This window comes from Streptomyces yamdrokensis (assembly GCF_053890455.1).
This window is the reverse complement of record NZ_CM132679.1, coordinates 2,912,367-2,970,037: the sequence shown is the minus strand read 5'-3', so window position 1 is coordinate 2,970,037 and position 57,671 is coordinate 2,912,367. Positions and strand designations below refer to the sequence as shown.

General features: G+C 72.0%; 49 protein-coding genes and 1 other RNA gene (2 of these 50 cut by a window edge). 41 read left to right on the top strand and 9 right to left on the bottom strand.

All coding sequences use genetic code 11. From position 1 onward, the window contains the following. A protein-coding gene (locus ACWZEH_RS12790) for a tyrosine-type recombinase/integrase (protein WP_456198202.1) crosses the window boundary here: on the bottom strand, positions 1-265 show its beginning. The gene continues 671 nt to the left of window position 1, outside the view; only the first 265 of its 936 coding nucleotides appear in the window; its start codon is at positions 263-265; the stop codon falls past the left edge of the window. A gap of 99 nt (positions 266-364) precedes the next feature. On the opposite strand from ACWZEH_RS12790, the gene ACWZEH_RS12785 reads away from it, so the two are divergent. From ACWZEH_RS12785 to ACWZEH_RS12770, 4 genes are all read left to right on the top strand, one after another. After that, on the top strand, positions 365-2,059 hold the full coding sequence (locus ACWZEH_RS12785) for a serine/threonine-protein kinase (protein WP_456198201.1): 1,695 nt from the start codon (positions 365-367) through the stop codon (positions 2,057-2,059). Between the two features lie 141 nt (positions 2,060-2,200). Further along, positions 2,201-3,451, top strand: coding sequence for a serine/threonine-protein kinase (locus tag ACWZEH_RS12780; RefSeq protein ID WP_456198199.1), 1,251 nt, complete (start codon positions 2,201-2,203; stop codon positions 3,449-3,451). 405 nt (positions 3,452-3,856) lie between these two features. Beyond that, positions 3,857-4,963 (top strand): peptide chain release factor 2, encoded by a 1,107-nt coding sequence (prfB, locus tag ACWZEH_RS12775; RefSeq protein ID WP_456198198.1) that lies wholly within the window; start codon positions 3,857-3,859, stop codon positions 4,961-4,963. Between the two features lie 309 nt (positions 4,964-5,272). Then, the gene (locus ACWZEH_RS12770) at positions 5,273-5,950 is read left to right on the top strand and encodes an LPXTG cell wall anchor domain-containing protein (protein ID WP_456198197.1); all 678 of its coding nucleotides are present in this window, start codon (positions 5,273-5,275) and stop codon (positions 5,948-5,950) included. A gap of 114 nt (positions 5,951-6,064) precedes the next feature. Here ACWZEH_RS12770 and ACWZEH_RS12765 read toward each other — a convergent pair whose 3' ends face one another. After that, on the bottom strand, positions 6,065-6,256 hold the full coding sequence (locus tag ACWZEH_RS12765) for a hypothetical protein (protein WP_042173206.1): 192 nt from the start codon (positions 6,254-6,256) through the stop codon (positions 6,065-6,067). Between the two features lie 293 nt (positions 6,257-6,549). Between ACWZEH_RS12765 and ftsE the strand changes: the two genes are divergently transcribed. From ftsE to ssrA, 5 genes are all read left to right on the top strand, one after another. Then, positions 6,550-7,239 carry a cell division ATP-binding protein FtsE gene (ftsE, locus tag ACWZEH_RS12760; protein WP_456198194.1) on the top strand — a complete coding sequence of 230 codons (690 nt, stop codon included), beginning with the start codon at positions 6,550-6,552 and terminating at the stop codon, positions 7,237-7,239. A 29-nt stretch (positions 7,240-7,268) separates the two neighbouring features. Then, positions 7,269-8,186, top strand: a complete 918-nt coding sequence (gene ftsX / locus ACWZEH_RS12755) for a permease-like cell division protein FtsX (protein WP_042173211.1) — start codon at positions 7,269-7,271, stop codon at positions 8,184-8,186. A 67-nt stretch (positions 8,187-8,253) separates the two neighbouring features. Then, on the top strand, positions 8,254-9,417 hold the full coding sequence (locus tag ACWZEH_RS12750; RefSeq protein ID WP_456198192.1) for a S41 family peptidase: 1,164 nt from the start codon (positions 8,254-8,256) through the stop codon (positions 9,415-9,417). Positions 9,418-9,488: 71 nt separating this feature from the next. Then, on the top strand, positions 9,489-9,968 hold the full coding sequence (gene smpB, locus ACWZEH_RS12745) for an SsrA-binding protein SmpB (protein WP_456198190.1): 480 nt from the start codon (positions 9,489-9,491) through the stop codon (positions 9,966-9,968). A 153-nt stretch (positions 9,969-10,121) separates the two neighbouring features. Continuing rightward, positions 10,122-10,524: a transfer-messenger RNA gene (gene ssrA / locus ACWZEH_RS12740) on the top strand. A 93-nt stretch (positions 10,525-10,617) separates the two neighbouring features. Here the strand turns inward: ssrA and ACWZEH_RS12735 are convergent. Continuing rightward, positions 10,618-11,625 carry a LacI family DNA-binding transcriptional regulator gene (locus tag ACWZEH_RS12735; protein ID WP_456198188.1) on the bottom strand — a complete coding sequence of 336 codons (1,008 nt, stop codon included), beginning with the start codon at positions 11,623-11,625 and terminating at the stop codon, positions 10,618-10,620. A 551-nt stretch (positions 11,626-12,176) separates the two neighbouring features. Between ACWZEH_RS12735 and ACWZEH_RS12730 the strand changes: the two genes are divergently transcribed. Continuing rightward, positions 12,177-12,500, top strand: a complete 324-nt coding sequence (locus ACWZEH_RS12730; RefSeq protein ID WP_456198186.1) for a DUF4158 domain-containing protein — start codon at positions 12,177-12,179, stop codon at positions 12,498-12,500. A 12-nt stretch (positions 12,501-12,512) separates the two neighbouring features. Then, complete coding sequence (locus tag ACWZEH_RS12725) at positions 12,513-13,721, top strand: MFS transporter (RefSeq protein ID WP_384016903.1); 1,209 nt, start codon at positions 12,513-12,515, stop codon at positions 13,719-13,721. A 41-nt stretch (positions 13,722-13,762) separates the two neighbouring features. Here the strand turns inward: ACWZEH_RS12725 and ACWZEH_RS12720 are convergent, their stop codons facing one another. Further along, on the bottom strand, positions 13,763-14,200 hold the full coding sequence (locus ACWZEH_RS12720; RefSeq protein ID WP_456198184.1) for a hypothetical protein: 438 nt from the start codon (positions 14,198-14,200) through the stop codon (positions 13,763-13,765). A 289-nt stretch (positions 14,201-14,489) separates the two neighbouring features. Between ACWZEH_RS12720 and ACWZEH_RS12715 the strand changes: the two genes are divergently transcribed. Further along, entirely contained in the window at positions 14,490-15,386 is an 897-nt protein-coding gene (locus ACWZEH_RS12715) for a recombinase family protein (RefSeq protein ID WP_456198183.1), read from the top strand. 113 nt (positions 15,387-15,499) lie between these two features. On the opposite strand, the gene ACWZEH_RS12710 is transcribed toward ACWZEH_RS12715, so the two are convergent. Continuing rightward, on the bottom strand, positions 15,500-16,864 hold the full coding sequence (locus ACWZEH_RS12710) for an MFS transporter (RefSeq protein ID WP_456198181.1): 1,365 nt from the start codon (positions 16,862-16,864) through the stop codon (positions 15,500-15,502). A gap of 83 nt (positions 16,865-16,947) precedes the next feature. On the opposite strand from ACWZEH_RS12710, the gene ACWZEH_RS12705 reads away from it, so the two are divergent. The 4 genes from ACWZEH_RS12705 to ACWZEH_RS12690 all read left to right on the top strand — a co-directional run bounded on the left by ACWZEH_RS12705 (position 16,948) and on the right by ACWZEH_RS12690 (position 23,158). Then, positions 16,948-17,916 (top strand): LysR family transcriptional regulator, encoded by a 969-nt coding sequence (locus ACWZEH_RS12705; RefSeq protein WP_456198179.1) that lies wholly within the window; start codon positions 16,948-16,950, stop codon positions 17,914-17,916. A gap of 897 nt (positions 17,917-18,813) precedes the next feature. Next, a complete protein-coding gene (locus tag ACWZEH_RS12700) occupies positions 18,814-19,635 on the top strand; it encodes a hypothetical protein (RefSeq protein WP_456198178.1) in 822 nt (273 codons plus the stop codon). Next, positions 19,635-21,833 (top strand): bifunctional polysaccharide deacetylase/glycosyltransferase family 2 protein, encoded by a 2,199-nt coding sequence (locus ACWZEH_RS12695; RefSeq protein WP_456198176.1) that lies wholly within the window; start codon positions 19,635-19,637, stop codon positions 21,831-21,833. Before ACWZEH_RS12700 ends, ACWZEH_RS12695 begins: the two co-directional genes overlap by 1 nt. Further along, on the top strand, positions 21,830-23,158 hold the full coding sequence (locus ACWZEH_RS12690; protein ID WP_456198175.1) for an acyltransferase family protein: 1,329 nt from the start codon (positions 21,830-21,832) through the stop codon (positions 23,156-23,158). The genes ACWZEH_RS12695 and ACWZEH_RS12690 overlap by 4 nt, the downstream gene beginning before the upstream one ends. 166 nt (positions 23,159-23,324) lie before the next feature. On the opposite strand, the gene ACWZEH_RS12685 is transcribed toward ACWZEH_RS12690, so the two are convergent. From ACWZEH_RS12685 to ACWZEH_RS12675, 3 genes are all read right to left on the bottom strand, one after another. Next, entirely contained in the window at positions 23,325-23,810 is a 486-nt protein-coding gene (locus tag ACWZEH_RS12685) for a DUF6083 domain-containing protein (protein ID WP_456198174.1), read from the bottom strand. Positions 23,811-24,359: 549 nt separating this feature from the next. Next, positions 24,360-24,563, bottom strand: a complete 204-nt coding sequence (locus ACWZEH_RS12680) for a DUF397 domain-containing protein (RefSeq protein ID WP_456198173.1) — start codon at positions 24,561-24,563, stop codon at positions 24,360-24,362. Between the two features lie 10 nt (positions 24,564-24,573). Beyond that, positions 24,574-25,425, bottom strand: coding sequence for a helix-turn-helix domain-containing protein (locus tag ACWZEH_RS12675; RefSeq protein ID WP_456198171.1), 852 nt, complete (start codon positions 25,423-25,425; stop codon positions 24,574-24,576). A gap of 225 nt (positions 25,426-25,650) precedes the next feature. Between ACWZEH_RS12675 and ACWZEH_RS12670 the strand changes: the two genes are divergently transcribed. The 10 genes from ACWZEH_RS12670 to ACWZEH_RS12625 all read left to right on the top strand — a co-directional run bounded on the left by ACWZEH_RS12670 (position 25,651) and on the right by ACWZEH_RS12625 (position 37,705). Continuing rightward, positions 25,651-26,097, top strand: a complete 447-nt coding sequence (locus tag ACWZEH_RS12670; protein WP_456198170.1) for an ATP-binding protein — start codon at positions 25,651-25,653, stop codon at positions 26,095-26,097. 122 nt (positions 26,098-26,219) lie between these two features. Beyond that, entirely contained in the window at positions 26,220-27,077 is an 858-nt protein-coding gene (locus ACWZEH_RS12665; RefSeq protein WP_456198169.1) for a hypothetical protein, read from the top strand. 193 nt (positions 27,078-27,270) lie between these two features. Further along, entirely contained in the window at positions 27,271-28,662 is a 1,392-nt protein-coding gene (locus tag ACWZEH_RS12660) for a nitrate/nitrite transporter (protein WP_456198167.1), read from the top strand. A gap of 204 nt (positions 28,663-28,866) precedes the next feature. Then, positions 28,867-30,045 (top strand): uroporphyrinogen-III synthase, encoded by a 1,179-nt coding sequence (locus ACWZEH_RS12655; protein WP_456199579.1) that lies wholly within the window; start codon positions 28,867-28,869, stop codon positions 30,043-30,045. 500 nt (positions 30,046-30,545) lie between these two features. Then, positions 30,546-31,142: a CGNR zinc finger domain-containing protein gene (locus tag ACWZEH_RS12650; protein ID WP_456198166.1), complete on the top strand. Its 597-nt coding sequence runs from the start codon at positions 30,546-30,548 to the stop codon at positions 31,140-31,142. A 245-nt stretch (positions 31,143-31,387) separates the two neighbouring features. Beyond that, positions 31,388-31,975: a sigma-70 family RNA polymerase sigma factor gene (locus tag ACWZEH_RS12645; RefSeq protein WP_074993260.1), complete on the top strand. Its 588-nt coding sequence runs from the start codon at positions 31,388-31,390 to the stop codon at positions 31,973-31,975. A gap of 65 nt (positions 31,976-32,040) precedes the next feature. Next, positions 32,041-32,802, top strand: a complete 762-nt coding sequence (locus tag ACWZEH_RS12640) for an anti-sigma factor (protein ID WP_456198164.1) — start codon at positions 32,041-32,043, stop codon at positions 32,800-32,802. Positions 32,803-32,861: 59 nt separating this feature from the next. Further along, a complete protein-coding gene (locus ACWZEH_RS12635; protein ID WP_456198163.1) occupies positions 32,862-35,174 on the top strand; it encodes a HelD family protein in 2,313 nt (770 codons plus the stop codon). 390 nt (positions 35,175-35,564) lie between these two features. Then, positions 35,565-36,989: an NAD-dependent malic enzyme gene (locus ACWZEH_RS12630; protein ID WP_456198162.1), complete on the top strand. Its 1,425-nt coding sequence runs from the start codon at positions 35,565-35,567 to the stop codon at positions 36,987-36,989. Positions 36,990-37,423: 434 nt separating this feature from the next. Next, on the top strand, positions 37,424-37,705 hold the full coding sequence (locus ACWZEH_RS12625) for an HU family DNA-binding protein (RefSeq protein ID WP_042173245.1): 282 nt from the start codon (positions 37,424-37,426) through the stop codon (positions 37,703-37,705). Positions 37,706-37,946: 241 nt separating this feature from the next. On the opposite strand, the gene murA is transcribed toward ACWZEH_RS12625, so the two are convergent. Beyond that, positions 37,947-39,293 (bottom strand): UDP-N-acetylglucosamine 1-carboxyvinyltransferase, encoded by a 1,347-nt coding sequence (gene murA, locus ACWZEH_RS12620; RefSeq protein ID WP_456198161.1) that lies wholly within the window; start codon positions 39,291-39,293, stop codon positions 37,947-37,949. 296 nt (positions 39,294-39,589) lie between these two features. Between murA and ACWZEH_RS12615 the strand changes: the two genes are divergently transcribed. The 15 genes from ACWZEH_RS12615 to ACWZEH_RS12545 form a co-directional block, all read left to right on the top strand. Beyond that, the gene (locus ACWZEH_RS12615) at positions 39,590-40,168 is read left to right on the top strand and encodes a YqgE/AlgH family protein (protein ID WP_456199578.1); all 579 of its coding nucleotides are present in this window, start codon (positions 39,590-39,592) and stop codon (positions 40,166-40,168) included. Positions 40,169-40,196: 28 nt separating this feature from the next. Next, positions 40,197-40,493, top strand: a complete 297-nt coding sequence (locus ACWZEH_RS12610) for a DUF3039 domain-containing protein (protein ID WP_266076086.1) — start codon at positions 40,197-40,199, stop codon at positions 40,491-40,493. A gap of 206 nt (positions 40,494-40,699) precedes the next feature. Beyond that, positions 40,700-41,992 carry an extracellular solute-binding protein gene (locus ACWZEH_RS12605; protein WP_456198160.1) on the top strand — a complete coding sequence of 431 codons (1,293 nt, stop codon included), beginning with the start codon at positions 40,700-40,702 and terminating at the stop codon, positions 41,990-41,992. Positions 41,993-41,996: 4 nt separating this feature from the next. Then, positions 41,997-42,971 (top strand): carbohydrate ABC transporter permease, encoded by a 975-nt coding sequence (locus ACWZEH_RS12600; protein WP_456198159.1) that lies wholly within the window; start codon positions 41,997-41,999, stop codon positions 42,969-42,971. A 29-nt stretch (positions 42,972-43,000) separates the two neighbouring features. Continuing rightward, positions 43,001-43,846, top strand: a complete 846-nt coding sequence (locus ACWZEH_RS12595) for a carbohydrate ABC transporter permease (RefSeq protein ID WP_456199576.1) — start codon at positions 43,001-43,003, stop codon at positions 43,844-43,846. Between the two features lie 10 nt (positions 43,847-43,856). Next, the gene (locus tag ACWZEH_RS12590; protein WP_456199574.1) at positions 43,857-45,527 is read left to right on the top strand and encodes a beta-N-acetylhexosaminidase; all 1,671 of its coding nucleotides are present in this window, start codon (positions 43,857-43,859) and stop codon (positions 45,525-45,527) included. A 302-nt stretch (positions 45,528-45,829) separates the two neighbouring features. Next, entirely contained in the window at positions 45,830-46,723 is an 894-nt protein-coding gene (locus ACWZEH_RS12585) for an FAD binding domain-containing protein (protein WP_456198158.1), read from the top strand. Continuing rightward, positions 46,720-48,687, top strand: a complete 1,968-nt coding sequence (locus ACWZEH_RS12580; RefSeq protein WP_456198157.1) for a (2Fe-2S)-binding protein — start codon at positions 46,720-46,722, stop codon at positions 48,685-48,687. Before ACWZEH_RS12585 ends, ACWZEH_RS12580 begins: the two co-directional genes overlap by 4 nt. Next, on the top strand, positions 48,684-51,026 hold the full coding sequence (locus ACWZEH_RS12575; protein WP_456198156.1) for a xanthine dehydrogenase family protein molybdopterin-binding subunit: 2,343 nt from the start codon (positions 48,684-48,686) through the stop codon (positions 51,024-51,026). Before ACWZEH_RS12580 ends, ACWZEH_RS12575 begins: the two co-directional genes overlap by 4 nt. A 373-nt stretch (positions 51,027-51,399) precedes the next feature. Further along, positions 51,400-52,644 (top strand): SUKH-4 family immunity protein, encoded by a 1,245-nt coding sequence (locus ACWZEH_RS12570; protein WP_456198155.1) that lies wholly within the window; start codon positions 51,400-51,402, stop codon positions 52,642-52,644. A gap of 256 nt (positions 52,645-52,900) precedes the next feature. Then, positions 52,901-54,409 (top strand): MFS transporter, encoded by a 1,509-nt coding sequence (locus tag ACWZEH_RS12565; RefSeq protein WP_456198154.1) that lies wholly within the window; start codon positions 52,901-52,903, stop codon positions 54,407-54,409. Between the two features lie 40 nt (positions 54,410-54,449). Beyond that, positions 54,450-54,650 (top strand): CopG family transcriptional regulator, encoded by a 201-nt coding sequence (locus ACWZEH_RS12560; protein WP_381220928.1) that lies wholly within the window; start codon positions 54,450-54,452, stop codon positions 54,648-54,650. Then, a complete protein-coding gene (locus ACWZEH_RS12555; protein WP_456198153.1) occupies positions 54,647-55,036 on the top strand; it encodes a type II toxin-antitoxin system death-on-curing family toxin in 390 nt (129 codons plus the stop codon). The genes ACWZEH_RS12560 and ACWZEH_RS12555 overlap by 4 nt, the downstream gene beginning before the upstream one ends. Positions 55,037-55,153: 117 nt before the next feature. Beyond that, the gene (locus ACWZEH_RS12550) at positions 55,154-56,944 is read left to right on the top strand and encodes a DEAD/DEAH box helicase (RefSeq protein WP_456198152.1); all 1,791 of its coding nucleotides are present in this window, start codon (positions 55,154-55,156) and stop codon (positions 56,942-56,944) included. A gap of 285 nt (positions 56,945-57,229) precedes the next feature. Further along, positions 57,230-57,671, top strand: the 5' portion of a protein-coding gene (locus ACWZEH_RS12545; RefSeq protein WP_384009743.1) for an IclR family transcriptional regulator. It continues 200 nt past the right edge of the window; only the first 442 of its 642 coding nucleotides appear in the window; the start codon lies at positions 57,230-57,232; its stop codon lies beyond the right edge, outside the window.

Sequence of the window (57,671 nt, the reverse complement as noted above, 5' to 3'; positions counted from 1 at the left end):
GGAATCGGGAGCGTGCCGAGGATGCTGAGGTGCGGGCGATCTCGTGGACGATGAAGGCCTGGACGTGGGAGCGCGTGATGTCGGCGACGTCGTCCACGGCCGGCACCGGATCGTGGTCGGAGTCCTCGGCGGGTGGCGCCGGGTTGATGAGATAGTCAGCAAACAGATTCGCGGAACGGAGGTATGACCTGATGGTCTCGGCGCTTTTGTTGTTGGAGCGGAGTGACAGCTCCCACGAGCGGATGAGTAGCGCGAAGGGGTTCATGCCTCCGGCAACTTATCTGCCCTATGAGCGCTGTACAACCCGTTCGGCAAAGTTTGTAGGGTCAAAACAGCAGGTCATCGAACTGATTGGGGATACGGCGTGCGGCCGGTAGGCAGCAAGTACCTGCTCGAGGAGCCGATCGGACGCGGCGCCACGGGCACCGTCTGGCGAGCCCGCCAGCGGGAGACCGCGGGGGTCGAGGCGGCAGTGCCCGGTCAGCCGGGAGAGACCGTCGCGATCAAGGTCCTCAAGGAGGAGCTCGCGAACGACGCGGACGTCGTGATGCGTTTCCTGCGGGAACGCTCCGTCCTGCTCAGACTGACCCACCCCAACATCGTCCGGGTTCGCGACCTGGTCGTCGAGGGCGATCTGCTGGCGCTGGTCATGGACCTCGTCGAGGGCCCCGACCTGCACCGTTACCTGCGCGAGAACGGCCCCTTCACGCCCGCCGCCGCCGCTCTCATGACCGCTCAGATCGCCGACGCCCTCGCCGCCAGCCACGCCGACGGCGTGGTGCACCGCGACCTGAAGCCCGCCAACGTGCTGCTCAGGCAGGGCGGTGGCGAACTGCACCCGATGCTGACCGACTTCGGCATCGCCCGGCTGGCCGACTCCCCGGGGCTGACCCGCACCCACGAGTTCGTCGGCACGCCCGCGTACATCGCGCCGGAGTCCGCCGAGGGCCGCCCGCAGACCTCAGCCGTCGACATCTACGGCGCCGGCATCCTGCTGTACGAGCTGGTCACCGGCCGCCCGCCGTTCTCCGGAGGCTCCGCCCTGGAGGTGCTGCACCAGCACCTGAGCGCCGAACCGCGCCGCCCCTCCACGGTCCCTGACCCGCTCTGGACGGTCATGGAGCGCTGCCTCAGCAAGAACCCCGAGCGGCGGCCCAGCGCCGAGAACCTCGCGCGCGGCCTGCGGGTCGTCGCCGACGGCATCGGCGTACACGTGAACTCCGCGCAGATCTCCGCCGCCGAGAACGTCGGCGTGCTCCTCATGCCCGACCCGGCGCCCGCCCCCGTGCCCGGCACCCCCGGCGCGCCCGGTTTCGCCGACCCGACGCAGGTGCTGCCGCACACCCAGGGCGCGTACGACCCCAACGGCGCGACCAGCGTCCTGCCGCAGACCGGCCCCAACGCCGGAGCGGGCGGTCCCTCCGGCGCCGCCGACCCGACCGCCGTCATGCCCCCGGTACCGCCCGGCCCGCCGGGACAGGGCGGCCAGGGGCAGCCCGGCCCCGACGACCCGCATCCCTGGCAGAACCAGATGCGCGCGGCCCGCGACCGCAACGAGCAGACCCAGGTCCAGTACGTCGACCCGGGTGAGGACCCGCTGCGCCGCCGTCCCCAGCGGCAGGTCGCCCGGCCTCAGCAGCCGCACCAGCAACCGCAGCGCCGCCCGCAGCCCGGCCCCGGCCGGCCGCAGCCGTACCAGCAGGCACAGCAGCCGCAGCAGCCGCAGCAGTACGCCCCGCCCCCGCCCCCGCGGCCCCAGCGGTCGCGACAGCCGGAGCCGCAGCGGTACACCCCGCCGCCGGAGCCGCGACGCCCCGCGCGCGAGCCCCGGCAGCGCGGCGCCAACCCGATGCGCATCCCCGGTCTCGGCTGTCTGAAGGGCTGCCTGTTCACGATCGTCATCCTGTTCGTCGCGAGCTGGCTGATCTGGGAGCTGAGCCCGCTGCAGGACTGGATCGGCAGCGGCAAGGGCTACTGGGACCAGCTCACCGACTGGTTCGACAACACGGTGGACTGGTTCCAGGACCTGGGCGGTTCCGGGTCCGACCTGCCGCAGTAGCCCGGCGCCGCCGGGGGCTCGGGGCGCGTCCGGCCGGTCTGCCGATTTGTCGACACCCGGCGGGTGATTTCCGGATCCCCGGTGAAGGTTGGCTTCCGGTGCGCGTAGCTTTGGCGGCAACACGCGTCGGTAGGAGCAGCCTTGGCACGGAAGATCGGCAGCCGGTACACCGCCCACCAGGTCCTCGGCCGGGGCAGCGCCGGCACGGTGTGGCTCGGCGAGGGGCCGGAGGGGCCCGTCGCCATCAAGCTGCTGCGCGAGGACCTCTCCTCGGACCAGGAACTCGTCGGACGCTTCGTGCAGGAGCGGACGGCGCTGCTCGGTCTGGAGCACCCGCACGTCGTCGCGGTGCGCGACCTGGTGGTGGACGGCAACGATCTCGCGCTGGTCATGGACCTGGTCCGCGGTACGGATCTGCGCACCCGTCTCGACCGCGAGCGCAGGCTCGCCCCGGAGGCCGCCGTGGCGATCGTCGCCGACGTCGCGGACGGCCTGGCGGCGGCGCACGCGGCGGGGGTCGTGCACCGGGACGTCAAGCCGGAGAACGTCCTGCTGGACATGCAGGGCCCGCTCGGCCCCGGCGGCTCGCACCGCGCGCTGCTGACCGACTTCGGGGTGGCCAAGCTCATCGACACCCCGCGCCGCACCCGCGCCACGAAGATCATCGGGACGCCGGACTACCTGGCTCCGGAGATCGTGGAGGGCCTGCCGCCGCGCGCGGCGGTCGACATCTACGCCCTCGCCACGGTCCTGTACGAGCTGCTCGCGGGCTTCACGCCGTTCGGCGGCGGACATCCCGGAGCGGTGCTCCGCCGCCATGTCACCGAGTCGGTCGTCCCGCTCCCCGGCATCCCCGACGAGCTGTGGCAACTGCTCGTGCAGTGCCTGGCCAAGGCGCCGGCCTCGCGGCTGCGGGCCTCGGAGCTCGGGGCACGGCTGCGGGAGCTGCTGCCCCTGCTGGACGGTATGCCGCCGCTGGACGTGGACGAGCCGGGCACCGAGCCGGCGGAGCGGGAGGGCGAGGACACCCGGCCCCCCGGTCCGGCACCGGCCGCCGGGGAGCCCGCGCGGCGGCGCGGCGCCGTTCCGCTGGTGCCGGGCGCGAAACCGGCCGATTCCAACCGGGACACCCACACGTCGATGCGGGTGCCGGCCCCGGACGAGCTGGCCGGAGGCGCCCGCGGCACGGCCCGCGCGCCCCGCGCCAGCGGGGCCCGCCGCCCCGGCTCGGCCCGCAACCGCGCGATCGCCCGGCGGCGCCGGCTGACCCTGGCCGCGCTGGCGGTGGCCCTGCTGGCCGCCGTCGGCGCGGGCACCTGGCTGGCCACCTCGGACGAGGAGCCCGGAGCCGACCCGCGCGACTCGAACAACTCGGCCCCCGCCACGCCGTGACCTCCCCGCTTCCGCACGGAACTCCTGACACCGGCTGACCGCTCCGCCGCCTCCGGGGCCGGCCGCCTCCGGGGCCGGCTGCCCCGCTGCCCTTGTCCGGCCCGCCGCCCGGGGGGGCGATCGCTCTCGCCGTCCCGGGGCCGGCGCTCTCTCGGGAGTACCCGGCTGCTTCTTGGCGGCCCGTCGCCGTCGGAGGCGGGCTTCCGGCGGCAGCCGACTGCCCTGCACCCTGCCCCTGCCCCCTGTCCGGCCCTGCCTCCCGGGGCGATCGTCCTCGCCCCCTGACGCCCGTCCCGACACCCCGCCCCACCCTCACCCCCGGCGTGACCAGCACCGACGCCGCCGACAGGACCGCCGACCGGGCGTCCGGCATGGGGCGCCCGGGCGAGCCGTTACGCTGGGGGTGTGGCAGTCGTCGATGTTTCCGAAGAGCTCAAGTCCCTCTCCTCGACCATGGAGTCGATCGAGGCCGTTCTGGACCTCGACAAGCTGAGGGCAGACGTCGCCGTGCTCGAGGAGCAGGCGGCCGCCCCCTCCCTGTGGGACGACCCGGATGCGGCGCAGAAGATCACCAGCAAGCTCTCCCACCTCCAGGCCGAGGTCAGGAAGGCGGAGACGCTGCGCGGGCGGATCGACGATCTCGCCGTGCTCTTCGAGATGGCCGAGGAGGAGGACGACCCGGACACCCGCGCGGAGGCCGAGTCCGAGCTGACCAACGTCCGCAAGGCGCTCGACGAGATGGAGGTCCGTACCCTCCTGTCCGGCGAGTACGACGCGCGTGAGGCGCTCGTCAACATCCGCGCGGAGGCCGGTGGCGTCGACGCCGCGGACTTCGCGGAGAAGCTCCAGCGCATGTACCTGCGCTGGGCCGAGCAGCACGGCTACAGGACCGAGATCTACGAGACGTCGTACGCGGAGGAGGCCGGCATCAAGTCGACCACCTTCGCCGTGCAGGTGCCGTACGCCTACGGCACCCTCTCGGTCGAGCAGGGCACCCACCGGCTGGTGCGCATCTCGCCCTTCGACAACCAGGGCCGGCGACAGACCTCGTTCGCGGGCGTGGAGGTGCTGCCCGTCGTCGAGCAGACCGACCACGTCGAGATCGACGAGTCCGAGCTGCGGGTGGACGTGTACCGGTCCTCCGGGCCCGGCGGCCAGGGCGTGAACACCACCGACTCCGCGGTGCGGCTGACCCACCTTCCCACCGGCATCGTGGTCTCCTGCCAGAACGAGCGCTCGCAGATCCAGAACAAGGCCACCGCGATGAACGTCCTCCAGGCCAAGCTGCTGGAGCGGCGCCGCCAGGAGGAGCAGGCCAAGATGGACGCCCTCAAGGGCGACGGCGGCAACTCCTGGGGCAACCAGATGCGTTCGTACGTGTTGCACCCCTACCAGATGGTCAAGGACCTGCGCACGGAGCACGAGGTCGGCAACCCCGAGGCCGTGTTCAACGGCGAGATCCAGGGCTTCCTGGAGGCCGGAATTCGCTGGCGCAAGCAGCGGGAGAAGTAACCCCGCGCGCGAACAGCGCTTTGTCGACAAGGCAACTGCCGCCTCCATGGCGGCAGTTGCCTTTTGTGTGTCGGGGTCGTCAGGGTTTTACATCACAATTACAGCTTCAACTCTCGGCAAAGTGCCTTTACTTGGACATCGCGTACGCAACGGCCTTGACGTTCATTTGAAAAGTGGGAAAGGTGAGGCGCGGCATGCGTATCTCTGGGGCGCATGTGAACCGGGGGGCTTGCCTGTGGCAGCCGACCCTGTTGATCACGGCCCCGAGCGCAGCCTTATTGACGATCAGTTTCTGGGGGTAGCACACATATGACGAAGAAGACGCGGATTCGCGTCGCACGCATCGCAGCCGGCGCCGTGGTCGCCGCGGGTGCGTCGCTGATGGTGACGGGTGTCGCCCAGGCCGACGAGGACCCCACCTGCGAGATCGTGGTTACTCCGGAGTGCGAGGAGGAGCCCGGCGAGGAGGAGCCCGGCGAGGAGGAGCCGGGCGGGGAAGAGCCGGGCGGCGAGGAGCCGGGCGGCGAGGAGCCGGGCGGCGAGGAGCCGGGCGGGGAAGAGCCGGGCGGGGAAGAGCCCGGCGGGGAAGAGCCGGGCGGGGAAGAGCCCGGCGGGGAAGAGCCCACCGAGCCGAACGAGCCCGTCGAGCCGAACGAGCCGCCCGCCGAGGACCCGACCACCCCGGGTGGCGGCGGCGACGGTGACGGCAAGGGGAACGGCAACGGCAACGGCAACGGCAACGGCGGCAACGCCGCCGACCCGGCCGGCGGTTCCGGCGCCTCCGCCCAGGCAGAGGGCTCCTCGGCCCTCACCGACACGGGCGACGAGCCCGCCACGTCGGCCCAGGGCAGTGGCAAGGAGCTCGCCGAGACCGGTGCCGCCGAGATGACCTTCCTGGTGATCGGCGCCGCCACGATGATCGCCGGCGGCGTCGGCTTCCGCGTGCTGCCGCGTCTCATGGGCAACCGCTCGGGCGCCGCTGCCTGAAGGTGACGCCGCGCGTACGCACCGTACGCGCGGCAGGGTGGAAGACGAGGGGCCCGGAGCGCATTCGCCGCTCCGGGCCCCTCGTCCGTGCCGTGTGCCGTGTGCCGTGTGCCGTCAGGCGGTCTGGTGGGCGAGCAGCGCCACCGCCGCGACCAGCACCACCAGCAGTGCGATCAGTGCGGTCGGGTTCAGACCCGCGAAGAAGTTCACCTGCTGCAGCCGCTCACGGTTCGCGCGGCACACCGGGCACCGGCCCTCGTTCACGGGTGCGGCGCAGTTGGCGCACACCAGCCGGTCGTACGTCATGCGCTCGCCCTCCTCGTGCCGGTTCCGGTCGGTACAACGCCCGCGACCACGCGAACGTTCCCCTCCCACTGTGCCAGGTTCCACGGGAATCGGCGCGGCCCTCCGTATCCTGTCCGCCCTCGGCCCCGCCCCGCTCCCCGCCGCCCGGCCCTTGCCCGCCTCCGGCGCACCGGACGGGGGTACATCCGGCATATAGCGCGCAAGTGTCGCGCAACCCCGGCCGGTGACTGCGGGCGGCCTTCCGGTTCGCGTAAGGTCACGCACATCTACCCCCGGCGACCCGTGGTGCACCAGTGATCCGATTCGACAACGTCTCCAAGGCCTACCCCAAACAGAACCGTCCAGCCCTCCGGGATGTCACCCTGGAGGTCGAGAAGGGCGAGTTCGTGTTCCTCGTGGGGTCCTCGGGCTCCGGCAAGTCCACCTTCCTGCGGCTGATCCTCCGCGAGGAGCGGGCCAGCCACGGGCAGGTGCACGTCCTGGGCAAGGACCTCGCGCGCGTCTCCAACTGGAAGGTGCCGCAGGTCCGGCGCCAGCTGGGGACGGTCTTCCAGGACTTCCGTCTGCTGCCCAACAAGACGGTCGCCGAGAACGTCGCCTTCGCGCAGGAGGTCATCGGCAAGTCCCGTGGCGAGATCCGCAAGTCCGTGCCGCAGGTGCTCGACCTCGTCGGGCTCGGCGGCAAGGAGGAGCGGATGCCCGGTGAGCTCTCCGGCGGTGAGCAGCAGCGCGTCGCCATCGCGCGGGCCTTCGTCAACCGGCCCAAGCTGCTCATCTGCGACGAGCCCACCGGCAACCTCGACCCGCAGACCTCGGTGGGCATCATGAAGCTGCTCGACCGGATCAACCGGACGGGCACCACCGTGGTGATGGCGACGCACGACCAGAACATCGTGGACCAGATGCGCAAGCGCGTCATCGAGCTGGAGAAGGGCCGCCTCGTCCGTGACCAGGCACGCGGCGTCTACGGCTACCAGCACTGACGAGGAACGGAAAGGCTTAACCCCACGCCATGCGCGCCCAGTTCGTTCTGTCGGAGATCGGTGTCGGTCTCCGCCGCAATCTGACGATGACCTTCGCCGTCGTCGTCTCCGTCGCCCTGTCGCTCGCCCTGTTCGGTGCCTCGCTCCTGATGAGCGACCAGGTCACCAGCATGAAGGGCTACTGGTACGACAAGGTCAACGTCTCCATCTTCCTGTGCAACAAGAGTGACGCCGAGTCCGACCCCAACTGCGCCAAGGGGGCGGTGACCGAGGACCAGAAGGGGCAGATCAAGGGCGACCTGGAGAAGATGTCGGTCGTCGACTCGGTCACCTACGAGTCCCAGGACGCGGCGTACAAGCACTACAAGGAGCAGTTCGGCGACTCCCCGCTGGCCAGCTCCCTCACGCCGGACCAGATGCAGGAGTCGTACCGCATCAAGCTCAAGGACCCGGAGAAGTACGAGGTCGTCGCCACCGCCTTCGACGGGCGGGACGGGGTGCAGTCCGTGCAGGACCAGAAGGGCATCCTGGACAACCTCTTCGGGCTGCTGAACGGCATGAACTGGGCCGCCCGCGCGGTGATGGCCCTCATGCTGGTCGTCGCCCTCATGCTGATCGTCAACACGGTGCGCGTCTCGGCGTTCAGCCGTCGGCGGGAGACCGGGATCATGCGGCTGGTGGGCGCCTCGGGCTTCTACATCCAGGCGCCGTTCATCGCCGAGGCTGCGGTCGCCGGACTCATCGGCGGCACCCTCGCCTGCGGATTCCTGCTGGTGGGCCGGTACTTCATCATCGACAACGGACTGGCGCTGTCGGAGAAGCTGAACCTGATCAACTTCATCGGCTGGGACGCGGTGCTGACGAAGCTTCCGCTGATCCTCGCCACCAGTCTGCTGATGCCGGCCCTGGCCGCTTTCTTCGCGCTGCGCAAGTACCTGAAGGTGTGACTCTTGCCCAGAGGGGCGTACGGGCAACCGGCCGTGCGCCCCTTCGTGCTGTCCTAGACTCACCGGCATGTCAGGTCGTGCCCTGTTCTGCGAGCCCCGTCGGATCCGCCGAGGGGGCGCCCTGACCTTGGTGTTCGCCGGTGTGCTCGTGGCCGGAGCGGCCACCGGCAACCTGCCCGCGCCGGCCGACCGGAAGCCTGCCGCGGGCAGTGCCCCGTCGGCCGCCCCCGTCGGCCGCCACGCCGAGGTCGCCGAGGCGGCCGAGGAGGCCATGGCCGCCGGCACGTCCCCCGTGGAGGCCGCGCGGCGCGCCGTCAGCCGCAGCGGGGACCGGTGGGGCGCCGTCTACTCCCCGGGCGAGTACGAGGAGTTCGAGGACGCCCTCGACGGCAGCTACACCGGCGTCGGCCTGTGGGCCCGGGAACGGTCCGGCCGCATCGAGGTGACCAGGGTGGGCGGCGACACCCCCGCGGCCGACGCCGGCATCCGCGCGGGCGACCGGCTGCGCAGCGTCGACGGCACGACGGTCGACGGGCGGCCCGTCACCGAGGTCGTCTCCTTGTTGCGCGGTGACGACACGGAAGAGTCCGCCGGCACCACCGTCCGCCTCGGCCTGGAGCGCGGCACGCGCGCGTGGAGCGAGACCCTGCGCAGGGCCCGGCTCTCCCGCGACACCGTCACCGTCGACGAACTCCCCGGCGGGGCCACCGTCGTCAAGGTCGGCGCCTTCACCAAGGGATCCGGCGACGAGGTCCGGGCCGCCGTGCACCGGGCCCCGGCCGGCGCGGGCATCGTCCTCGACCTGCGCGGCAACTCCGGCGGCCTGGTCGCCGAGGCGGTCACCGCGGCCTCGGCCTTCCTCGACGGCGGCCTGGTCGCCACGTACGACGTCGAGGGCGAGCAGCGCGCCCTGCACGCCGAGCCCGGCGGCGACACCGTCAGACCCCTGGTCGCGCTCGTCGACGGCGGGACGATGAGCGCGGCCGAACTGCTCACCGGCGCCCTCCAGGACCGCGGACGGGCGGTGGTCGTGGGCTCCCGCACCTTCGGCAAGGGCGCGGTGCAGATGCCCGGCAGGCTGCCCGGCGGTTCGGTCGCCGAACTGACCGTGGGCCACTACCGGACCCCGTCCGGCCGCGGCGTCGACGGCCGGGGCATCACCCCCGACCTGGAGGCCGAGGAGCAGGCCCTCGAGCGGGCGGGCACGGTCCTCGCCGGACTCGGCCGGTAGCGGGGCCGGTGGACGGCTGTCGAAATCGGCTTTCCGCCCACCCCCTCCGTAGTGCCAAAATGGGCGGCACTATGGCTAAGGAAAAAGGGCGCAAGATGATCGCGCAGAACAAGAAGGCGCGGCACGACTACCTCATCATCGACACCTACGAGGCCGGCCTGGTCCTCACCGGGACCGAGGTGAAGTCGCTGCGCCAGGGCAGGGCGTCGCTGGCGGACGGCTTCGTCCAGCTGGACGGCAACGAGGCGTGGCTGCACAACGTGCACGTCCCCGAGTACAGCCAGGGCACCTGGACCAACCACAGCGCGCGGCGCAAGCGCAAGCTGCTGCTGCACCGCGAGGAGATCGACAAGCTGGAGTCCAAGTCCCAGGAGACGGGACACACCATCGTGCCGCTCGCCCTGTACTTCAAGGACGGCCGCGCGAAGGTGGAGATCGCGCTGGCGAAGGGCAAGAAGGAGTACGACAAGCGCCAGACGCTCCGCGAGAAGCAGGACCGGCGCGAGACCGAGCGGGCGATCTCGGCGGTCCGCCGCAAGCAGCGGGCGTAGGACCGGCCCGAGCAGGTCCTGCCCGAGCGGCCCCCGGGCCGGTCCCGGAGGCCTCGGAGCGGCCGCGCGGGAATGCGCTGGCATCGACCCGCGTTGGTCACGTACGATGGGGATCGCACCTCACAGCGGGTGCACACCTTGAGAAATGAACATGGGGATGATCGGTTTCGACAGCGGCTGTCGAAGCAGGGGAAGCGTGTCGAGGAAGCGGCCATGATCTCGTAAACCACAGGCCGAAAAAATAATCGCCAATTCCAAGCGATCCATCTCCCAGGGCGAGCTCGCCCTCGCTGCCTGATCTTCAGGTAGCGAGCAGCGGCTCCCCTACCAAAGGGAGTGTCAGCCCGGGAGTGTTCCCGACCCGGATCCTGGCATCATTTAGGGGACTAAACCTTGATCCCGGTCACGGGGTGAAGAGGGAAAACCAACAGTGACTGAGCCCGTCGGAGACTTGTCCGCGTGATCTCCGGGGCTGAGAAAAGCACAGCGGACTGCACACGGAGAAGCCCTGATTCCGCACCGTTGGACGCGGGTTCGATTCCCGCCATCTCCACTTACCCCATGTGGGCACAGGCCCCGTCGCATCAGCGGCGGGGCCTGTGTCATGCGGCCGTACGAAGAAACCCGGCCGGGCGGCCCGCCGGGCGGGTCAGGACGGGCGCGGGCCCGTGCTGGCACGCTCGGTCAGGAGGGGCGGCAGCAGCGTGGTCTGCGGTACGGGGGCGCCGGACAGCTTCCGTACCAGCAGGTGCACCGCGCGGGTGCCCAGCTCGGCGGACGGCACGGTGACCGAGGTGAGCGGGACACGGGCCGAGGCGGCGGCCGGCGCCGGGCAGACGGCGGTGAGGGAGAGGTCGTCGGGGACGCGTACCCCGAGGTCCGCGAAGGCGTCGATCAGCGGGTCGAGCAGCGGCTCGTTGTGCACCACCACCCCGGTCAGCGCGGGCTGCTCGCGCAGCAGCCGCTCGGCGATCGCGCGGGCCGCGCCCCGGCCCGGTGCGCACGGGTGCACCGCGGAGTCGATCCGGTGCCGGTCCGCCGCGGCGGTGAAGCCCTGCACGAGCCGGCGGGCGAACGCCGTCCGCCGGACGTACACCTCCGGCGGCGAACCGACCAGTGCCACCGTCCGGTGCCCGAGCCGCACCAGATGGTCCACGCACAGCTCACCCGCCGCACCGAAGTCCAGGTCCACACAGGTCAGCCCGTCCGGCTCGGCCGGGACGCCGATCAGTACGGACGGCAGGGTCAGTGCGCGCAGTAACGGCAGCCGGGGATCCTGGAGCTGGACGTCCATCACCACCAGCCCGTCCGCCAGCCCCGTCTCCGCCACCCGCCGGACGCCCTCCACGCCCTCCCCCTGGGTGAGCAGCAGTACGTCGTGGTCGTGGGCGCGGGCGGCGGTGACCACCGACACCGCGAACTGCGTCACCACCGGCACGTGGACGCCGGAACGCATCGGCACCGCCAGCGCCAGTACCCGAGATCCGGCCCCGGCCGCGCCACGGGCACGGGTGTGCGTGCGGTAGCCCAGCTCGTGGGCGGCGGCCTGCACCCGGCGCCGGGTCTCGTCGGAGATCGGCCGCTTGCCGCTGAGCGCGTACGACACCGTGCTGGGGGAGACCCCGGCGCGCCGGGCCACGTCCGTGATCTTCACCATCGGGGGTCCTTCACTGAAACCGGGGGCCGCGGCGGGAGGGGGCGTCGGAGCGAGGGAGCGTCGAAGCGCTTCGACGGGTGAAGGTATGTGCGGGCCGTGGGGCCGTCAATGGGGTGCGCGGGAATCGATGGAGCGGTTCGACGGCCCGAACCGCGGACCGGGCCGAACGGTGCCGAAAGGGCTGAACGGAGGGTCCCCCCTCGGCAGGCGAGAGAAGGAGAGGGGGTCCCAGTAGTTCTCGCCGAAAAAACAACGCTATGCCGTGCAGCGGCTCCTGATCTGGCCTGATTCGAGTCCGAGGAGTGGCCGGATAAGCAGCCGGCTGCGGTGCTCGGTGCGGTGCGGCGCTCGAAGCGGATCAAGGCCGACCCGACCATGGTGAACCTGTGCGATGAGGGACCAGCTCGCGTCACGAGCGCAGGAGAGTAGAGCAACCCCCTTTCTGGCGAGGCCAGTTCGGTGGTTTTCGTCTACCCGCGCTCCCCGGCCGGGTATCGGTGGTCTCCGACTGTGCTGATCGAATGGGGCGGGAGGGGCCGATGGCCACGCGGGTGTTTTCTGATGAGGAGCTGGAGGGCCTACGGTCCTTCCCCGCGATCGGCAAGGACGAGCTGATCCGCTACTTCACGCTCACCTCGGCCGATCAAGCGTTCCTCGGCAAGTTCCGCCGGGCCCAGAACGTACTCGGCGCCGCCGTCCAGCTCTCAACTCTGCCCTGGCTGGGGTTCGTTCCCGACGACGTCCCCTCCGCGCCGCCTGCCGCAGTGGGGCGTCTGGCAAGGCAGCTCGAGTACGTCGTCCTGGCGCACAACCACGAAGAAGCCAGCGACCTCGAAGACCAACTGACCGGCCTCCTGGCCCAGCACGACAGTTAAGGATCACTACGCGTGGCGTACCGCGGCCTGTTCACCAAGCACGTCTCGATCTGGGCCGCCGTCGTCACGGCCAGCCGCCTGCCGGTGGCGATGGCGCCACTCGCCTTCCTCTTCTACGGGCGCGGTACGGACGCCGGTTACAGCGGCGGCGCCGCCATGGCCGCCGCGTACGCCATCGCGGAAGCGATAGGGGCCCCGCTTCTCAGCATGCGCCTGCGCACGCGCCCCTACCGCTGGGAAATCACCGCTGGACTCGGACTGTCCGCCGTCGCCTTCGCCCTGCTCGCTTTCCTGCCCACCCCCGGCACCGTGCTCGCCGTGATCCTCGCCGCGATCGCCGGCGCCGCCGCAGCCGCCGCACCCGGCGCACTGCGCACCATGGCCGAGGACCTCGCACCCAAAAAGCGCCTCCACGCCGCCCTCAGCCTGGAATCCACGCTCAACATGGCTGCCTGGGCCGCCTCACCGGCCCTGGTGTCCTTACTCGCGCTCCAGTCCGCCCCGCAGACGCCGTTCCTCCTCGCCGCGCTCACCACGTGCGCCGCCACCGCCGCGCTGTGGCTGCTGCCCGACAAGACCGGCGCCACGGACGACGGACAGCGCGCCCCGCTCAAACAAGCCCTGACGGCCTGGCCCGTCTACCTGACCAGCATCGCCGCCATGTACCTGTTGGCCAGCATCGAACTGACCCTGCCCGCACTGCTCCAGCACCGGGAGCTGCCCGTCACCTACAGCGGCCCGATCCTCACCGGCTTCGCCCTCGCGAGCATCCTCGGCGGCCTCGTGTACGGCGCGCGAACCTGGCCCGGCAGCGTGCAACGTCAGAGCACCCTTCTGCTCGTCATCATGATCGCGGGCGTCGCCGCCACCGCACTCGCCTCCACCTGGACCGTGATCGCCGCTCTCCTCGCTCTCACCGGTCTCCTGCAGGCAGCCGTACTGATCACCCGTAACCTCACCCTCCGCGAACAACTGCCCGCCGACCTTCACCCCGTCGGCTACTCCGTCCTGTACGCCGGCAGCGGCATCGGCTACGGCCTCAGCGCTGCCGCCACTGGCCTCCTCCTCACCGTCACCACTCCCGACACCGTTATCCTCATCGCCACCGGCACCACGTTCCTGCTGACCGCAGCGACGTGGCTCAGGCGGAGGACCCCAAAGGGCAAGCAGCGGTCTGCGGATATCCAGCGGCAGGACGCCCCTCTCCTTGAGGAAGGGTGAGAGTACGTCCCCAGTCGCGTACAGGCCGAGCGCTGAAGTACCTACGGCCTAACGTGCGCGCCGCTTCCCCGGCTGCTCGTGCCGCTAGTCCAAGAGATCCCCTGGGGAACTTGCGGCCAGGGTTGGGTGGGGAGCGAGCGCACTTTGGGGTTCGGGGCGGCGAGTCGCTGACGGAACTGCCGGTTCTCCAACTGTGCCTGGTGCAGGGCGCCGACCAGGGCTTCGACGTCGGATCGCAGTGCCGTGAGCTCTTTGGCGTCTGCGGCCCGCAGTTCCTTGAGCTTGGTCACTTGGCGGCGCAGTCGTTTCTCGCTGTCCGGCATGGCGCCGCAGGCGCGGACCTTGTCGTGGAAGTCGTTCTTCAGGTCCAGGTGGCGCTGAGTGAGTGCGTTGCGGGGCACCTGGGCTTCCTGGGTGAGAGCCACGATGGTCAAGGCGCCGCCGGAATGTTCAGGGGTGCCGGCCAGGATCCTGTCCATGGCGGCGCGGATGCGGTCGTGTCGCGTTCATCGGGGCGAGGCTCAGGGATCCCGGTGATGCTCCAGGATCAACGCCAAGGAACGATCTCGTTCCCCTGCCGGTGGTGGAGGGTTGTCGGCTTCGCCGGACGAGCGTCCGGCGGGCTGTCACGGGCAGGGGCAGCCGCCCGGGACCCGGAACGGTGTTTCATAGGTGACCGCCCGTGAAACACCCCGCCGCCCGGAGGTCCACCTGCGGTGATCATGTTTCATGAGTTGTTGCAAACGGCTCGACGGAATGAACCGTCACATGAAACAGTCGGCACTCGTGAGCGACGACTTCAAGCGCGTGGAATCGCACTCCTGCCCGATGTCCACCTGTGCCGTGCCGGCGGGCTCGCCGTGCCGGACCGGGAAGGGCAAGGTGGCCATCCAGTACCACACGGCCCGCTTCCGGCTCGTGCCCCAACTCGTCAAGGTGCTTAGCGTCCCGACCCCCGCCGTACGGAAACCCGGCTCGGTGTGGACCAAGCTGCCCCGGCCCGCGGACGCCGACGCCGAGCCGGTCGGACACGTCCGTCTCGGGTACGCCCGCGCCTCCACCGCCCGGCAGTCCTTGGACGCACAGCTGGACTCCCTCGCCGAAGCCGGGGTCGCCCGCATCTTCTCGGAGAAGATCTCCACCCGCGCCACCCAGCGCCCCGAGTTGGAGGCCATCGTCAAGCTCGCCGGGGAGATCCGTTCCTCCGGCGTGCGCGTCACCCTGGTCGTCCACGAACACAAGCGGCTCGGCCGTGGCATCGAACTCGCCATGCTCGCCGAGGAGCTGAAAGCCAGCGACGTCGGCCTGGAGTTCCTCACCGGGGAACTGAAGGGCTCGCACGACCCCTCCGGCATCGTCTTCACCGTGCTGGCCGCCATGTCCGGCATGGAACGCGAGTACATCCGCGACCGCACGCTCGAAGGCCACGAGTCCGCCCGTAAGCGCGGCAAGACCATCGGCGGCGCGGGCGTCACCGACGACTCCATGGTGTCCATGGCCCTCCACCTGCGCGGCCAGGAGATGAGCCTGCGCGACATCGCCAAGAAGCTCGTCATCACCTCGGGCGCGAAGAAGGGACAACACCCCTCACCCGCCACCGTCATGCGCATGCTGCGCGAGCACGACGAGCAGAAGGCCACGGCCCCTCTGGAGCCCACGGCCTGACTTGCGGATCAGTCCTTAGCGTTGTTTTTTCGGCGAGAACTACTGGGCCCCCGAGAGGGGAGAAGGGAGAAGTAGGGAAGGAGAGGAGGGAAGGGGAGGACGGACCGCCGGCCTCAGGCGCCCGTGCGGGCCGGGACCGGCGCCCCGAACGGGCGGGGCCCCGAGGGGCCGAGCAGGACGAGGGCGGTCAGCAGGGCCGTCGCGGCCGCCGCCACCGGGACCCCGTACCCGGCCGCCGCCGAGACGTGCTCCACCGTCCAGCCGCCGGCCGCGCTGCCGCAGGCGATCCCGCCGAGCAGGCCGGTCACCGCGAGGGTCATGCCCTCGTTCAGCCGGCCCTCGGGGGTGCGGCGCTGGACCAGGGTCATCGCCGTGACCATCGTCGGCGCCGTGGCCATCCCGGCCGGCAGGAGCGTGCCCGCCAGCAGGACGAGCGAGCCGGTGAGGGACGCCGCGAGCAGCGGCAGCACCATCAGGGCGGTCATCGCCGCCAGGCACCACGGCAGCCGGGACCACGCGGACCCCGCCGGGCGCATCGCCCCGTACGCGAGCCCCGCCGCGAAGGAGCCGGCCGCCTGGAGGGCGAGCACCGCGCCGGCCGCCGGGCGGTGCCCCTGGGCGTCCGTGAACGCGATCGTGACCACCTCCATCGCGCCGAACACCGCGCCGGTCGCGAGACAGACGAGGAGCAGCGGGCGCATTCCGGGCGCGCGGAAGGGAGCCCGGCCGCCCGGCGCGTGGCCTCCGGCCGGCGGCTCGGTGGAGCGCTGGGCGGTGAACAGTGTCACGCCCGTCAGCAGCAGCACCGCCCCCACCAGCGTGCCCGCCTCCGGGAAGAACGCCGTGCAGAGGAAGGCGGCGAGGACCGGGCCGAGCATGAAGCACAGCTCGTCCGCGGCCTGCTCGAAGGAGTTCGCGGTGTGCAGCGCCTCGGCGGCCCCGGTGCGGCCCTTCAGCAGGTGCGCCCAGCGGGCCCGGGACATCCCGCCGGTGTTCGGCGTCGTGGCGGTGGCGGCGTATGCGGCGAACAGGGTCCAGTCCGGGGTGCCGTGGCGCACGCAGAGCAGCAGCGCGAGGGAGCCGAGCACGGCGAACACCGCGGCGGGCAGGGCGACGCGGGCCTGCCCGTACCGGTCGACCAGCCGCGCGATCCAGGGGGCGGCCACCGCGGTCACCGCGAGCCCGGTCGCGACGACCGCGCCGGCCAGGGCGTACGAACCCCGCGTCACGGCGATCATCATGACCGCGCTCACGCTGAACATGCCCATCGGCAGCCGGGCGAGGAGGTTCCAGGCCGTGAACGCGCGGGCACCGGGCAGCGCGAAGAGGCGACGGTACGGGCCCCGCTCCCGGGCGTGGCCGTCGCCCTCCCGTCCCCGCGGTGAGAAGTCGACGGCGACCAGGGTGTCGGCGGTGACGGTGAGCAGGGGGGTGCCCGGGGAGGCCGGAGGGCGCCCGTGGAAGGTCGGTTGCGGCATGGACCCACCGTCGCCCGGGCCCGCGGCGCCGGTCCAACACCTTCCCGGTACCGATTCACGCACCCGCGTTGTAGGTTCACGGGGTGCCCGCTCCCGCCCACCTCGACCCCCGGCTCCTGCGCGCCTTCGTCACCGTCGCCGAGGAGCTGCACTTCACCCGCGCCGCGATGCGCCTCTACGTCGCCCAACAGGCGCTGAGCCGCGACGTACGGCGGCTGGAACGGGAGCTGGGCAGCGAGCTGTTCGTACGGACCACCCGGCAGGTGACGCTCACCCCCGACGGGGAACGCCTGCTGCCGTACGCCCGCCGGGTGCTGGCGGCGCAGGACGACCTGCTCGCCGCCGCCGGGCAGACCCGGCCGCTGCTGGTGGACCTCAACTCCCCGGGACTGGCCACCGGGCGGCGAGTCCTGCACCGGGCCCGCGAACTCACCCCCGGTCATGAACTGATGGCCCGTTACGAGAGCGGACTGACCTGGGCCGCGGGCGAGTTGGTCGCGGGCCGGCTCGACGCGTCGTTCGGGCGGTTCGCGGGGCTCCCCGAGGCGCTGAAGGCCGGGCTCGACCAGCAGCCCGTACGGTACGAGCCGATGGCGGTGATCCTTCCCGAGGGCCACCGGCTGGCCGCCCTGGACCGGGTACCGCTCGACGCCCTGGCGGGCGAGGCCGTGTACGCCGGGGCGGGCAATCCGCGCACGCCCGAGTGGACCGACCTCGCGGGGCTGCTGTTCGAGGGGAGGGGCATCGTCGTCGCGCCGCCCGCGCCCCTGGCCGTCGGCGAGGAGGAGTTCCAGCGGATCATGGCCCGCACCGGGCATCCGGTCCTCGCCGTGGTGGACTTCCCGCCGCTGCCCTCGATGGTGCTGCGCCCGCTGGTCGACCCCGTCCCCCTGTCCCCCGTGTCGCTTGTGTGGCGAAAAGGGATTGTTCACCCCGCTCTGGAGGGGCTTCGTAGGGCGGCAGCCGAAATCGCCGCCGAAGAGGGCTGGTTGCGACGGCCCGCGAAGGGGTGGGTTTCGGACAGGGATCTCGATGTCATGAGTTCTCCGTGATGTCTCACACCTGTCCGTGATGTCTCACACCTGACACGAATCCACACCCGGGGAACACGACACCCCCGCGTACGCTACATTCGATGCTCGAGCACAGTGTGATAAACGGGACGCTCGGAGCGGGCGGGGGACCATGTCCGGCGGCGCATGCCGAGGCCGCACGCGCACCCGGAACGGTCCCGTGGGGGAAAGAGCGTGCGCGTGGAGAAGTGGCGAGAAAACGCCCAACCTGAACGGTCCGAGTCCGAGTCCCGGGCCGCCCCGATCGGGGACGCCCGGCCCGCCTCCGGCGGTTCTTCCACCGTCCCGGGAACGTGGTTCTCCCGGGACGTGCCCGGCCGCACCGCCCGTGCCGCAGGGGCGGACGACGTCACCGGGACGAGGAGACCCCCCGGCGCACCCCACGCGGCCGGCCCGGACGACCGGGCCGACCTGGAGGACCGGGTCGCCCCGGACGACGCGAAGGCCAGGACGACCACGATGAGCGCAACGCCCCCACCCGGCGGCACGAGCGGGATGCCCGCACAGCGCGGGCCGAAGAGGGCGGACAGGCCGGGCGGGCCGGGCGGGCCGAACAGGGCCGCCCCGGCGCCGCCGAGGACCTTCGACGACCCCGAGGAGACCAGGGCGCTGCGCATCAGGCCCCGTACTCCGTCCGGGGGGGCCGACGGGTTCGACCGGACCGAGAGGTTCGAGAAGCCCGAGGTGCCCTTCTCCGCCCGTAGCACCCCCGCACCCGCCTCCGCGGGCTCCACCGGTGACACCGGCTTCACCGCGCGTCTCCCCACCCGGACCCCCGCGACGCCCCGGCCGTCCCGCACACCCCTGCGCGACCCCTGGCAGGAGGGAGCCGAGGCGACCGCGCTCGCCCCCGCCGCACCCGCGCCCACCAGGCCGGTGCCCGCAGTCGCGGACACAGCCGTAGTCGCGGACGCCGGTACGACCGAGCACACCCACGACCCGCACGAGGTGACGGTCCAGCTCGACGCCGTGCAGTTCGGCGACGGCGTGCTGCGGGCAACGCCGGGCAGGCACCGCAGCGGTGGAGGCCACGACGCCGCGGACGGACCCGTGTTCGTCGACGAGTCGGGCCGCCGCGGCCGCCTCTACCGCCGGATCGGCCTGGCCGTCGGCCTGGCCTGCGCCGGATACGCCGTCGTGATCGTCGCCACGCTGATGTCGGGCAACTCCACCGCCCCCTGGATGCCCGTGCCCGGCCAGGAGCAGGAGCAGCCCGCCGGGAAGGTCGAGACCTCGCCGCGGCCCGCCGAGCCGGACGCGTCGCCCAGTGTCGAGCCCACCCCGGGCACCGAGCCGACCGCGGACGACCCCGACGCCCCCGCCTCGCCCGACGCCGGTGTTCCCGCGGGCGGCGTGGCGAGCCCCGAGGCCGAGTCCGGCGAGGCCGCCGAGCCGTCGTCGACGCCGACCGGGAGCGCCCCGAAGCCGGGCACCGGCACCGGCGGTTCCGCCACGACAGAGCCGGCCGATCCCCCGGCCGAGACGGAAACCGCCGACCCGCCGGCCTCGTCCGGCGGCACCGGCACCGATCCGGACACGCCCCCCGCCGGGGAGGACCCCGTCGACGAGGAGCCCGCGGGCACCGACACGGTCGCCCAGGCGCCCCAGGCCCCGCCGGCCGTGGCCGCCGAGAACCCCGCCGCACAGCCCGCACCGTCCACCGCACCCGCCGCACCGTCCCCGGAGCACGTTCTCTGATGGCCTCCCACTCCCGCCGCCCCGGGCCCGCGACCAGAGCCCGAGGCGGCTCCCGGCGTCGCCGTCTGCCCCTGCGCCTGCTGCTTCCGCTGCTCGTCCTCGTCGCCCTGGCGGCGATGCTGATGCTGCGCGGGTACACGCACAGCGAGATCCTCGCCGACCACCGCGTCCAGCCGCCCGCCGCCACCGACCAGGTGCCGAAGAAGATTCTGGAGGGCGGCCCGGTCATCGACGCCCGGGAGGGGCGCGCCGAGACCCTGAGCGTGCCCGACCGCCGGCTGGTCCTCACCTTCGACGACGGCCCGGACCCGGTCTGGACGCCGCGCGTGCTGGACGTACTGAAGAAGCACGACGCGCACGCGGTCTTCTTCGTCACCGGCACCATGGCCTCCCGCCATCCGGACCTCGTCCAGCGCATGGTCGACGAGGGGCACGAGCTCGGCCTGCACACGTTCAACCACCCCGACCTCTCCCTCCAGTCCAGGGAGCGCATCGACTGGGAGCTGTCGCAGAACCAGCTGGCGCTCACCGGCGCGGCCGGGGTGCGCACCTCGCTCTTCCGCCCGCCGTACTCCTCCTTCTCCGCCGCCATGGACAACAAGTCCTGGCCGGTCACCGAGTACATCGGCGGCCTCGGGTACATCACCGTCGTCAACAACACCGACAGCGAGGACTGGCAGCGGCCCGGCGTCGACGAGATCATCCGCCGTGCCACGCCCGAGAACGGCGAGGGCGCCATCGTCCTGATGCACGACTCCGGCGGCGACCGCAGCCAGACAGTCGCGGCGCTGGACCGGTTCCTGCCCGACCTGAAGGAGCGGGGCTACGAGTTCGACAACCTCACCGAGGCCCTGGACGCGCCCGGCGCGATGAGCCCGGTGACCGGCGCCGAGCTGTGGAAGGGCAAGGCGTGGATCTTCCTGGTCCAGGCCTCGGAGAAGATCACCGGCGGTCTGGTGGTGGGCCTGGCGGTCATCGGCACCCTGGTCATCGCCCGCTTCGTGCTGATGCTCCTGCTCTCCGGCATCCACGCCCGCCGGGTCCGGCGCAAGGGGTTCAGCTGGGGTCCGCCGGTCACCGAACCGGTGACGGTGCTGGTCCCGGCCTACAACGAGGCCAAGTGCATCGAGAACACCGTCCGTTCCCTGATGGACAGCGACCACCCCGTCGAGGTCCTGGTCATCGACGACGGTTCCAGCGACGGCACGGCCCGCATCGTCGAGGCCATGGGCCTGCCCAACGTCCGGGTGATCCGCCAGCTCAACGCGGGCAAACCGGCCGCCCTCAACCGGGGCCTGGCCAACGCCCGGTACGACATCGTCGTGATGATGGACGGCGACACGGTCTTCGAGCCGTCCACCGTCCGCGAACTCGTCCAGCCCTTCGGCGACCCGGGGGTGGGAGCCGTGGCGGGCAACGCGAAGGTCGGCAACAAGGACAGCCTCATCGGCGCCTGGCAGCACATCGAGTACGTGATGGGCTTCAACCTGGACCGCCGCATGTACGACGTCCTCGGCTGCATGCCGACCATCCCGGGCGCCGTCGGCGCCTTCCGCCGCTCGGCCCTGGTCCCGATCGGCGGCATGAGCGACGACACGCTCGCCGAGGACACCGACGTCACCATGGCGCTGCACCGCGCCGGCTGGCGCGTGGTCTACGCGGAGAACGCCCGCGCCTGGACCGAGGCCCCGGAGACGGTCCAGCAGCTGTGGTCCCAGCGCTACCGCTGGTCGTACGGCACCATGCAGGCCATCTGGAAGCACCGCCGCTCCGTGATCGACAAGGGCCCCTCGGGCCGCTTCGGCCGCGTGGGCCTGCCCTTCGTCTCCCTGTTCATGATCGTGGCCCCGCTGCTGGCCCCCCTGATCGACGTCTTCCTGCTCTACGGCCTCGTCTTCGGCCCGACCGAGAAGACGATCACGGCGTGGCTGGGGGTCCTGGCCGTCCAGGCGGTCTGCGCGGCCTTCGCCTTCCGTCTCGACCGCGAACGCATGACCCACCTGATCTCGCTGCCGCTGCAGCAGATCCTCTACCGCCAGCTCATGTACGTCGTGCTGCTCCAGTCCTGGATCACCGCGCTCACCGGCGGCCGCCTGCGCTGGCAGAAGCTGCGGCGCACCGGCGTCGTCGAGGCGCCCGGCGGCTCGGTGCCGCGCCAGAACGCGCGGACCGACGACGATCGGAGGCCCGTGGCATGACCCACGGATACACGGCCGGTACGGGCCCGGTGCCGGAGCCGGCCGGCCCGTACGGAACCGCGCACACGGGAGACGCGCCCGGCGTCCCGGGGACGCCGCTCGCCGTCCCGCGGCAGCGCACGACCGCGCCCGCGCCCGTACCGGACCCCGCCGCCCCGGCCGCCCCGGCGAAGCCCGGCCGTGACCGGTACCTCGATCTGCTGCGCTCGCTCGCCCTGGTCCGCGTGATCGTCTACCACCTGTTCGGCTGGGCCTGGCTGACCGTGCTGTTCCCGTCGATGGGCGTGATGTTCGCGCTGGCGGGTTCGCTGATGGCGCGTTCGCTGAAGCGTCCGGCGGGGAGCGTGATCCGCAGCCGGGTCCGCCGTCTCCTGCCGCCCATGTGGGCGTTCGCCGTGGTCGTGCTGGCGATGATGTTCGCGAACGGCTGGAACCCGGCGAAGGACGACGGTTCCTGGGGCCTGATCGGGCTGTTCAACTACATCGTCCCGATCGGTGCTCCGCCCTATCCCTGGGAGCTCGGCTCCCCGTCGGGCCTGCTGGACGACACCTGGGCGGTGCAGGCCGCGGGCCCGCTGTGGTACCTGCGCGCCTACCTGTGGTTCGTGCTCGCGTCGCCGCTGCTGCTGTGGGCGTTCCGCCGGGCCCCCTGGCCGACCCTGCTCGCACCGCTGGGCCTGACGGCGGTCGTCGGCACGGGCCTGGTGACCATCCCCGGTGAAACGGGCAACGCGGTCACCGACTTCGCGGTCTACGGCAGTTGCTGGGTACTGGGCTTCGCCCACCACGAGGGCATGCTGCAGCGGATCCCGCGGTACGTCTCGGTCTCCTGCGCGTCGCTGGTGATGGCCTTCGGCCTGTGGTGGGCGTCGAACCACCTGGGCCCCGACGGCTGGGACCTCAACGACATTCCGCTGGCCCAGGCGACCTGGTCGTTCGGGTTCGTCGTGATCCTGCTCCAGTACTCCCCGTCGTGGCGGGAACTCCCGGGCCGCCTGGCGCAGTGGGACAAGCTGGTGACCCTCTCCAACAACCGCGCGGTCACCATCTACCTGTGGCACAACATGCTGATCATGGCGACCGTCCCGATCATCGACCTGCTGTACCGGCTCCCGTTCCTGCAGAGCGAACGCGGGGCGGACGCCATCACCAGCACGTACACCCTCTGGATGTTCGCCCTGATCTGGCCGCTCATCGGCCTGACGGTCCTCGCGGTCGGCTGGGTCGAGGACCTCGCGGCCAAGCGCAGGCCCCGCCTGTGGCCGAACGGCGCGAAGCGCTCCGCCGGAAAGGGGCCCGGCCGCCGCGCCGCCCGCCGGGGCTGACGACGCCCCTCTTCTCGGGACTCCGCCTTCTTCGGCGGCGGCGTTGGTGAGGGCGGCGGGCATACGGTCCAAGTCGGCGCAGGTCTCGTCGAAGGGGTGCCGGCAACCCGTTCGGTGTTCCGGCCGGGCCTGACGGCTCGGGTGGAAACAGAGATGTCCGCGGTGGTCAGCCCGCGTCGGGCAGCGCCTCCGGGAAACCCTGCTCACCCGCCTTCCGCCGTGCCCGCTCCGTGTTGAACCGCCGGACCGTCTCCAACCACCGCCACGGGCGGATCTCGTCCAGGGCCAGGCCGGGACAGGCGAGCTGGTGGGGGATGCGGCAGGTGGCGCCGGGCAGGGGTTCGTCCAGACCGCCGTTCCAGGCGGTGCCGTCGGTGTCGAGGTGCCAGCGGTGTCCGCCGGGCACGAGGTGGGCGGGCAGGGTGAAGCCGGGCTCGAGGAGGACGTGCTGGCCGGTGTAGGTGCGGCGGCGTTCGCCGGCCAGGCCGCAGTGAGGGCAGAGGGGCGGGCGGGGTGGTTCAGGGCCGGTGGCGCCGTCCAGGGCGGCCTGGGCGCGGTCGATGTTCTCCCAGGGGCGTGCGGTGGCGGGTGCGTGGCGGTGGGCGTCGGGGCCGGGTGGCGGAACGATGGTCGGTTCGTGTGTTTCCCTCATGGGTTTGAGCGTGGAGGCGGCCGTCGGTGCGGGGTAGGGCGCGATTCGGGCGTAACGGGAGCATGAGGGCGGGGCGCGTGGGCGCGGGGCACGACTCCTGAGGCGATGGGGGCCGCGGGGTGTTGTGGTGGCGTGGCTGGCCCTTGGCGTGGTCGTCCGTGCGCGCGGGCCCTGCCGTCAAGAGAGGTGTCGGCCGCGCGGTCCCGGACAGTTCAGCCTCAGGGGCACGGCGGCCTTGTCCCGGCATGACCTGCCTCATCTGCTGGAGTCACCGCTTTCGGCAGATGGTCCCGGTGCCGCGGGGCCGGAGGCGGGTGCCTTGCCGAAAAGCGTGAGCAGTCGACGGGTGAATGACTCAGCGTTGCTCAAAAGAGCACTATGGGAGCAGTGGTGGTCGCCATGCTCACGTTGTGGAGGCGATGTGTCACGCCCGGGCGCGGGCTTCCTGTCCCGGCACCGCCGGCGAGGCCCTCCAACAGGCGGTCACGGAGAGTCCTGGCGCAACCAGCCGATCACCTCCTACAGGGCCCGGTACCCCGTCACTCGATCTCACGACCGCCGAGCAGCGCTATCGGCCCCGATCTCTCTGGCGTACACGATGAAGGTGGCCCACGTGGCCTGGGAGAGGTCGAGCCGTGGTCCGGCCGGGTCCTTCGAGTCGCGTATGAGGGCGGTGGCAGAAGTGGTGCTCACTTCAACACAGTTGGAGGCGTCAGGGCTGTAGGAGGACTTACGCCATTGGTGATCGGACATCGTGATTCCCTCAAGTGTTCTGGACGATGTGGTGGATCAGGTCACGGGACTCGGCAGGTTTGAGGGCGTTCGACTCCATGCGGTCCAGCACTGAACGGTACTTGTCCAACTGGGCTTCCGCGTCCAGGAATTCGCACCCGTGGTGGGTGTCCAGCTGCACAGTGTCGAGCTGCGGGACGGCTCCCAGCAGATAGTCGATGGACTGTCCCGTCCCCGGGAAGGAGCCCTTACCGAACGGGATGATCCGAATGGTGACGTGGTCGAGCTCGCTCATGTCCAGCAGGTGCTGGAGCTGGGAGCGGACGGTTGCGGGGCCGCCGTACCCCATGTGAAGGGCGGACTCGTGGATCACTGCCGTGTAAGGGGGCGGATCCTCGCGGTGAAGAATGGCCTGGCGCTTGATGCGATGGGACACGCGGTGCTCGATCTCGTACTGCCGCAGGGGCGGTACCGCCTCGCGGAAGAGGGCGCGGGCATGGTCGGTGGTCTGCAGCAGGGCGGGGATGTGAACAACCAGTGCCACGCGCAGGGCTGCCGCATGGTGCTCCAGCTCGGCGAGGTCGATGAGGCCTACGGGCAGGTGTTCGCGGTACTCCTCCCACCAGCCTCGTGATCGCCGCCCGGTCATGGCGGCCAAGGCGTCGACGAGCGCGGGGTCGGAGCAGGCGTAGGTGTGCGCCATGGAGTGGACCCGGTCGGCGCTGACAGGCGTGCGGCCCGTTTCGATCATGCTGACGCGTGCCTGGTTGACGCCGAGCAACTCGCCCGCGCCAGTGGCGGTGAGGCCGGCCCGCTCGCGAAGCTTGCGCAGTTCGGTGCCCAGTCTCCGTTGCCGCAGCGTCGGATTGTTGGTGGGCGGCACAGCGTGTCCTTCCTGGCCGCAATGCGGCGTCTCTCTCCCTCGCACGAGTGAAACGTGGATGGATTCATCTCTTTCCGTAGGATCTATCTAACCATTCACTTTACGGTGGTCACGCAACGCTCAACCGCTCGCTCCGTATGCCGGAAGCGCACCGTGGCCGCGGCACTGCCACCGCCGATGTCGCCGTTGAGCGAGCTCAAGTCCCCTTCTCCTTTGGAGCCGTTCATGGTCACCGTAGTCCCGCCCCGCCCTTGGGCGTACGCCCTTCGCCTGCCCCATGACCCCCGCGCCGTACGCGTCGCACGCACGACGGTGCGGGCGGCGCTGGACGGGCACGGTGTGCAGGACACCGCCGACGTCGTGGAGCTGCTGACGTCGGAGTTGGTCACCAACGCCTACCTGCACACCAAGGGGCCGTCCTCCCTGCGGCTCACGTGCCTGAGCGACGGCCGGCTGCGGGTCGGCGTGTGGGACAGCCACCCGTACATCCCCGCCCCGTTCAGCGGGTCCCGCGAGGACTCCGTCCCGCTCGCTCCGGCCGACGCCGGTTCCGGGCGTGGACTGCGCCTTGTTCAGGAGTACGCCGACTCCTGGGGAGGATGGGCCATCGGCGGCAGCGTGCTGGGGTGCGGGGCCGGGAAGCTGCTGTGGTTCGAAGTGGGTGAGCGATGAGCGCTGCGGTGAGGATCGAGCCTCCGCCAGGCGCCTCGCCCGCGCTTCCGCGACGGTGCGCCCCGTGCGAAACTGCCCCCTGTTGCGGAAGTGAACAGTGTGACCAGGGGGAGCGGGAACGGATGAGCAAGCGGCAGATGCGCAAGATGCTGGGGCTGATGGCGAGCGGGGAGCCGGTGGAGCTCACCAGTGCGATGGCATCCGTGAAGAAACTCGCCCGACTCGCCTTCGTCGCCCAGCAGTTCGGGTACGAGTACGCCGACGTGCGCCAGGGCGGCGGGCAGAACGCCTCGCTCAGGATGCTGATCGTCCCCGACCCCTCCCCGCAGGCGAGGGCGCGGGCCGCGCAGAACTGGGCCCAGTACCCGAACGCGGGTGACGGCGTCTCCCTGCCGCCGCTCGTACCGGACGCCTTCGAGCTCCTCAAGGCCCGCATCAACTTCGACCTCACCGGCAAGAACGCCGAGAAGCGCATGGGATACGGGGCGCTCGGCCTCTCCATCGGCTGCGTGATCCTGGCCTACCGGTCCGGGGGCTCGTCGTCCGACTTCGTCGTGGCGGGCGTGATCTGGCTCCTCCTGATGGCCGCCTTCGGCATTGGCTTCGTCATCACCCGCAGGCGCAACGCCAAGTTCGCGGCACGGCTCCGGGCGGCCGGGTTCGCCCCGGTGACGGACGAGACCGGCCGGGTGCGCTACCTGCCGCCGGGCAGGCAGACACCGGGGCACGGCAATCCGTTCGGCGGGGTCCCGTACGGCGCCGCCCCGGGTGCGGCCCCCGCGCCGTACGCCCAGCAGGGCCCGTACGCCCAGCAGGCCCCCGCCGCCTACGGCACGCCGCCCGCGCCCGTCCCGTACGGGTCCCCGCAGCAGCCCCCGGCCCCCGGCGGCCCCTACGCCCAGCCGCAGCCGCCGTACGGGCAGCCCGCCCAGCCGCCGTACCCCCAGCAGAACCCCTACGGGCAGCCTCCGCAGCGCTGACCTCACGGTGTGGTGTCCGACCGGAGCCGGACTCCTCTCACCCCGCCCCCACCAGTGGTGAGAGCAACGTTCCCCAGCGGTCACCCACTGCCACGGGCCGGAAACGCTCCCTCCCTACCTTCGGGACCAGGCCCCGGGCCCCCGGGCCCTCGCGGCATCCGTCCGCAGCACCCCGGAGAACAGTGGAGGCGTCATGACAGCCCCTGGCCAGGTCCCCGCACCGGCGCAGCCCCCGAGCAGGGGCGGCCGCTGGATCCAGCACTGGGACCCCGAGGACGAGACGTTCTGGAACCGGACCGGGGAGCCGATCGCCCGCCGGAACCTCCTCTTCTCCGTGCTGTCCGAACACGTCGGGTTCTCGGTGTGGACGATGTGGTCCGTGCTGGTGCTCTTCATGGGCCCCGAGTACGGGCTGACCCCGGCCGACAAGTTCCTGCTGACGTCCGTGGTGACGCTGGTCGGCGCCGTCGTCCGGGTCCCGTACACCTTCGCCGTGGCGGTGTTCGGCGGGCGGAACTGGACGATCATCTCGGCCGCGCTGCTGCTCGTGCCCACGGTCGCCGCGTTCACCGTGATGGAGCCGGGGACGTCCTTCTCCACGTTCCTGCTGGTCGGCCTGCTGGCCGGCATCGGCGGCGGCAACTTCGCCTCCTCCATGACCAACATCAACGCCTTCTTCCCGCTGCGGAAGAAGGGCTGGGCGCTCGGTCTGAACGCCGGCGGCGGCAACATCGGCGTCCCGGTGATCCAGCTCGCCGCCCTCGCGATCATCGGGGCGGGCGGCGGGCCCCGGGTGCTGCTCGGCATCTACATCCCGCTGATCGTCGTGGCCGCCGTGCTCGCCGCGCTGTACATGGACAACCTCGCCTCGGTGCGCAACGACACCGGCGCGGCCAAGGACGCCGCCCGGGACGCGCACACCTGGATCATGTCCTTCCTCTACATCGGCACCTTCGGCTCGTTCATCGGCTACAGCTTCGCCTTCGGGCAGGTGCTGCAGAACCAGTTCGACCGCACGCCGCTCGAGGCCGCGTACGTCACCTTCATCGGCCCGCTGCTCGGCTCCCTGATCCGCCCGGTGGGAGGCAGGCTCGCCGACCGGTACGGCGGCTCGCGGATCACGCTGTGGAACTTCGTCGCCATGGGCGCGGCGACCGGGGTGCTGATCGTCGCCTCCATGCAGGAGTCGCTGGTGCTGTTCACCGTCGCCTTCGTGGTGCTGTTCGTGCTCACCGGCCTCGGCAACGGCTCGACGTACAAGATGATCCCGGGCATCTTCCAGGCCAAGGCGCTGGCCCGGGGGCTGAGCGGCGAGGAGGCGGCCGCCCACGGGCGCCGGCTGTCCGGGGCGTCCATGGGGCTGATCGGCGCGGTGGGCGCGCTCGGCGGCGTCGCCATCAACCTGGCCTTCCGTCAGTCCTTCCTCTCCTACGGCTCCGGCACCGGCGCGTTCGTCGCCTTCCTGGCCTTCTACGCGGTCTGCCTGGTGGTGACCTGGGCCGTATACCTTCGCCGCCCGGCCCGGCCGGCCGCCCCGACGGCCGTCGCGGAGGAGAAGCCCCGGCTCAGCTATGCCGAGGTATGACGTAACACTGGTGACATGAAGCCGAACCGAGCCTGTCACGGACCGTTGACAGGCTCGGTCGGCATGAGGACGAGCCGTGCCTCGGGCAGCACACCGAAACGCAGTACACCGAAACGCAGCACACCGACTCGAGTGCGGGACGAGAGCGGGACGAGAACCATGCACGACGAACAGCAGGAACCCGACCGGCCCACGGAGCCGTCCATGGAGCCGTCCACGGAGCCGCCCATGGAGCCGCCCACGGAGCAGACCCCCGACCACGGGCCGCTCGCGGGCTTCACCGTGGGTGTGACCGCCGCGCGCCGGGCCGACGAGCTGGGCGCGCTGCTCCAGCGGCGCGGCGCCGCCGTCCTGCACGCCCCCGCGCTGCGGATCGTGCAGCTCGCCGACGACAGCGAACTGCTGGCCGCCACCAAGGAGATCATCGGACAGGCCCCGGACATCGCGGTCGCCACGACGGCGATCGGCTTCCGCGGCTGGGTCGAGGCCGCCGACGGCTGGGGGCTCGGCGACGATCTGCTGGCGCGGCTGCGCGGGGTGCGGATCCTGGCCCGCGGACCGAAGGTCAAGGGCGCGATCCGGGCGGCCGGGCTGACGGAGGAGTGGTCGCCTTCGTCGGAGTCGATGGCCGAGGTCCTCGACCGGCTGCTGGAGGAGGGCGTCGACGGACTGCGGATCGCCCTCCAGCTGCACGGCGAACCGCTGCCCGGGTTCGTGGAGTCGCTGCGGGCCGCGGGAGCGGACGTGGTGGGGGTGCCCGTCTACCGGTGGATGCCGCCGGAGGACATCACCCCCGTCGACCGGCTCCTCGACGCCACCGTCGCCCGGACCCTGGACGCGGTCACCTTCACCAGCGCGCCCGCCGCCGCGTCCCTGCTGTCCCGCGCCACGGAGCGCGGCCTGCTCGACGACGTCCTCGCCGCCCTCGGCCACGACGTCCTGCCCGCCTGCGTCGGCCCGGTCACCGCGCTGCCGTTGCAGGCCCGGGGCATCGACACGGTCCAGCCGGAACGCTTCCGGCTCGGCCCCCTCGTCCAGTTGCTCTGCCGGGAACTGCCCGGCCGGACCCGCTCGCTGCCGGTCGCCGGGCACCGGGTGGAGATCCGCGGGCACGCCGTCGTGGTGGACGGCGAGCTGCGTCCCGTACCGCCCGCGGGCATGTCGCTGCTGCGGGCGCTGGCCCGCCGCCCCGGCTGGGTCGTCGCCCGCGCGGACCTGCTGCGCGCGCTGCCGGGCACCGGCCGCGACGAGCACGCGGTGGAGACCGCGATGGCCCGCCTGCGCACCGCCCTCGGCGCGCCCAGGCTGATCCAGACGGTCGTCAAACGCGGCTACCGCCTCGCCCTGGACCCCCAGGCGGACGCCAAGTACGGGGACGCCTGAACGGAGCGGCCGGCGCGGCGCCGCGCGCGGCAAGGGGGAGGCAGCGGCAGGGGGAGGCATACGAGGGCGGGTCCTGAACCGGGACGTGGACAGGCCCTCGGCGGGACCCGGGAGGAGGATCCCGCGTCGGGAGGTGGAGGGGTCCTCGGCGGGATTCCTGCCAGGGTCGGGCCGGACCTCGGTCGGGATCTGTGCCGGGGGCGCAGCCCGATGCGGGATGCGGGTGGCACCGGGACGAGGTCCTTTCCTGGGCGGGACGAGGTTCCTTCCCGGGCCGGGGCGAGGTCTCTTCCGGGCCGGGGCGAGGTTCCTTCCGGTCCCGGGCCGGGACGGCCGGGCCCGGCGCCCCGAGCGAGGGGTTCTCGGTCAGGGGGTTCCGGGCGGGGGAGCGGGCGGGCACTGTAGAGGGAGCGGATTCCCGGAACGCGTCCCTCGGATCCCTCACTCGTACCGCCCCGGCCCCCACTCGACCGGGGTGAACCCTAGGCGGTGACAGGCACATGGCACTGGGTACGGTCACGGCGCCCCACGAGCTGCGGTTCGACACCGGGCGGGTCTGTCTGGACCTCCTCGCGACCACGCATCCCGGGGAACGGCTCGGCTCCGTCGACGTGCTGAGCGCCTGGATCACCGGCTCCGGCCTCGTCCCGGCGGGCACCTCGCTGACCCATGCCGACGGCGCCTGGCCGGTCGCCTTCCGCGAACTGCGCGGCCATCTCGCCCGTCTGGTGCTCGGCGGCCCGGCGCCCGGCGGCGTGGCCTACGACCTCGCGCTCGCCCGCGTCAACGAGACCGCCCGCGCCGCGCCCCCCACGCCGCGCGCGGTCCCCGGCGACGACGGGACACTGGTACGGCGGCTGGAGACGCCGCCCGGCCGCGCCGCGCTGCTCGCGGCGATCGCCCGGGACGCCGTGGACCTGCTCACCGACCCGCTCGCGCGCGGGTGCCTGCGGCAGTGCGAGGGCGACAACTGCCCGATCGTGTACCTGGACACCTCACGGGGCCGCCGCAGGCGCTGGTGCTCCAGCGAGGTCTGCGGAAACCGCGAACGCGTGGCACGCCACCGCCGCAGGGCCGCCGCACCCTCCCGCGCCTGACCCGTCCTCAGCTCCGTGACCGTGTGACATCGCCAACACCCCGTTCGCCCTCGGGGCGGCCCGGGCAGCCGGGCCACACCTCCGCCTGTGGTGGAAATGTGAAAAGGAAGCGGGGGGAATGTGCTCCCATGTCCCGGTCTCCACCTCGGCCCCCAGAAAAACGACGCCTCGCGTTGAACACCCGGCACCCCGCCTCCGTACCCGATGTCGAGCGACCGACGGGGGGGATCCCCGGGACACCGGAGGTGGGCGTGCGCAAGGATGCGGCCGTGGCCAATGAACGTGGAGCGAGGGCCCGACATCGCATGTCCCCGTCCTCGTCGAATGAACCCGACGAGGAGTTGATGCGTGCGCTGTATCGAGAGCACGCCGGGCCTCTGCTCGCCTACGTCCTGCGGCTGGTCGCCGGAGACCGGCAGCGAGCCGAGGACGTCGTGCAGGAGACGCTCATCCGTGCCTGGAAGAACGCCGGTCAGCTCAATCGGGCGACCGGATCGGTACGCCCCTGGCTGGTGACGGTCGCCCGGCGCATCGTCATCGACGGCCACCGCAGCCGGCAGGCCCGGCCGCAGGAGGTCGATCCGTCGCCGCTGGAGGTCATCCCCGCGGAGGACGAGATCGACAAGGCGCTGTGGCTGATGACGCTGTCGGACGCACTCGACGACCTGACCCCTGCCCACCGGGAGGTGCTCGTCGAGACCTACTTCAAGGGACGTACCGTGAACGAGGCGGCCGAGACCCTCGGGATACCCAGCGGCACGGTCCGCTCCCGGGTGTTCTACGCCCTGCGTTCGATGAAGCTGGCTCTGGAGGAGCGGGGGGTGACGGCGTGATGAGTGTGTACGGGGGATTCGGAGCGGGCGGTACGGGTATGTCTGGTGCCATGCAGGGATCACCGGTGCCGAACGAGCACGAGACCGTCGGTGCCTATGCTCTCGGCATCCTCGACGATGCCGAGGCGACCGCGTTCGAGTCGCACCTCGCCGGCTGCGAGTGGTGCGCCCAGCAGCTCGACGAACTCGCCGGCATGGAACCGATGCTGGCCGCCCTCGCGGACCTGCCCGGCACCGGCACGCCCTCGCTCGGCGAGTCGCTGTCGGCCAAGCCGGCGCCACGCGTGGTGGAGAAGCTGGTCGACGAGGTCGCCGAGCGACGCGCCAAGAAGCGCCGCCGCAACTTCTACATGGTCGCCGCCGCGGGCGCCCTGATCGTCAGCGGCCCCTTCGTCGCCGTCGCGGCGAACGGCGGGGGTGACAGCGGCAGCGGGGGCGGCGGCACCAACCAGACGCTCTCCGCCGACCCGGCGAAGGACATCTTCGAGCGGACCCCCGACAAGCTCACGGCCACCGACCCGGGCACCGGGGTCTCCGTGACCGTGGCGTTCCAGGAGAAGGACTGGGGCACCGGTCTCGCCGCGCGGATCACCAACGTCAAGGGCCCCGAGAAGTGCGCCCTGGTCGTCGTCGCAAAGAACGGCGAGCGGGAGACCGCGACCTCCTGGACCGTCCCGGAGTGGGGCTACGGCCTGCCGGACGCCAAGACGGACAAGGCCAAGCAGCCGCTCCACGTCCAGGGCGGCGCCTCGCTGAACCCCGACGAGATCGACAGCTTCGAGATCGTGACCTTCGAGGGCGAGAAGCTCGTCGAGGTCGACGCATAGCCTGACGGGCCCCCTTCGCGTACGGTTGACGGCTGCCCAGCACGTCAGAAGGGGGCCCGGTGGCCGCTCAGGCTCAGCAGGAAACCGCGGTCGATCCGGTTCACGAATCCACTCGCGACCGGGAGATCAGTGTCGAACAGGAACACCTCGACCGGGTGTACCGAAGGCTCGAGGAGAAGATCCACGAGGCCGAGTTCCTCATGCACGACGCCGCCCGGCGCGGCCAGGTCGGCACGCCCGGCGCGCTCGCCGAACGGGACGCCCAGGTCTTCAGGGCGGGCGTCCACCTCAACCGGCTGAACAACGAGTTCGAGGACTTCCTCTTCGGCCGGATCGACCTGCTCCTCGGCAAGGACGGCAAGAAGGGACCCGACGGCGCCTACACCGCCGTCGAGCCCGCCGAGGGCGCCGTCCGCCCCGACAACACCGCCGACATCGCCGAGACGCTGCACATCGGCCGCATCGGCGTCCTCGACGAGGACTACACCCCGCTGGTCATCGACTGGCGGGCGCCCGCCGCCGCCCCGTTCTACCGGTCCACCCCGGTCGACCCGGGCCGGGTGGTGCGCCGGCGCGTCATCCGCTCCAAGGGCCGCCGGGTCCTGGGGGTCGAGGACGACCTGATGCGCCCCGAGCTGACGGCCTCCCTGGACGGCCACGGGCTGCCCGTCATCGGCGACGGCGCCCTGATGGCCGCGCTGGGCCAGGCCCGGACGCACAGCATGCGGGACATCGTCGCCTCCATCCAGGCCGAGCAGGACCTGGTGATCCGCGCCCCCGCCGCCTCCGTGACCTACGTCGAGGGCGGCCCCGGCACCGGCAAGACCGCCGTCGCCCTGCACCGCGCGGCCTACCTGCTCTACCAGGACCGGCGCCGGTACGCGGGCGGCATCCTGATCGTCTCGCCCACACCGCTCCTGGTCGCCTACACCGAGGGCGTCCTGCCCTCCCTCGGTGAGGAGGGCCAGGTCGCCATCCGTGCCATCGGCTCCCTGGTCGACGGCGCCGAGGCCACCCTGTACGACGCCCCGGCGGTGGCGCGCGCCAAGGGCTCCTCCCGCATGCTCGGGGTGATCCGCAAGGCCGCGCGCGGCGCCCTGGAGAACGGCGGCACGCCGACCCGGCTGCGCGTCGTCGCCTTCGGCCGGCGGCTCGAACTGGACGCCGACGAGCTGGCGGCGGTCCGCCACACCGCCCTGGGCGGCACCGCCCCGGTGAACCTGCTGCGTCCCCGTGCCCGCAAGCTGCTGCTCGACGCCCTGTGGGAGCGCTCCGGCGCGGGCGGCCGGTACGCCGACCCGGAACTGGCCGCCGAACTGCGTTCCTCCTTCGACGACGACATCACCACCGAGGACGCCTTCCTCGCCTTCTTCGACGCGTGGTGGCCCGAACTGACCCCGGCCGCCGTGCTGGACGCCATGGCCGACGAGCGCCGCCTCGGCCGCTGGGCCCGGCGCGTCCTCAACCAGGGCGAGGTCCGCAAGGTGGCCCGCTCGCTCAGGCGGGACGGCCGCTCGGTCCACGACGTGGCGCTGCTCGACGAACTCCAGGCGGTCCTCGGTACCCCCGCCCGCCCCCGGCGCAGGCGCGAGCTGGACCCGCTGGACCAGCTCACCGGTCTCGAGGAACTGATGCCGGCGCGCGAGGAGTCGCAGCGCGAGCGGGCCGAACGCCTCGCCCAGGAACGCACCGAGTACGCCCACGTCATCGTCGACGAGGCCCAGGACCTCACTCCCATGCAGTGGCGCATGGTCGGCCGGCGCGGCCGGCAGGCCACCTGGACGGTCGTCGGCGACCCCGCCCAGTCGTCCTGGTCCGACCCCGACGAGGCCGCCCGGGCCCGCGACGAGGCCCTCGGCAGCAGGCCCCGCCGCCGCTTCGAGCTCACCGTGAACTACCGCAACCCGGCCGAGATCGCCGACCTCGCCGCCAGGGTGCTCGCGCTCGCCATGCCCGGGTCCACCTCGCCGCGGGCGGTGCGCTCCACCGGCGTCGAACCCCGCTTCGTGACCGCCGGCCCGTCCGGGCCCGGTTCGGCCCTGGCCGAGACCGTGCGGGCGGAGACGGCCCGGCTGCTGGAGCGGGTCGACGGGACGGTCGGTGTGGTCGTCGCCATGCAGCGCCGTGAGGAGGCACGGCGCTGGCTGGACGGGCTCGGCGACCGGGCCGTCGCCCTCGGCAGCCTGGAGGCGAAGGGCCTGGAGTACGACGCGACGATCGTCGTCTCCCCGGCCGAGATCGCCGACGAGTCCCCGGCCGGCCTGCGCGTCCTGTACGTCGCGCTGACCCGCGCCACCCAGCAGCTCACCGTCGTCTCGGCCGAACGCGACGCACCGGACGCGGCGGGCGTCCCGGACCTGCTGCGGGATTGATCCGGCCGCGGGAATGGTTCTGCGGCGTCCGTTTGTTAGCCTGGCAAGTGACACCGGCCCGATCCAAGCCCCCGGGCCCAACCTTCGTCGCTACGAGCGACCACTTGCCGCGAGGCGAGCATGGCGGGCCGGTGTCACTGAACAAGCGAGGGGCCCATGTCACTTCCGGGTGACATGGGCCCCTCGCGTTGGCCTGCGGGACATGCGGGGCCTACGAGCGGTCCTTGATTTCTCGTATGGTGGAACAGTCCTTCCGGGAAATTTCGCGGCTACCCGTTTTCCGTGCGACCAAAACGTTCGCAATCGGATGCGGCTACCACGTACTCGGCGGTAGGTGCGACGATCGGACGGCACAAAGCAGCTACACGGTGAAAGCAGAGGAAGTCGGCCATGGCAACGGCGCCCAGCGTCTCCTACTCGATGACCATCCGGCTGGAGGTGCCGGCGAGCGGAGCCTCCGTCTCTCAGCTCACCACCGCCGTGGAATCCTCCGGCGGCACGGTCACCGGCCTCGACGTCACCGCGTCCGGCCACGAGAAACTCCGTATCGACGTCACCATCGCGGCCAGCTCCACCTCCCACGCCGACGAGATCGTGGAGAAGCTCCGCGGCGTCGAGGGCGTCAGCCTGGGCAAGGTCTCGGACCGTACGTTCCTGATGCACCTCGGCGGCAAGATCGAGATGCAGTCCAAGCATCCCATCCGCAACCGTGACGACCTCTCCATGATCTACACGCCGGGTGTGGCCCGCGTCTGCATGGCCATCGCCGAGAACCCCGAGGACGCCCGCCGCCTCACCATCAAGCGCAACTCCGTTGCGGTCGTGACGGACGGCTCCGCCGTGCTGGGCCTGGGCAACATCGGCCCGAAGGCCGCCCTGCCGGTGATGGAGGGCAAGGCCGCCCTGTTCAAGCGGTTCGCCGGGATCGACGCCTGGCCGCTGTGCCTCGACACGCAGGACACCGACGCGATCGTCGAGATCGTCAAGGCGATCGCCCCGGGCTTCGCCGGCATCAACCTGGAGGACATCTCCGCGCCGCGCTGCTTCGAGATCGAGGCCCGGCTGCGAGAGGCCCTCGACATCCCCGTCTTCCACGACGACCAGCACGGCACCGCGATCGTCGTCCTCGCGGCCCTGACCAACGCGCTGCGGGTCACCGGCAAGGCGATAGAGAACATCAGGGTCGTCATGTCCGGCGCCGGCGCGGCCGGCACGGCCATCCTCAAGCTGCTCATCGCGGCCGGTGTGAAGAACGCCGTCGTGGCCGACATCCACGGCGTGGTGCACGCGGGTCGCGCGGACCTGGTGGACGCCCCCGCCGACTCCCCGCTGTGCTGGATCGGCGACAACACCAACCCGGAGAACCTGACCGGCACGCTGAAGGAGGCCGTGCGCGGCGCGGACGTCTTCATCGGCGTCTCGGCCCCGAACGTCCTCGACGGCGACGACGTCGCCGCGATGGCCGACGGTGCGATCGTCTTCGCGCTCGCGAACCCCGACCCCGAGGTGGACCCGGGCATCGCCCGCCGGACCGCGGCCGTGGTCGCCACCGGCCGCTCCGACTTCCCGAACCAGATCAACAACGTGCTGGTCTTCCCGGGTGTCTTCCGCGGCCTGCTGGACGCCCAGTCGCGCACCGTCAACACCGGCATGATGCTCGCCGCCGCCAAGGCCCTGGCCGACGTGGTCACCGAGGACGAGCTGAACCCGAACTACATCATCCCCAGCGTGTTCAACGACAAGGTCGCGGGCGCGGTCGCCGGTGCGGTCCGGGAGGCCGCGAAGAGCACGGAGGCCCCCGCCCCCCTCGCCTAGGACCCCTGCCGCGGCTGTGACCATCACCACGGTAGGTGTGCGAACGGCGCGTCGTGGAACCCGTGACATACGGCCGCCCTTTATGGTGGCGGCCGTGACTCGGACCCCCGGCCTCCGCAGTCCGCTGCCGGCGGTGGACGCAGCGTTACCGTCGTCGGGCCGTGGGCGCCTCCCGGGTGACTCCCACGGGTGACTCCTGGGTGGTATCCCGGCTCCTGCGAGTGCCGGATTGGCTTTACCGCCGCAGGTAGAGGCAGGATGCTCCACCAGGACCACGTTCAGGGGGCAGCACCTCCAGGGGCGTGCGGGCCCGAGTAAGTACCCGGGTCCGGGGGACTCACCGAGGACCCTGGCAGCATCGGCTTGGTCGTGCCCCAAGTGCGGCCCCGCCGCGTGGCACGCCTCAACGGCAAGAAGAACACGGGAGTAACAACATGAACCGCAGTGAGCTGGTGGCCGCGCTGGCCGACCGCGCCGAGGTGACCCGCAAGGACGCCGACGCCGTGCTGGCCGCGTTCGCCGACATCGTCGGCGACATCGTCTCCAAGGGGGACGAGAAGGTCACCATCCCCGGTTTCCTGACCTTCGAGCGCACCCACCGTGCCGCTCGCACCGCCCGCAACCCGCAGACCGGTGAGCCGATCCAGATTCCGGCCGGCTACAGCGTGAAGGTCTCCGCGGGCTCGAAGCTCAAGGAAGCCGCCAAGGGCAAGTAACCCAGCCGTTCGTACGTCCCGGGACGGCGTACGACGCACAGCGACGCCAAAGGGGCGGCCACCCGATCGGGTGGCCGCCCCTTTGGCAAGACCGATTCCGGTCAGCCGGGCGCCTCGCCGGGCGGCTCGGCCTTCGCCCCCGGCTCCTCCGGCTCGTCCATGCCGTGTCCGCCCGGGGAACCACCCCCGGACCCCCGGCCGGGTGGGTGGTGCCGGTACCGGTGCCGCCGGCGAGCCGGGCTCAGCCCAGCGCCTTGCCGGGCAGCTCGACCTTCGCCCCCAGCTCCCCCAGCTTGTCCATGAAGTTCTCGTAGCCGCGGTTGATCAGGCCGATGCCGTGGACGCGGGACGTGCCCTGGGCGGCGAGGGCGGCGATCAGGTAGGAGAAGCCGCCGCGCAGGTCGGGGATGACCAGGTCGGCGCCCTGGAGCCGGGTCGGGCCCGAGACGACGGCCGAGTGGAGGAAGTTGCGCTGGCCGAAGCGGCAGTGGGAGCCGCCCAGGCACTCGCGGTAGAGCTGGATGTGCGCACCCATCTGGTTGAGTGCCGAGGTGAAGCCGAGCCGGGACTCGTAGACCGTCTCGTGGACGATCGACAGGCCCGTCGCCTGGGTCAGGGCGACGACCAGCGGCTGCTGCCAGTCGGTCTGGAAGCCCGGGTGGACGTCCGTCTCCAGCGCGATCGACTTGAGCCGGCCGCCCGGATGCCAGAACCGGATGCCGTGGTCGTCGATCTCGAAGGCGCCGCCGACCTTCCGGTAGGTGTTCAGGAACGTCATCATCGAGCGCTGCTGGGCGCCGCGGACGTAGATGTTCCCCTCGGTGGCCAGCGCCGCGGACGCCCAGGAGGCCGCCTCCAGACGGTCGGGAAGAGCACGGTGGTTGTAGCCGCCGAGCTTGTCCACACCGGTGACGCGGATGGTCCGGTCGGTGTCCATCGCGATGATCGCGCCCATTTTCTGCAGGACGCAGATCAGGTCCTCGATCTCCGGCTCCACCGCCGCGTTGGACAGCTCGGTGACGCCCTCCGCGAGGACCGCCGTCAGCAGCACCTGCTCCGTCGTGCCGACGGACGGGTACGGCAGCTCGATCTTCGTGCCGCGCAGCCGCTGCGGGGCCTCCAGGTACTGGCCGTCCGCCCGCTTCTCGATCGTCGCGCCGAACTGGCGCAGCACGTCGAAGTGGAAGTCGATCGGCCGGCCGCCGATGTCGCAGCCGCCCAGGCCCGGGATGAACGCGTGCCCGAGCCGGTGCAGCAGCGGACCGCAGAACAGGATCGGGATGCGGGACGAACCCGCGTGGGCATCGATGTCGGCGACGTTGGCGCTCTCCACCCGCGTGGGGTCGAGCACCAGTTCACCGGGCTCGTCGCCGGGACGGACCGTCACCCCGTGCAACTGGAGCAGCCCCCGGACGACGCGGACGTCGCGGATGTCCGGAACGTTGCCCAGCCGGCTCGGCTCGCTGCCCAGCAGGGCGGCGACCATGGCCTTCGGTACGAGGTTCTTCGCACCGCGGACACGGATCTCCCCCTCCAGCGGGGTTCCGCCGTGGACAAGCAGTACGTCTTCAGCGTCGTTGACGGTCATGAATCTCGCGTTCCGTGGAGGGGGTCAGGGGCCAGAAGGGCAAGGGTAGTCGCCCCCCACGCCCGTTCGACCAGCCCGTGCGCGGGCCGGCCGGGGCCCCGGACCACCACAACACGGGCAGTCCCCGTCCGGCCACCCGGGGTCACCGGCGTCACCGTGCGCCGGGGGGCGCCCCCGTGCGCCCGCCGGGCTTCGGCGGGCGTCTCACCAGGCCGCTCCCGCGCCGGACGGCCGCGACCACTCCCGTACTCCGATTGCCTCCCCACGGAAGGGGAAGATGCGGGATCATGTCTGGCATGACCGAGGTGTCCTCGCTCACAGGGCGGCTGCTCGTGGCCACGCCCGCTCTGGCGGACCCGAACTTCGACCGCGCGGTCGTGCTCCTCCTCGACCACGACGAGGAGGGGTCCCTCGGTGTCGTGCTCAACCGCCCGACCCCGGTGGGTGTGGGCGACATCCTGGAGGGCTGGGCGGACCTGGCCGGCGAGCCCGGGGTCGTCTTCCAGGGAGGCCCGGTGTCGCTGGACTCGGCCCTCGGTGTCGCCGTCGTCCCCGGCGGGACCGGGACGGGCGCCACGGCCGCGCCGCTGGGCTGGCGCCAGGTGTACGGCGCGATCGGACTGGTCGACCTGGAGGCGCCGCCGGAGCTGCTCGCCGCCGCCCTCGGCTCGCTGCGCATCTTCGCCGGATACGCGGGCTGGGGTCCCGGCCAGCTGGAGGACGAACTGGCGGAAGGCGCCTGGTACGTCGTCGAGTCGGAGCCCGGTGACATCTCGTCCCCGGCGCCCGAGCGGCTCTGGCGCGAGGTGCTGCGCCGCCAGCGGGGTGAGCTGGCGATGGTGGCCACCTACCCGGACGACCCTTCGCTCAACTGATGCGGGTGAGCTTCAGTACCCTTGTTTCATGAGCACTCTTGAGCCCGAGCGCGGGACTGGTACGGGGACCCTCGTAGAGCCGACGCCGCAGACCTCCCACGGTGACGGCGACCACGAGCGCTACGCCCACTACGTCCAGAAGGACAAGATCATGGCGAGCGCTCTCGACGGCACGCCCGTCGTCGCGCTGTGCGGCAAGGTGTGGGTGCCCGGCCGCGACCCGAAGAAGTACCCCGTCTGCCCCATGTGCAAGGAGATCTACGAGTCCATGAGCGGCGGCGACGACGACAAGGGCAAGGGCGGCAAGGGCAAGGGCGACAAGTAGCCGCGCCGGGCTCCGGCCCCCGGGTGCGTTTTGCGCGCCCTGGGGGCCTTTGTGCTGCCCGCGCGTTGCGCGGAGTGCGTCAGCCGGTCACAGAGTGGTTGAGACCTCTTGTGGGCTCGTTCACCTAGTCCCTAGCCTCCGGTGTTGTTGTGCACAGCGAAACCAGCGTTGCGCATGTTGCAACACTTCATCGGAGGAAACAGTTCATGAAGCTGTCCGTCCGCCTGGTCGCCCTCGCGGCCGTCATCGCCACCGCCGCCTGCGCGCCCCAGACTTCCGGGGATTCCTCCTCCGACAAGGACGAGAAGACCGGGACCCTGCGCGTCTGGCTCTTCCAGGAGGTGAACAACGCACCCAAGGAAAAGGTCGTCGACTCCGTCGTCGCCGGATTCGAGAAGGCGCACGACGGCACCGAGGTCACCGTGGAGTACATCCCGGTCGAGACCCGCGCCGAGCGCATCAAGGCCGCCTTCAACGACCCGAAGTCCGCGCCCGACCTCGTCGAGTACGGCAACACGGACACCGCCGGCTACGTGAAGGACGGCGGACTCGCGGACATCACCGAGGAGTTCGGCGCCTGGGACGAGGCCAAGGACACCGACCCGACCGCCCGGCAGTCGGTCACCGTCGACGGCAGGGTCTACGGGGCGCCGTACTTCGTGGGCGTACGCGCCCTCTACTACCGCACCGACGTCTTCGACGAACTCGGCCTCGAACCCCCCGCCTCGCAGGCCGAACTGATCTCCACCGCGCAGGAGATCCGCGCCGCGAAGCCGGACCTGTACGGCATCGCCGTCGGCGGCGCCTACACCTACGGCGCGATGCCCTTCATCTGGGCCCACGGCGGCGAACTCGCCACCGGCAAGGGCGGCTCGTACGCCTCCGCGATCGACACCCCCGCCGCCCGCAAGGGCATCGAGGCGTACACCTCCCTCTTCGGCGACGACAACTGCCCGGCCGCCAAGTGCGCCGGCATGGGCGGCAACGACACGGTGACCGCCTTCGCCTCGGGCAAGGCCGCCATGGCGATCGGCGGCGACTTCAGCCACGCGGCGATCGAGGCCGGAACGGTGAAGGGCAAGTACGCCGTCGTTCCGCTGCCGGGCGTGGAGCCCGGGTCCGTCGCCCCCGCCTTCGCGGGCGGGAACAACCTCGGTGTCCTGAAGTCGACCTCGCACCGCACCCTCGCCGTCGACCTGATGCAGCGGCTCGCCTCGAAGAAGGCGCAGGGCGAACTGTTCGACGCGATGGGCTTCCTGCCGACCTTCTCGGACGTGCGCCAGCAGGCGGCCGCCGAGGAACCGTTCCTGAAGCCGTTCGTGGAGACCCTCGCCGCCGACACCAGGTTCGTGCCGGCCTCGCCCGCCTGGGCGCAGATCGACGCCTCGCTGGTACTGCCGACCATGTTCCAGGAGGTCGTCAGCGGCAAGAAGGACGTGGAAGCCGCCGCCGGGAGCGCGGAGAAGAAGATGAACGAGGCGTTCGGCTCGGTGGGCTGACCCTGTGGCCGCACAGAACACGGTGGCCGTGCGCAGGCGTCCCGCGCTCCGCACGGCCACCGCACCCCACACGCCGCGACGCCCCGAAGGCGGGGGCCGGGGCCGCAGGCCCGGCCTCACCCCCTGGCTCTATCTCGCCCCCGCCCTCGTCGTCCTCGGCGGGCTGCTCGCCTACCCCGTCTACCAACTCGGCCTGATCTCGCTCTTCCACTACACCCAGGCCCAGGTCAGCGGCGGCGAACCGACCACCTTCCAGGGCCTGGGCAACTACGGCGAACTCCTCGCCGACGAGCAGTTCTGGCGGGTGCTGCTCACCACCGTCCTGTTCGCGGCGGCCTGCGTGGTCTCCACCCTGGCCGTGGGCTGCGCGCTCGCCGTGCTCCTCACCCGGGTACGCGCCGTGCCGCGGCTCGCGCTGATGCTGGCCGCGCTCGGCGCCTGGGCGACCCCGGCCGTCACCGGCTCCACGGTGTGGCTGCTCCTCTTCGACGCCGACTTCGGCCCGGTGAACCGGGTACTGGGCCTCGGTGACCATTCCTGGACGTACGGGAGGTACAGCGCCTTCTTCCTCGTCCTGCTCGAAGTCGTCTGGTGCTCCTTCCCGTTCGTGATGGTCACCGTCTACGCCGGCATCCGCGCCGTGCCCGCCGAGGTGCTGGAGGCCGCCGCCCTGGACGGTGCCTCGCAGTGGCGTGTCTGGCGCTCGGTGCTCGCCCCGATGCTCCGGCCGATCCTGGTCGTCGTCACCATCCAGTCGGTGATCTGGGACTTCAAGGTCTTCACCCAGATCTACGTCATGACCGGCGGGGGCGGCATCGCCGGCCAGAACCTGGTCCTCAACGTCTACGCGTACCAGAAGGCGTTCGCGTCCTCGCAGTACAGCCTCGGCGCCGCGATCGGCGTGGTGATGCTGCTGATCCTGCTCGCCGTCACGCTGGTGTACCTGCGGCTGCTGCGCCGCCAGGGGGAGGAACTGTGACTCTCGTGAGCCAGGACGGGGTGCGCCGGGTGAATCCTGTGCGCGGGTTCGTACGGCGGCCGTGGCGGCTGGCGGCCGAGGCGACCGCGCTGGCGGTCGCGGTGGTGGTGGCCTTCCCGCTGTACTGGATGGTGCTGAGCGCCTTCAAACCGGCCGGCGAGATCGAGTCGGACCGGCCGAGGCCGTGGACCCTGACCCCCACCCTGGATTCCTTCAGGCGCGTGTTCGGGCAGGAGGAATTCGGCCGGTACTTCCTCAACAGCGTGGTCGTCGCGGTCGCCGTGGTGCTCGCCTCCGCGCTGATCGCCTTTCTCGCGGCGACCGCCGTCACACGATTCCGGTTCCGTATGCGGACCACCCTGCTGATCATGTTTCTGGTGGCCCAGATGGTGCCCGTGGAGGCGCTGACGATCCCGCTGTTCTTCCTCATGCGGGACGCGGGACAGCTGAACACGCTGTGGTCGCTGATCCTGCCGCACATCGCGTTCTCGCTGCCGTTCGCGATCTGGATGCTGCGGGGGTTCGTGAAAGCCGTTCCCGACGCGCTGGAGGAGGCCGCCTACATCGACGGCGCGAGCCGCGCGCGGTTCCTGTGGCAGATCCTTTTCCCGCTCGTTCTGCCGGGGCTGGTGGCCACCAGCGTGTTCTCCTTCATCTCCACCTGGAACGACTTCCTGTTCGCCAAGTCCTTCATCATCAGCGACATCTCGCAGTCGACACTCCCGATGGCCCTGCTGGTCTTCTACAAGCCGGACGATCCCGACTGGGGCGGCGTGATGGCGGCGTCCACGGTGATGACGATTCCGGTGCTGGTCTTCTTCGTACTCGTACAGCGACGCCTGGTGTCCGGACTGGGCGGCGCGGTAAAGGACTGACGTGACATCACTGACGGAACTGATTCCCGCACCCCGCAGCGTCGTCGCCGGTTGTGGCGAGGTACGGCTGACGGCGCATTCACGGATCTGCGCCGACACGGCGGCGGAGGGCGTCGGCCACTGGCTGCGCACCGTGCTCCGGCAGGCCACCGGCCTGCCGTTGCGCGAGGGACGGGAGATCGACGACGCCGACGGCGACGGTATCGGACTCCTGCTCGACCCCGGCCTCGGCCCCGAGGAGTACCGCCTCGTCAGCGACGGGGACGGCGTCCTGATCGAGGGTGGCAGCGCGGCCGGTGTCTTCTGGGGTGCCCAGACGCTGCGGCAGCTCCTCGGCCCCGACGCGTACCGCAGGGCTCCGCTCGGCCGCGACCGGACCTGGGCCGTGCCGCACGTCACGATCGAGGACGCCCCCCGCTTCCGCTGGCGCGGCCTCATGCTCGACGTCGCCCGGCACTTCATGCCCAAGGAAGGCGTGCTGCGTTCCCTCGATCTGATGGCCGCGCACAAACTCAACGTCCTGCACCTCCACCTGACGGACGACCAGGGCTGGCGCATCGAGATCGAGCGGTACCCGCGGCTGACGGAGGTGGGCTCCTGGCGTACCCGGACGAAAATCGGCCACCGTGCCTCGCCCCTGTGGAACGACACGCCGCACGGCGGCCACTACACGCGGGACGACATCCGGGAGATCGTCGCCTACGCGGCCGAGCGGCATATCGCCGTCGTTCCCGAAATCGACGTGCCCGGCCACTCGCAGGCCGCCATCGCCGCGTATCCGGAACTCGGCAACACCGATGTCGTCGACACCTCCTCGCTGACCGTCTGGGACACCTGGGGAATCAATCCGAACGTACTCGCCCCCACCGACACCACCCTGCGCTTCTACGAAGGGGTTCTCGAGGAAGTCCTGGAACTGTTCCCCGCCGACGCCGCGGGTCCCGCCGCGTATGCGCCGTCCCCGTCGTTCTCGTCGTTCGTCCACATCGGCGGCGACGAATGTCCGAAGGACCAGTGGCGTGCCTCAAAGGTCGCGCAGAAACGGATCGCCGATCTCTCACTGGCCGACGAGGACGCCCTCCAGTCCTGGTTCATCGGGCACTTCGCCGGCTGGCTCGCCGCGCGCGGACGCCGGCTGATCGGCTGGGACGAGATCCTCCAGGGCGGCCCGCCCCCCGGTGCCGCCGTGTCCTCCTGGCGCGGCTATGCCGGCGGGGTCGCCGCCGCCCGCGCGGGACACGACGTGGTCATGTGCCCCGAGCAGTACGTGTACCTGGACCACCGTCAGGACGCGGACCCCGAGGAGCCGGTGCCGATCGGGTACGTGCGCACCCTGGAGGACGTCTACCGGTTCGAGCCCGTACCGGCGGACCTGACGCCCGAGGAGGCCGGGCGGGTGCTCGGCACCCAGGCCAACGCATGGTCCGAGGTGACCGAGGACCAGGCGCGGGTGGACTACCAGGTCTTCCCCCGGCTCGTGGCCCTCGCCGAGGTCGCCTGGAGCACGCTGCCCGTCCCCGCGCGGCGGGACTTCGCCGGCTTCGAGCGCCGGATGACCGCCCACTACCGGCGGCTCGACGCCCTCGGCGTCTCCTACCGCCCGCCCACCGGTCCGCTGCCCTGGCAGCGGCGCCCCGGAGTACTGGGCCGCCCCCTCGACGGCACACCCCCGAACCGGTAACGCGTACCGGGCCGGTGGCGCTTGCCGCGTCCGGAACCGGCCACGCGTGGAAGCCCGCCCCATTATGGACAGGTTGCACGAAAAGGGTGCAAGGTTCACCGAACTGTTCCCATTCGAGCGCACGGGCGATCGCGTGCGAAAACGGGCCAAGTGGGCTGTGAGGTGGGTGAACGCCTTCTAGTGGACCCCTGTCCTCGGCGCTCGCGAAGATGTGCCAGAGTTGCCACGTCCGCCCTGTCAGGTCGTACCGTACGGCTGCAACAGGTGGGACCAGGTGGGGCCGCGGGAAGGGGCAGTCGGTTTTGAGCACGCACGCACCGCAGGCGGCGCAGTCCGTGACGCTGCCCACGACGCTGGACGAGGCCGTGGCGGCGCTGACGGCCGTGCCCGCCGCCGTGCCCGTCGCGGGCGGCACCGATCTGATGGCCGCCGTCAACTCCGGGCAGCTCAGGCCGACGGCACTGGTCGGCCTGGGCAGGATCAGCGAGATCCGCGGCTGGCAGTACCAGGACGGCCACGCGCTGCTCGGCGCCGGCCTCACCCACGCCCGTATGGGCCGCCCGGACTTCGCCGCCCTCATCCCGGCGCTCGCCGCCTCCGCGCGGGCCGCCGGACCGCCGCACATCCGCAACGCGGGCACCCTGGGCGGCAACATCGCCTCCGCCGCCCCGACCGGGGACGCGCTGCCCGTGCTGGCCGCGCTCGAGGCGACGCTGATCATCGCGGGCCAGGGCGGGACCCGCCGGGAGATCCCGGTGTCGCACCTGCTGGCCGGGATGGACATGCTGCGCGCCGGTGAGCTCATCGGCTACGTGCGCGTGCCGCTGCTGCACGCCCCGCAGGTCTTCCTGAAGGCCACCGGCCGCACCGGCCCCGGCCGCGCGGCCGCCTCCGTCGCCCTGGTCCTCGACCCCGCCCGGCGCGGGGTCCGCTGCGCGGTGGGCGCCATAGCGCCGATGGCGCTGCGGCCCCTGGAGGCCGAGCAGTGGGTCGCCCAGCTCATCGACTGGGACAACAACCGCGCGCTCGTGCCGGAGGCGCTGAAGGCGTTCGGGGAGTACGTCGCCGCGGCCTGCATCCCCGATCCGGTACCCGACGAGGACGGCTCCGTCACGTCGCTGCCGCCCGCGGTACTGCACCTGCGGCGCACCGTTGCCGCACTGGCCCGACGAGCACTGGGGAGGGCGCTGTCGTGACCGACGACCAGCACGGAGAAGGCACGTCCGGCGCGTCCCAGGGCGGCGGCAGCCGCTGGGACCCGCTGCCGCAGGGCGACTACGACGACGGCGCCACCGCCTTCGTGAAGCTCCCCGAGGGGGGCATCGACGCCCTGCTGGACTCGATGGAGAGCCCGCTCGCCGCACCCGGCCACGGCTATGTGCCGCCGTCCATCACCGCCACCACCGCGGGCACCGACCCCGCGGTCGCCGGCGGCTGGACGGTGCCGGACACCGGAGCGCCGGGGGTCCCCGTGGACGGCGCCCAGTGGCACGACCCGCGGGCCGGGCAGGCGGGGGAGGACCCCGGGGCGCAGGCGGCGCACCGGCACGGCGGCCAGGACTGGTTCACGCACGACTCCGGGGCCTCCGGGCAGTGGCACTTCGAGGACCCGCCCGGCGTCGGCGACCCGGCGCAGGCGCCGGGTTCCGACGTGACCGGCCAGTGGTCGATCCCCGTCGCCGGCGGCGACCTCCCGGACGAGTCCGGCGAGTTCACCACCTCCGTGCTGGCCGAGCAGTGGGGCGCCACCCCGCCGGCCACCCCGCCCTCCACCCTCCCGGGCGGCGCCTCCGCGCCCTGGGCCACGCAGGCCATCGGGCAGCCGTGGGGGCCCGGAGTGCCGGGCGTGGACCCGGAGCACCCCGACTCCGCCCCCGGCCGGGAGCAGGAGCGCGAGCAGGACGGGGAGCAGAGCCGCGAGCAGGGCGGCCCGGAAACCGACTGGCACGCGGACCACGGCCAAGGAGCCCCCGCGTACGGCCGGGAGCACACCGCCGACCCCGCCCGGGAGCGGCCCGACGGGTGGCCCGCCCCGGGGCACGACGCCCCGCCCCGGTCGACCGGGGTGCCGCAGCCGGCCCCCGCGGAGCCCCACTGGCGGCCCGGCACCGAGGCCTCCCCGAAGGAGGCCGGCGGACCGTCAGCCCCGGAGCTCCGCGAGCACCCGCAGCCGGGTCCGGAGGGCGCCGCACGGCCCGCCGACGGGCACGGGCGGGCTCCGGAGGCCGACGAGGCCGCCGGGGAGGCCCAGCGGCCCCAGGACCCGCACGACGCCCAGAAGGGCCCGGGAGCCCCCTCGGCCGCACCGGCACCCGAGAGCGCGAGGGACCACACCGGGACGGCCCCGGACGGGGACGCCGGACCGGAACCCGGGGCCCCCGCGCCGGTCCCCGACACCGACACCGACACGGACACGGGCCCCGACGCACCCGACGACACGTCACCCGGGCACGAACTGCTCCTCGGCGCCGCGCACGACGACCACCCCCTCGCCTCCTACGTGCTGCGCGTCAACGGCACCGACCGGCCCGTCACCGACGCCTGGATCGGCGAGTCGCTGCTCTACGTGCTGCGCGAGCGCCTCGGCCTCGCCGGTGCCAAGGACGGCTGCTCGCAGGGCGAGTGCGGGGCCTGCAACGTGCAGGTCGACGGCCGGCTCGTCGCCTCCTGCCTGGTCCCGGCCGTCACCGCGGCCGGCAGCGAGGTCCGTACCGTCGAGGGCCTCGCCCAGGACGGCCGGCCGTCGGACGTGCAGCGCGCCCTCGCGCGGTGCGGCGCGGTCCAGTGCGGCTTCTGCGTACCGGGCATGGCGATGACCGTGCACGACCTGCTGGAGGGCAACCCGGCGCCCACCCCGCTGGAGACCCGCCAGGCCCTGTGCGGCAACCTGTGCCGCTGCTCCGGCTACCGGGGCGTGGTGGACGCCGTCCAGGAGGTCGTCGCCGAACGCGAGGAACTCGCCGCGCACGCCGAGGCCGACCGGGACGAGGACCGGGACACGGACCGGGACACGGGCCCGGACCGCGGCTTTGGCGGTGGGACGGGCGAGTTCCGCATCCCGCACCAGGCAGGACCGGGCGCCGGCGGCGTCGGCCCCGCCGCCTTCACGGACCCCGGACCGCACGACCGGCCCCACGGCCGGGACGGAGGCCAGGCATGAGCAACGAGGCCACCACCGTGCAGGCCGCACGGACCACGGAGGACACCGCCGGGACGGAAGGGCCCCCGCGCGGGCTCGGTGTCTCCCTGCCGGCCGCCGACACCCGCGCCAAGACCGAGGGCACCTTCCCGTACGCCGCCGACCTGTGGGCCGAGGGCCTGCTGTGGGCGGCCGTGCTGCGCTCCCCGCACCCGCACGCGCGGATCACGTCCATCGACACCACCCACGCGCGCGAGATGCCCGGCGTGCACGCCGTCGTCACCCACGAGGACGTCCCCGGCACCCCGGTGTACGAGCGGGGCCGGGCCGACCGCCCGGTCTTCGCCTCCGACGTCGTACGCCACCACGGCGAGGCCATCGCCGCCGTCGCCGCCGACCACCCGGACACCGCGCGGATGGCCGCCGCCGCCGTCATAGTCGAGTACGAGGTGCTCGACCCGGTGATCGATCCCGAACAGGCCTTCGAGGCCGAACCGCTGCACCCCGACGGCAACCTGATCCGCCACATCCCGCTGCGCCACGGCGACCCGGACGCGGCCGGTGAGCTGGTCGTCGACGGCCTGTACCGCATCGGCCGCCAGGACCCCGCGCCCATCGGCGCCGAGGCCGGACTCGCCGTCCCCCGCCCGGACGGAGGCGTCGAGCTGTACCTGGCCTCCACCGACCCGCACGGAGACCGGGACGAGGCCGCCGCCGCGTTCGACCTGGACCCCGAGCGCGTGAAGATCGTCGTCACCGGGGTGCCCGGCGCGACCGCCGACCGCGAGGACCAGAGCTTCCGGCTGCCGCTCGGCCTGCTGGCGCTGAAGACCGGCTGCCCGGTCAAACTCACCGCCACGCGCGAGGAGTCCTTCCTCGGCCACGCCCACCGGCACCCCACCCTGCTGCGCTACCGCCACCACGCCGACGCCGAGGGCCGGCTGGTGAAGGTCGAGGCGCAGATCCTGCTCGACGCGGGTGCCTACGCCGACACGTCCTCGGACGCGCTGGCCGCCGCCGTCGCCTTCGCCTGCGGCCCCTACGTCGTCCCGAACGCCTTCATCGAGGGCTGGGCGGTCCGCACCAACAACCCCCCCTCCGGGCATGTGCGCGGCGAGGGCGCCCTGCAGGTGTGCGCCGCCTACGAGGCGCAGATGGACAAGCTGGCCAAGAAGCTCGGCCTCGATCCGGCCGAGCTGCGCATGCGCAACGTCATGGCGACCGGCGACGTCCTGCCCACCGGCCAGACCGTGACCTGCCCGGCCCCGGTCGCCGAACTCCTCGAGGCGGTGCGGGACCACCCGCTGCCGCCGCTGCCCAAGGACACCCCCGAGGACGAGTGGCTGCTGCCCGGCGGCCCCGAGGGCGCGGGCGAACCGGGCGCGGTGCGCCGCGGGGTGGGCTACGGCCTGGGCATGGTGCACATGCTCGGCGGCGAGGGCGCGGACGAGGTGTCCACGGCCACCGTGAAGGTCCAGGACGGGGTGGCGACGGTGCTGTGCGCGGCCGTCGAGACCGGCCAGGGCTTCACCACGCTGGCCCGGCAGATCGTCCAGGAGGTCCTCGGCATCGACGAGGTGCGGGTGGCGCCCGTGGACACCGACCAGCCCTCGGCGGGCGCGGGCAGCCGCGGCCGGCACACCTGGGTGTCGGGCGGTGCGGTGGAGCGTGCGGCGAAGATGGTCCGCACCCAGCTCCTGGCGCCCCTGGCCCACAAGTTCGGCATGTCCGCCGAACTGCTCCAGATCAGCGACGGCCGGATCACCTCGTACGACGGCGTGCTGTCGACGCCCGTCGCCGAGGAACTGGTGGGCAAGGAACTGTGGGCCACCGCCCAGTGCCGTCCGCACCCCACGGAGCCCCTGGACGAGTCCGGCCAGGGCGACGCCTTCGTCGGGATGTCGTTCTGCGCGATCCGCGCGGTGGTCGACGTCGACATCGAGATCGGCTCCGTACGGGTCGTGGAACTGGCCGTCGCCCAGGACGTGGGGCGGGTGCTGAACCCGGCCCAGCTGGCCGCCCGGATCGAGGCGGGCGTCACCCAGGGCGTGGGTGCCGCGCTCACCGAGAACCTGCGCACACCGCGTGGTCTGGTCCGGCACCCCGACCTCACCGGCTACGCCCTGCCGACCGCCCTGGACGCGCCCGACATCCGGATCGTGAGGCTGGTCGAGGAGCGGGACGTGGTCGCGCCGTTCGGCGCGAAGGCGGTCAGCGCGGTGCCGGTGGTGACCTCGCCGGCGGCCATCGCCGCCGCCGTCCGCGCGGCCACCGGCCGCCCGGTCAACCGCCTGCCGATCCGCCCGCAGGCAGCGGTGGTGACCAGCGGCCGCGACCGGCTGATCAGGTCCGGCGACTGACGCCCGGCGGCCGGCGCTCGGGGCGCCGTCCGGTGACCGCCGTCCGGTGACCGGCGGCCGGTGGCTGACGTCCGGTAACCGGCGCTCGGTGTCGTGGTGGGAGAACGCGCACGCCGATTTCCGTGCGCGGGCAACGCGCGGGGGTGTTCGAGCGTCTTGTGGGGCGGGGGCGTCCGCATCCGTGTTCCGGCCGGGCCGCCCGTCCGCTTCCGGTCCGGGGGCGTTGTCAGTGGTGGCACGTAGTGTTCCGAGTGGTGGGGGACGGCTGCCGGGTGCGGGGGGCCGGGGGCCCGTCCCGCCCGGGCGGGGAGGTGCCGTCCGGAGCGTTGGAGCACGGGACACGGGACTGAGCGCACGTATGCACGGGGGAGCCATGAGCACGACCGACACCGTAGCCACGGATGCCATGGACGCCACGCATGCCATGGACGCCACGCATGCCACGGGCACTGCGGGAGCGATCGTCCTGACCGAGGACGACCTCGATCCGTTCATCACGCACGCGGCCACGCGCCGCTGGCTGACCGGCCCCGGACTGCCCTGCGAAAGCGGCCTGTTCAGCTTCGCGCAGCTGCGCGACGCCGGCGGTCCGCGCACGGTCGCCGGCTCCACCGGTGACCCGGGCGAGAGACTCTCCGCGGAGCTGCGGGACCAGCTGGTCGTCGGTCAACTGCTGGGCCCCGCCGGCCTGGAGACGGAGTCGGTCCTGCTCGACGGTGTCACCGGCGAGGTCTCGACGACGTACTTCTTCCACGACCGCCCCGACCTGATGGACCGTCGCCCGCTCGCCCCGTCGCTGCCGACCCTGGTGCGGTTCGCCGCGGCGACGGACGAACTGGCGGGACTGCGCGGCCAGTTCGCCGCCTACGCGGGCCGCTGGGGCACCAAGGCGGTGGCACAGGCCTCGCGGCAGCTGCTCGCGGTGTTCGAGGAGGGGGCGGACGGCGAGCCGGCGCCGCTGTGGCGGATGGCCGCGCTGATCCGCCCGCTGGCCCTGGTGGCCGGTCCGGGCGCGGCCTCGGGACTCGCCCTCGACCTCCCGGTCCGCCTGCTCGACCAGGAGTTCGGCCGACGGGGTGTGGTCCGCTTCGAGGAGTTCGACTTCCCCGCGACGCTGACGCACGAGCCGACCCGCCGCTTCCTGTGCGGGACGGGCCTGCCCGAGGACGGCTTCCTGTTCCAGCTGGACACCGACCTGCCGCTGCGGACCCTCGCCGAGTACTACGGCGAGAACGGCGACGGCGACCCCGGCGCGTTTTGGGCCGGCCGCCTGCCCGCCCACGCCGGCCGGCTGATCCGCCTCGGCCATCTGATCGAGGACAACAGCCTGGTCCTCGACGGCGCCACCGGCGAGGTCCTGAACTGGAGCGAGCCGGACTCGGCCCTGTACCCGCTGAACACGGACGTCTCGACCCTCGCCTTCACCCTCTGGCTGCTGCACCGCGAGCACGCCATCGACGAGGAGTCGGGCCACGCGCTGACCAGCGGGACGTACGACCAGCTGGCCATGACGATGATCCAGGTCCTGTCCGCCGTCGACCCGACGGGCACCACGACCGACGCCGACTGGCACTACTGGACGGAGCTGTTCCAGGACGAGGCGGGCGGGGTGCTCTGAGAGCGCGCTCCGAAAACACCCCGCCCGTGTCGGGGACGAGGTGTGGTCTTCGCCACCTCGCCGCCGCGAACCCGGTACGCCGACCGTACGGCGGGGCGAGAGCGGCGCCCAAGGCATTCCGGCGCGACGCGGCGGGACTGCCACACGCCGTTCATGAACGCCGGGACGGGCGGCCGGGGGAGTACGACCAAGGTCCCGGTGCCGGTCCGACCCCCGACAGGCGTCAAAGTGCTCCGTGGCCCTTACTCTGACGCCCATGGCCGCCCCGATCCCGCGCGACACCCCTGTCGCCAAGACCTCCGCCGTCCCGCCCGGGTCCACCGCCCCGCCCGGACCAGCCGTCCCGCCCGGACCAGCCGTCCCCGACGGTGAGGGCGGCGGGAGCGTGCTGAGCGGCCCCTACCGGGCGCTGAGCATCGGCATCGTCTCCGTGGTGCTGCTGATCGCCTTCGAGGCGACGGCGGTGGGCACGGCCATGCCGGTCGCGGCGCGCGAGCTGGACGGGGTGCCGCTGTACGCGTTCGCGTTCTCGGCGTACTTCACCACCAGCCTGTTCGCGATGGTCCTCGCCGGCCAGTGGTCGGACCGCGGCGGACCGCTCGCACCGCTGACCACGGGCATCGCCGCCTTCGCGGCCGGGCTCCTGCTGGGCGGGACGGCGGGCTCGATGTGGCCGTTCATCCTGGGCCGGGCCGTGCAGGGCCTCGGCGGCGGCATGGTGATCGTCGCGCTGTACGTCGTCGTGAGCCGGGCCTACCCGCAGCGGCTGCGTCCGGCGATCATGGCCGCGTTCGCGGCGAGCTGGGTGGTGCCCTCGATCGTCGGCCCGCTCGCCTCCGGAGCGGTGACCGAACACCTCGGCTGGCGGTGGGTGTTCCTCGGCATCCCGGTCCTCGTCACGCTCCCCCTCGCCCTCGCCCTCCCGCAGATACGCCGCCTGGCGTCCGGCTCGGCGGGCGACGGCACCGACGCACCGGCCTCCTCCGGCGGCCGCCGCATCCGCCTCGCCCTCGCGATCTCCTTCGGCGCCGGGCTGCTCCAGTACGCCGCCCAGGACCTGCGCTGGCTCTCCCTGCTGCCCGGCGCGGCGGGTGCCGCGCTGCTGGTGCCCGCGGTGCTGGGCCTGCTCCCGCGCGGCACCTGCCGCGCGGCGCGCGGCCTGCCCTCGGTGGTGCTGCTGCGCGGCGTCGCCGCGGGCTCCTTCATCGCCGCCGAGTCCTTCGTCCCGCTGATGCTGGTCACCCAGCGCGGCCTCAGCCCGACCCTCGCCGGCCTCTCCCTCGCGGCGGGCGGCGTCACCTGGGCGCTGGGCTCCTGGCTCCAGTCCCGGCCCCGCGTCCAGCCCCACCGGGAGCGGCTGACGATCCTGGGGATGGCCCTGGTGGCCGGCGCCATCGCGGCGGCCCCGAGCGTGCTGATCGAGGCGGTCCCCGCCTGGGCCCTGGCCGTCGCCTGGGCGTTCGGCTGCCTCGGGATGGGCCTGGTGATCTCCTCCACCAGCGTGCTCCTGCTCCAGCTCTCCGCACCCGAGGAAGCGGGCACCAACTCGGCCGCCCTCCAGATATCCGACGGCCTCTCCAACGTCCTCCTGCTGGCCGTCGGCGGCGCCGCCTTCGCCGCCCTCGGCGGCGGCACGGTCGCCCACGGGGCCACCGGGGCCTCCGGCTCCCACCCGGCCGCCTTCGCCGCGGTGTTCCTGCCGATGGCGGCGGTGGCTCTGGCGGGGGTGTGGGTGGCGACGCGGCTGCGGTCCCCCTCCCCCTGAGTGGTACTACTTTGACCCCATGTGGTGGTACCGTTTTGGTATGGCCACGAACCTGCGTCTCCGCGACGACCAGAAGGAAGCTCTCAAGCTGCGCGCCGAGGAAGAGGGGGTCAGCATGCACGCCATACTGCTGAAGGCCGTGGACGACTACCTGGCCCGGACGGCTCACGAGACGCTCGTGCGCAAGGCGGCCAAGGAGCAGACCGCCAAGTGGGCCGAACTGCTGGAGCGGCTCAAGTGACGTATGTCTATCTGTCGGCCGAGGACGTCCTGGCCATCGCCGAGAACGCCGTCGATGATCAGGACATCGCCGTGCGCGACGCGGGTCTGCTGGAGTCGGCCGTGCACCGCCCCTCGGCCTCCATGTTCGGCCAGGAGGCCTACACCGACCTGTTCGACAAGGCGGCCGCACTCCTGCAGTCCCTGACCATCAACCACCCCTTCGTCGACGGGAACAAGCGCACGGCCTGGGTGTCCTGCGTCGTCTTCCTGGCGATGAACGAGGCGCAGCTGCGTCCCGACATCGACGCGGCCGAGCGCCTGGTCATCGCCGTGGCGACCGGCGACATGGACGAGGTCAAGGTCATCTCCGAGGCATTGAGGGATCTGGCCGAGCAGGTGGTGTGACCTCGGTCCCATCCTCGGCAGCCCTGGCGCAGTCCGGGCGTTGACGCCGACGGGCCATCGATAGGGTGGCCCGGCCGTCCCGCACAGCCGAGCCGCTCTACCCCCTCAACGGAGACCGTGACTACCACCGCCGCTTCCGCCTCGCACCACCTGTCCCCGGCCTTCCCCGGCCGTGCCCCCTGGGGCACCGCCGGCAAGTTGCGCGCCTGGCAGCAGGGGGCGATGGAGAGGTACCTACAGACGCAGCCGCGCGACTTCCTGGCGGTCGCCACCCCCGGCGCCGGCAAGACGACCTTCGCGCTGACGCTGGCCTCCTGGCTGCTGCACCACCACGTCGTGCAGCAGGTGACCGTCGTCGCGCCCACCGAGCATCTGAAGAAGCAGTGGGCCGAGGCCGCCGCGCGGATCGGGATCAAGCTGGACCCCGAGTACAGCGCGGGCCCGGTCGGCAAGGACTACCACGGCGTCGCCGTCACCTACGCCGGTGTCGGCGTGCGCCCCATGCTGCACCGCAACCGCGCCGAGCAGCGCAAGACCCTCGTCATCCTCGACGAGATCCACCACGCCGGTGACAGCAAGTCCTGGGGCGAGGCCTGCCTGGAGGCGTTCGAGCCGGCCACCCGCAGGCTCGCGCTCACCGGTACGCCGTTTCGGTCCGACACCAACCCCATCCCGTTCGTGGCGTACGAGGAGGGCGACGACGGCATCCGCCGGTCGGCCGCCGACTACACCTACGGGTACGGTTCCGCGCTCGCCGACGGCGTCGTCCGCCCCGTCATCTTCCTCTCCTACAGCGGCAACATGCGCTGGCGCACCAAGGCCGGCGACGAGGTCGCGGCCCGCCTCGGCGAGCCCATGACCAAGGACGCGATCAGCCAGGCCTGGCGCACCGCCCTCGACCCGCGCGGTGACTGGATGCCGTCCGTGCTGCGCGCCGCGGACCAGCGGCTGACCGAGGTCAGGAAGTCCGTCCCGGACGCCGGTGCCCTGGTCATCGCCGCGGACCAGGACTCCGCCCGCTCCTACGCCAAGCTGATCCGCGAGATCACCGGCAGCAAGGCCACCGTCGTCCTGTCCGACGACACCGGCGCCTCGAAACGGATCGACGACTTCAGCGGCAGCGACGACCGGTGGATGGTCGCCGTCCGCATGGTGTCCGAGGGCGTCGACGTACCGCGCCTGGCCGTGGGCGTGTACGCGACCACCATCTCCACCCCGTTGTTCTTCGCCCAGGCCGTCGGCCGTTTCGTCCGGTCGAGGCGGCGCGGCGAGACCGCCTCCGTGTTCCTGCCGACCGTCCCGGACCTGCTGGGCTTCGCGAACGAGATGGAGCGCGAGCGCGACCACGTCCTCGACAAGCCCAGGAAGGAGGGCGAGGAGGACCCGTACGCCGAGTCCGAGAAGGAGATGGACGAGGCGAACCGGCAGGAGGACGAGGACACCGGCGAGGAGATGCTGCCCTTCGAGGCACTGGAGTCCGACGCCGTCTTCGACCGGGTCACCTACAACGGCGCCGACTTCGGCATGCAGGCCCACCCCGGCAGCGAGGAGGAGCAGGACTACCTGGGCATCCCGGGGCTCCTCGAACCCGACCAGGTGGAGCTGCTGCTGCAGAAGCGGCAGGCCCGGCAGATCGCGCACAGCCGCAAGAAGCCGGACGACGAGGCCGACCTGCTCGAACTGCCCGCCGAGCGGCGCCCCGTGGTCTCCCACAAGGAGATGATGGAACTGCGCCGCCAGCTCAACAACATGGTCGGCGCCTACGTCCACCAGAGCGGCAAGCCGCACGGCGTCATCCACACCGAGCTGCGCCGCGTCTGCGGCGGGCCGCCCGCCGCCGAGGCCACGCCGGGACAGCTGCGCCAGCGGATCGCCAAGGTGCAGGAGTGGGCCACCCGCATGCGGTGAATTCCCTTCACCCCTCGCGCATAGCGGGACGAAAGGGGCGGCTTCGCAGTTGCCGGTGCCCGGATTCTGGACGGAGCCTTCCGCTGACCGAACCGGCTCGCTACTGTCCCGCTACGCACACGCCCCGTGGCAGCGCCGCCGCGGAGCGCAGCCGTGAAGCGACTGCGCCCGGGACACAGCCGGGCCGCCGGCCGATCGGCGGCCTCTGAAGCGCGTCACCGACGGGACTCGGTGACGCATACGCCGTGAGAGGGCCGCCGACCTGACCACGAAGGAGTGGGCGTCGTGACCGCGGAGACCTCCCAGACGCTCGACCGGGGACTGCGGGTCCTCAAGCTGCTGGCCGACACGGACCACGGCCTGACCGTCACCGAGCTATCCCACAAACTGGGCGTGAACCGGACCGTTGTGTACCGGTTGCTCGCCACACTGGAACAGCACGCGCTCATACGCCGTGACCTCGGCGGACGGGCCCGGGTCGGGCTCGGAGTGCTGCGGCTGGGCCGCCAGGTGCATCCGCTCGTACGCGAGGCCGCGATGCCGGCCCTGCGGTCGCTGGCGGAGGACATCGGCGCGACCGCGCACCTGACACTGGTGGACGGGGCCGAAGCGCTGGCCGTCGCCGTGGTGGAACCGTCGTGGACGGACTACCACGTGGCCTACCGGGCCGGGTTCCGGCATCCGCTGGAGCGGGGCGCCGCCGGCAAGGCGATCATCTCGGCCCGCC

What these genes read in the sequence shown, in the direction of transcription:
- murA (WP_456198161.1), bottom strand. Translation starts at nt 39,293, where the DNA reads ATGACCGTCAACGACGCTGAAGACGTACTGCTTGTCCACGGCGGAACC.
- ACWZEH_RS12660 (WP_456198167.1), top strand. Translation starts at nt 27,271, where the DNA reads ATGACAGCCCCTGGCCAGGTCCCCGCACCGGCGCAGCCCCCGAGCAGG.
- ACWZEH_RS12655 (WP_456199579.1), top strand. Translation starts at nt 28,867, where the DNA reads ATGGAGCCGTCCACGGAGCCGCCCATGGAGCCGCCCACGGAGCAGACC.
- ACWZEH_RS12615 (WP_456199578.1), top strand. Translation starts at nt 39,590, where the DNA reads ATGACCGAGGTGTCCTCGCTCACAGGGCGGCTGCTCGTGGCCACGCCC.
- smpB (WP_456198190.1), top strand. Translation starts at nt 9,489, where the DNA reads ATGGCTAAGGAAAAAGGGCGCAAGATGATCGCGCAGAACAAGAAGGCG.
- ACWZEH_RS12720 (WP_456198184.1), bottom strand. Translation starts at nt 14,200, where the DNA reads ATGGACAGGATCCTGGCCGGCACCCCTGAACATTCCGGCGGCGCCTTG.
- ACWZEH_RS12560 (WP_381220928.1), top strand. Translation starts at nt 54,450, where the DNA reads ATGGCCACGAACCTGCGTCTCCGCGACGACCAGAAGGAAGCTCTCAAG.
- ACWZEH_RS12695 (WP_456198176.1), top strand. Translation starts at nt 19,635, where the DNA reads ATGGCCTCCCACTCCCGCCGCCCCGGGCCCGCGACCAGAGCCCGAGGC.
- ACWZEH_RS12570 (WP_456198155.1), top strand. Translation starts at nt 51,400, where the DNA reads ATGAGCACGACCGACACCGTAGCCACGGATGCCATGGACGCCACGCAT.
- ACWZEH_RS12630 (WP_456198162.1), top strand. Translation starts at nt 35,565, where the DNA reads ATGGCAACGGCGCCCAGCGTCTCCTACTCGATGACCATCCGGCTGGAG.
- ACWZEH_RS12670 (WP_456198170.1), top strand. Translation starts at nt 25,651, where the DNA reads ATGGTCACCGTAGTCCCGCCCCGCCCTTGGGCGTACGCCCTTCGCCTG.
- ACWZEH_RS12565 (WP_456198154.1), top strand. Translation starts at nt 52,901, where the DNA reads ATGGCCGCCCCGATCCCGCGCGACACCCCTGTCGCCAAGACCTCCGCC.
- ACWZEH_RS12650 (WP_456198166.1), top strand. Translation starts at nt 30,546, where the DNA reads ATGGCACTGGGTACGGTCACGGCGCCCCACGAGCTGCGGTTCGACACC.
- ACWZEH_RS12575 (WP_456198156.1), top strand. Translation starts at nt 48,684, where the DNA reads ATGAGCAACGAGGCCACCACCGTGCAGGCCGCACGGACCACGGAGGAC.
- ACWZEH_RS12690 (WP_456198175.1), top strand. Translation starts at nt 21,830, where the DNA reads ATGACCCACGGATACACGGCCGGTACGGGCCCGGTGCCGGAGCCGGCC.
- ACWZEH_RS12625 (WP_042173245.1), top strand. Translation starts at nt 37,424, where the DNA reads ATGAACCGCAGTGAGCTGGTGGCCGCGCTGGCCGACCGCGCCGAGGTG.
- ACWZEH_RS12750 (WP_456198192.1), top strand. Translation starts at nt 8,254, where the DNA reads ATGTCAGGTCGTGCCCTGTTCTGCGAGCCCCGTCGGATCCGCCGAGGG.
- ACWZEH_RS12715 (WP_456198183.1), top strand. Translation starts at nt 14,490, where the DNA reads ATGAAACAGTCGGCACTCGTGAGCGACGACTTCAAGCGCGTGGAATCG.
- ACWZEH_RS12610 (WP_266076086.1), top strand. Translation starts at nt 40,197, where the DNA reads ATGAGCACTCTTGAGCCCGAGCGCGGGACTGGTACGGGGACCCTCGTA.
- ACWZEH_RS12665 (WP_456198169.1), top strand. Translation starts at nt 26,220, where the DNA reads ATGAGCAAGCGGCAGATGCGCAAGATGCTGGGGCTGATGGCGAGCGGG.
- ACWZEH_RS12770 (WP_456198197.1), top strand. Translation starts at nt 5,273, where the DNA reads ATGACGAAGAAGACGCGGATTCGCGTCGCACGCATCGCAGCCGGCGCC.
- ACWZEH_RS12710 (WP_456198181.1), bottom strand. Translation starts at nt 16,864, where the DNA reads ATGCCGCAACCGACCTTCCACGGGCGCCCTCCGGCCTCCCCGGGCACC.
- ACWZEH_RS12765 (WP_042173206.1), bottom strand. Translation starts at nt 6,256, where the DNA reads ATGACGTACGACCGGCTGGTGTGCGCCAACTGCGCCGCACCCGTGAAC.
- ACWZEH_RS12735 (WP_456198188.1), bottom strand. Translation starts at nt 11,625, where the DNA reads ATGGTGAAGATCACGGACGTGGCCCGGCGCGCCGGGGTCTCCCCCAGC.
- ACWZEH_RS12680 (WP_456198173.1), bottom strand. Translation starts at nt 24,563, where the DNA reads ATGTCCGATCACCAATGGCGTAAGTCCTCCTACAGCCCTGACGCCTCC.
- ACWZEH_RS12685 (WP_456198174.1), bottom strand. Translation starts at nt 23,810, where the DNA reads ATGAGGGAAACACACGAACCGACCATCGTTCCGCCACCCGGCCCCGAC.
- ACWZEH_RS12605 (WP_456198160.1), top strand. Translation starts at nt 40,700, where the DNA reads ATGAAGCTGTCCGTCCGCCTGGTCGCCCTCGCGGCCGTCATCGCCACC.
- ftsX (WP_042173211.1), top strand. Translation starts at nt 7,269, where the DNA reads ATGCGCGCCCAGTTCGTTCTGTCGGAGATCGGTGTCGGTCTCCGCCGC.